Source organism: Pantoea sp. T14, from assembly GCF_036663535.1.
In the GTDB taxonomy this organism is placed as follows: Bacteria; Pseudomonadota; Gammaproteobacteria; order Enterobacterales; family Enterobacteriaceae; genus Pantoea; species Pantoea phytostimulans.
This window is the reverse complement of the sequence record NZ_JAWUEB010000025.1, coordinates 230,686-287,539: the sequence shown is the minus strand read 5'-3', so window position 1 is coordinate 287,539 and position 56,854 is coordinate 230,686. Positions and strand designations below refer to the sequence as shown.

Sequence of the window (56,854 nt, the reverse complement as noted above, 5' to 3'; positions counted from 1 at the left end):
GATTACGGCCAACCTGATCGGAGCTGTTGGCTAACTCGTTCATCAGCAGCAGCTTCGGCGTTTCAAGGCCATGCGCCGCAACGATAAACACTTTCGCGGTTAATCGGGTATTGCTGCCATCTGGCTTGCGATAATGCAGCGCCTCAATACTGTTTTTTGCGCCCTGCTCAAATTTCCAGGCTACGCATTCAGTACGCAGTTGCGCGCCCAGCGCCACCGCTTTATCAACGTGCATATCGCCGGAATACATCGCGCCAATCGGGCAGATCGGTTCGCAATTGTTATTCCCTGCGCAGGCGGGACGTCCATCATAAGGGCGTGAAACGCGACCATGCGGCTCGTGGATCACCTGATAACCCATCGGGCCAAGTTTGGCCTGCATGCGCTGCACCATATAAGGCTTGGCTTCAGGCGGCAGCGGATAGGCTGCGGATCGAGGCGGATAGTGACCGCGCCCTTGCCCGCTTTGATCTTCATCAGCGGTGCCCACCACGCCGACTTCGCGCTCGGCTTTTACATACCAGGGTTCCAGTTCGCTGTATTCAAAAGGCCAGTCACGCCCGACGCCATAGACGCTTTTCAGCTTGAAATCATTGGGCAGTAATCGCCAGCAGGCCGAGGCCCAATGCCGTGTACTGCCGCCTGCCACCCGCAGGGTGCTGGTGACATACTGAAAATCGTCGTCACCCTGTGCCTCAACGTAACCGTCGGTATAGCTGTTTGGTGCCCAAGGCAAATTGGGATACGGCGCACACCAGTTGCGTTTACTGGCGCCGTTGCGGTAATTCTCTACCACTTTCCAGCGAGGAATGTACGGCCCCGCTTCTAACATAATCACTGATTTCCCGGCTTTAACCAGCTGGTAGGCTGCATTTGCGCCCAAGGCTCCCGAGCCGATAATCACGACATCAGCATCAAATTCACGCATCTTTATTCCTGGTTTTGTCTGTTCTTATTGTTTGGCAATCATCGCTTCGGCTTCTGCCAGCGTGCTGGCTTTTCCCTGTACCATTAATAACCACGGCGCTTCCGGCTCTCGAATGTGATTCGCTGCGGCGGGCGAGCGATCGCCCCAGTCACGAATCGCGGCGGGCATCGCAGGGGCCGTTACGCCAGCCGGCACCTCGGCCCAGTAATCCTGGCCCGAACGCGCATAGCTGGGCCGAAGGGTGTGATTGCGGGTTGGCTCATACATCAGTGCGGAAAGAAAAGTAACGAAATGCGCATCGTCCACCGCTTTCACGGTGGAGGGTTGACCGGTGTAGCCGAGATACCAAGGTGAAACGATGCTGAGCGCCGTTTTAACATCCTGATCGTCCAGGCTCGCCACCAGCCGCTCGCGATCGTCGCTTTTCAACGTCGTTAGGTTAGAGAACAGCCGGGTAAGATGAGCCGGAAAGTTTTTATCCTGCTGACACAGTAACGCCCCCAGCCGCGCCGTAATATTGGCATCAAGGCCACGCCGTCCGGTGAGTAATTCACTGACACGTTGCAGTTGCGCGACGTGGCTATCTGGCTCGGAGGCGATCAATTCGGCGTTCAGCGGCATCGACAAGATCACCGGAGCCGCCACCATTAGCTGTAAAAAATGCCGTCTGTCCATTTCGATCTCCGCTATCCGGCGTTCAGGACGCTGAGGGCACCTTTCGCTGCTTCTGCATCCACGTTGCCGTCTGGCGTACTGACACCAATCGCACCCACCAGCACGCCCTGAATGATCACCGGCTCGCCGCCTGGCAGCGGAACCACCGCCGGATTGCCCAGCAGCGCGACATTACCGGCCACCACTTTTTGCTGGAAGCTTTCAGTCGGCACACCAAACGCAACCGCGGCATGCGCTTTCTTCGGTGCCAGTTCACTGTTAGCCAGCGTTGCGCCATCCAATCGGTCGTAACTCAGCGTTTGCCCCGCCGCATCAACCACGGTGACAACACCGCCCAGGTTATGGCTGCGAATAATCTGTTCGGCTTTGCCGATCAGCTGTTGCGCCTGTTGGTGATTCAGGGTTGATATTTGCGTAATAGGTTGTGCGGCGTGAGCGACAGCACAAAGCAGCCCGCCGCACAGCAATGCTAGCGATTTCATACATTCACCTGCGAAGTAGAAAGGGAAATTAAGCGCGCCTGGTCAGGATCTGGCGAAGCGGCGTTGGATAAGGTAATCGAGGCTCCATTTGCCGCTGCCGTTGAGATAAAGCAGCAGGAATGCGGCGGCGCAGGAGATGTTTTTCAGCCACACCATCAAATGGGCATGGCTGAATCCCTGATAAAACAGAAACCCCGCCACGACGGAGAAGATCGCCATGAAGACCGAGGTAAAGCGGGTAAGAAATCCCAGTGCAATGGCGGCGCCTCCGCCGACTTCAAGCAGAATCACCAGCGGCAAGAAGAAACCCGGCACCTGGTTGTCTGCCATCTGTTGCAGGTTGTCGCTGTAGTGCGAAATTTTGTCGAGGCCAGACGTAAAAAACAGCCCCACGGCCATGACCCGACATACTGCATTTAAAAGATCGTTTGAACATTTCATGACGTGACCAATTTGATGCAAAGTTGTTAAATTTATGCACGAATGAGTCTGTGCAATTCGTTTAATCCACCTTGTGCGTTAACGGTCATATAACCGTTTTTCGCTGGCGGCGATGCTTAACCTAACGCATAACTTGCTGAGAAAAAGAGTAAAATATTTTCCTCAGATTTTATGGCTTCGGTTTTATTTGAAGAAAGTCACAAAAAATTTGGATGTTAAAATCAGGATCAAAGCCGCTTGAATCCGCTGCTAAATTTTTAACAAATCGATCGACCTCGCGTCGTCAGTGCCTTTCAATGCTGTTTAGCCAATACATCAAGCGCGATGAAGCGACGCGTAAGCCCTTCGCTGACCCAACCTATTCCCGTGGGGAATATATTGATAAGTAAACGGGAATACTTTTTATCGTTTGAAGCTGCCAGGATGAGGTAAATCTATTCGGGAGAGACAACATGGCTTATCGGTTTTTGGTCACCACCAGCGCGCTCGGCCAAGGTGGCGTTACGCTGCTGGCTGAAGCGGGTTGTCAGGTGGATTACCTCGACAATCCCAACGATGCACAGGAAGTGGAACAGCGCATGGCCAACGTGCCTTACGATGCCGTGATTTCGCGCACCGTTAATTTAACGGCTAAAGCGATCAACGCCTGTGCTTCGCTGAAAGTAATTTGCAAACATGGAGTTGGCGTAACCAATATTGATGTTGCCGCCGCCAGCGAGCGTGGCATTCCGGTATTAACCACGCCCGCAACCAACGCGCAATCCGTCGCTGAATTAACCCTTGCGCTGATGCTCAATGCCGCGCGTCGCTTGCCCTATTTTCAACACGAAGTGAATGCCGGACGCTGGACACGCAGCGGCGACGGTGAAGAGCTGCACGGCAAAACCCTGGGTTTAGCCGGATTTGGTGAGATTGGACGCCGCGTTGCCCGCGCTGCGCAAGCTCTCGGCATGCAGGTGGCTTTTTTTGATCCGGGCGTTAAGGCTGAAAATGGGGCAACCGCTGTGACGCAGTGCGCCACGCTGGATCAGCTGCTGGCCTGTTCTGATGTGCTGAGCCTGCATTGTCCGGTGAATGATAAAACGCGCAACATGATCAATGCACAAACGCTGGCGCGTCTGCCGCACGGTGCCATTTTGATCAATACCGCCCGTGGCGAACTGGTGGACGAAGTGGCGCTGTGTGAGGCACTGAAAAAGGGTCAACTGCGGGCCGCCGCGCTGGACACCGTGGCCAGTGAACCGCTGGCGGCCGATCACCCGTTTCGCGAACTTCCCCAACTGATTATCACACCACACATTGGCGGTTCCACTCCGCAGGCGCTGGATGCAGTGGCCTACAGCGCGGCGCATCAATGTCTGGCCTGGCTGGATGCACAGCAAATTAATGCGGCTGCCTGTGTAAATCCGCACGTTCTCAACAAGGAGTAAATCATGACACATCGTAGCGACTGGCCTGCTGGCTATTTCATTGGCGAACGCGGCCCACAAGCGGACGCCGCCCTGGTTGATGCCTTCCGTAAACTGCCGGTGCCGAACATTGGTGATTGTATGGGTCGCAGCACCGGTGCAATGGGGCTAACCGCCTATCATAACGATGCGAATTTAGTGCTATGCGGTCCGGCATTAACGGTAAAGGTGCGTCCGGGCGACAACCTGATGATTCACAAAGCCATTGAGATGGCGCAGCCGGGCGACGTTATTGTCGTCGAAGGCGCAGGCGATCTGACGCAGGCCTTGATAGGTGGCCTGATGCGCACCTCGGCGCAAACGCGCAAAATCGCCGGTTTTGTTATTGATGGTGCAATACGCGATCTGAATGAGTGGGCTGAAGGCGGTATTGCGGTTTGGGCGCGGGGTAATACGTTGCGTGGTCCGTCGAAAGAGGGGCCAGGAGAAGTCAATTCACGGGTGAGCTGCGCCGGTTTAGTGGTTTCGCCAGGCGATTTAATTGTGGGTGATGCCGACGGTGTGATTGCCATTCCGTACGATCAGCTCACCACCTTGCTGCCGCGTGTAGAAGCACATGCCCTGCGTGAAGCTAAAATTCGTGCCAGCAATCAATCTGGCACATCCGATCCTGAACGCTTTAATGCCATCCTGCGTGCCAAAGGCTGCCCAGTGTAATCGCCTAAAAACCCGTTTTTTACTGCGACAAGGCTTCTTAACCCTCAACGCCCCACTGCAACTACAGGAGATTTACCCATGCGGAGATTACTATGCAACGCGTTGCCCGTGTTAACCGTCGGATTATGGCTCAGCCAGCCGGTACTTGCTCAGGATGTGCTGCCCACGACATTACCGACCCAGGAAGATGCGCGACTCCAGCAGGTCGCAACCTCTAATCACGTCTGGAATGGCGTTACTGTCAGTCAGGATGGTCGGATATTCGCTTCGTTAACCCAATCCGAAGGCGCCGGCCCGCAACTGGTGGAAGTCGGTCAAAACGGTAAACTTACGCCGTTTCCTGATGAAGCGTGGAATCGCTGGGATGAGAAAGATCCTGAGCATCATTTCCTGCACGTGAATGCCGCACGCTTTGGCCCGGAGGGTTATCTCTGGGCGATGGATGCGGGGAATAAAGGCATTGGCACCGGTGCACAAGCCGTTACTGGCGGTGCCAAGCTGGTCAAAATCGACATTAAAACGAAGCAGGTCGTGGCGAGCTGGGTGATTAAACCGCCCGTATTGAAAGCCACCAGCTATCTTGATGACGTTCGTTTTAATGGCGATTTCGCCTATATCACCGATCCAGGCGCGCCGGGATTGGTGGTGTTGAACCTAAAAACCGGCCAGGCGCACCGGGTACTGGACGATCATCCTCTGGCGATTGATCACTTGCCGCTTTACGCCGACGGTAAAAAGCTTTATCTCCCCAGCGGCAAAGAGAAACGCGTGGGTATCGATCAGTTAGAGGTTTCACCTGACGGTAAATGGTTGTGGTTCCAGGCCATTCCTGGGCCGCTGGCGCGTATCGAAACCCGTTATCTTGACGATGCCACACTGCCCGCCGCAACGGTGGCGAAACAGGCGCATAAAGTCGTGGATACCTGGACGACCGGCGGCACAGCGATTGACGCGGAAGGCAATATCTACGCTTCTGAATTGAATACGCGTAGCATCAAGCGCATTACGCCGGAAGGGAAAATCAGCACGGTTATCAGCGATCCCCGATTGGTTTGGGTTGATGCCATGTGGATTACCAAAGGCGCATTGTGGATGCCTGCCGCACAGATTAACCGCACGCCAGCCACCACCGGCGGCAAAGCGTCGACCGTTGAGTATCCGGTCAAAATGTATAAGTTAGCGCTGCCGATTGCGCCCGCCGATCGCGATCATCATTAAGCGGTGAAACCCCACCACGGTGGGGTTTTTTAATGCCTGATTTAACGGCGATAGGCTAATGAACGTACTAGTCGATCGCCAAGTTTTTGAATGATCTGCACCATAATCAGCAGCACGATGAGGGTCGCCGCCATGATCCGGTTATCGAAGCGTTGATAGCCGTAGCGAATGGCTAAGTCGCCTAATCCCCCGCCGCCTACCACACCCGCCATGGCTGAGAAGCCAATCAGCATTACGATGGTCAGCGTCATTCCCGCCACCAAGGCAGGCAGCGCTTCAGGTAACAAGACGCGGCTCACGATGTGCCAGAGATTGCCGCCCATTGAGATCACCGCTTCTATGCGTCCGCGATCAACCTCATCCAAGGCATTTTCAACAATGCGCGCAAAAAAGGGAAACGCACCCAAAGTGATCGGCACGATGGCGGCGGTGCTGCCTAAAGTGGTGCCTACCAGCAATCGGGTAACCGGGATCAGCGCAATCAACAACACCACAAATGGCAAGGCGCGTCCGATGTTAACCAGCGTGTTCAGCGTCAGGGCAACGGCGCGATGCGGCAATATCCCATCCTGTCGCGTTAGGAAAAGCAGTACGCCCACCGGCAAGCCAATGGCAACGGTAAATAGCGCGGCAAAAAAAACCATGTAGAGCGTTTCATAGCTGGCTGTCAGCAGTAAATCCTGAAAGCGATCCCAGTTTACGCTACGCATCGGGTTAACTCCGCAGGCAGATATTTGGCGAGGAAGGCGCGATCGGCTTCACCTTCCTTCAGTAATAAATCTCGTAAACGGCTCTCTTCACGCTGCATGATTTGCGCCAGCGTGCCGCTTTCTATCAGCCTTCCTTTTTCGAGCAAGGCTGCGCTATCACATATCCGCTTTACTACCGACATTTCATGGGTGATCAGCACAATCGTGATGTTGAGCTGATGTTGAATAGAGGCCAGCAAATCCAGAATCGTCACGGTCGTTTCTGGATCCAGCGCGCTGGTGGCTTCGTCACACAGCAAATAGCGCGGTTGAACGGCCAGCGCACGCGCGATGCCGACACGCTGTTTCTGGCCGCCCGACAACTGCGAAGGCCAGGCGTTAGCAAAACTTTCCAGCCCCACCAGTTCTAACAATGCAGCCACGCGCGCGCGCCGTTGTTTTACCGGAAGTCCGGCAATCTCCAGCGGCAAATCGATGTTGTCGTGAACATTACGCGAGTGCAGCAAATTGAAGTGTTGGAAAATCATGCCCATTTGCTGGCGCTGACGTCTGAGCTGAGCAAGCGAGAGCGTTGAAATCTCCTGGCCATCAATCGCTATCGAACCGGTTGACGGACGCTCCAGCAGATTCAAACAACGTAACAAAGTACTTTTACCCGCCCCGCTTCGTCCGATAATGCCAAAAATTGAACCGTCCTGAATGTCCAGCGAGATTTCAGCTAAAGCCGGCGCAGCTGCGCCGGTATAGTATTTGCTGACCTGTTCGATTTTAATCATGCGCGGCATCCGCAACCGGAATCACCGACCCGTTGTAGTTTTTGCGGATAAAGTCTGCCACCTGCGGCGAGGTCAGATCTTTTGCCAACTCAATCACGCGCGGATCTTTTGCCAGCTGCGGCGTAGTGACCAACAGATTGGCGTAAGGATTGTGCTTCGCTGATTCCAGTCCCAGCGCATCTTTCGCCGGTGACAATCCCGCTTCTAAGGCGTAGTTGCCGTTGATAATGGCCGCATCGACATCATCAAGAGAACGCGGCAGCTGCGGCGATTCAATCTCTACAATTTTGATTTTCTTGGGGTTTTCTGAGATATCTTTCGGTGTTACCAAGGTGGTACCGGCTTCACCGCTGGCGTTAAGACGCAGCACGCCTTTATCCTGCAATAACCACAATGCGCGGCTCAGGTTAGTGGTGTTGTTTGGCACGGCAATCGTCGCCCCTTCTGGCAGCGCATCCAGGCTTTTTACTTTGCGGGAATAGATGCCGAGCGGCTCGATATGCACACTGGCCACCACGTCGAACGTTTTACCCAACGCTTTTTCCTGATCTTTTAAATACGGCAGATGCTGGAAATAGTTTGCGTCCACATCACCCGATGCCAGCAGTTCGTTGGCATTGATCCCACCGCTTAACTCGACGATTTTTAAATCGAGTTTGGGATCGAGCGTTTTAACGTACTCCAGTATTTCGGCATGCGGTACCGCATCAGCGGCCACGCGCAACGGTGCAGCATAGAGGTTTTGTGCAATCAGCAACGACAGTCCAGCCAGGCCTAATAGCGTTTTCTTCATGATTTTTCTCAGTGTCATTATTGTTGGGCGTATTCAGGATAAAAACGTTGTGCAACTTCGGGGTGCGAGCGCAGGCGTCCTTTGAGGTAATTCCAGCCCACATCACGCAGTAAAGGATTTTGAGGATCGCTGCTCGGCCCCTGCGCTAATTGCGAAAGCGATTCTGGAAGCGGGTAAAGCGGCACCACCGCATCAAGCTGTGCACCCAGAAAGAAGGCAATGGAAAGGCGTTCGCGCTGCGCTTGTGGCGATACCACGCGGTGCACGGTGGCACGCAGATAACCGTTGGTGGCAAGCTCCAGTAATTCACCAATATTCACCACAAAAGATCCAGGCAACGGCGAGGCGGCAATCCATTCTCCGGGATTAACTTCAACCTCTAATCCGGGCTGATCGTCCTGAAGCAGCAAAGTCAAAAAGCCGGAGTCCTTGTGTGCGCCAACCCCCTGACGTGATTGATCATCTGCACGGCCAGGATAGCGAATGAGTTTGATGTGCTCGTTGGGATAACGCCCGTAAAGGTTATCGAAAGCATTACGGGGTAATTGCAGCGCTTCGGCAAAGGCGCGTAGAAGCTCAAGGGCAACGTGAGTCATTTCCTGTTGCCAGCGCGTTAACAACGTTTTCAACGCTGGCAACGCGTCGGGCCATTGATTGGGGCCTTGCAAGCGTTGCCAGGCGGGTGCGTCATCTGAGTGAGGCAGCGCCTCTCGTTCAGCACCAATATCAAATTGCTCTCGATGGTCGGGTTGATTGCGGGTTATTTCTGCACCCGCGAGGTTATAACCACGAAAATGTGGAGAGTTAGCCATTTTAACTTTGCGTTTTTCATCTAAGGGCAAAGCAAAAAAAGCCTTTGCCACGCGCTGCACGTCATCTAATAAAACCTGATTAATACCATGGTTAATAAGATAGAAAAAACCCACTTCACGAGCGGCGTGACCTAATTCATTTATTGATAACTGGCGCTGTTCTTCATCGCCATGTAATTTCGCGAAATCAATAATCGGAAGCTGCACTTTATTTAGCGATTGCATGATTAACATCCTGCCTGACCGTAATGACACAACATTGCCATTGGCTTGTCTGGTTCACTACTAAGTTATCCTGCTATCGATATGCCATTCCCGGAAATAACGCGAATTATTAGGGTACTGATTTTTATAATCTTTTAATTAAAGTAATAATCCTGAGTAGGGATTGATTGTGGGATTAAACAGAGTATTGCGTTATTGGAAAAATACAGATGAGAATGAATAAGACATTATTAATGCGTAACAAAATGTTTGAAGGTGTGATCCGCTATTAATACGGCGTGCCCTGCTGGATTTGTCAACAATTGCGGTTATTCCGGCTATAAACTTGCAAAAACTGACAATAATAGTCTAAGGTTGGGCGGCTGAGGTGCTTACCGCTTCACTTACCCACAATTTGGGCTTCTTATAGCTTTCATTTCCTTCGTTCTTCTCGATCATATTTGCGGCTGCGAAAGCTATAAGACTCCCTCAATTAAGCTGTATGAGGAGAATATGACCACCAAAAACCAATCATCTGAACATCCGAAAAAACACTTCTGGAATAAGAAGCAGAAAGAACTGACCGTTGATGACATCACCGTCATTGATAACGGTATGCTGAAACGTGCTGTCGGTGCGGCTGCCTTGGGTAATGCCATGGAGTGGTTCGATTTCGGTGTTTATAGCTATCTGGCGGTGATTATCGGGAAAGTCTTTTTCCCGGATGCCAACAACGCGGTGCAGCTGATCGCGACCTTCGGTACATTTGCCGCCGCCTTCCTGGTACGCCCCATTGGCGGCCTGGTCTTTGGGCCGCTTGGCGACCGTATTGGACGGCAGAAAGTGCTGGCGATGACGATGATCATGATGTCTATTGGGACATTCTGTATCGGGCTCATTCCCGCGTACTCCTCCATCGGTATCATGGCGCCGATTCTGCTGCTGGTAGCCCGACTCATTCAGGGCTTTTCTACCGGGGGTGAATATGGCGGAGCAGCGACCTTTATAGCGGAATACTCCACTGATAACCGCCGTGGCTTTATGGGCAGTTTTCTTGAGTTCGGTACTATCGCCGGTTACCTGCTCGGCGCGAGCCTGGTGACGGCCATGACGCTGCTGCTCTCTAATGATGCCATGATGTCGTGGGGCTGGCGTGTCCCGTTCTTTATCGCCGCACCGTTAGGCTTGTTCGGCCTGTATGTACGCCTGAAACTGGAAGAAACACCCGCATTCCAGCAGCACATGGAAAAACAGGAAGCGCTGGAGCAGAGCAAGCCGCGTCTTACTTTGATGCAGATGCTGAGCAAATACCGCGCGCCGATGATGAAATGTATTGGTCTGGTACTGCTGTTTAACGTGTCCAACTACATGTTGACTTCCTACATGCCGAGCTACCTGACTGGTGTGCTGGGTATGAACGAGATGAGCGGTTTGCTGCTGGTAATGGTAGCGATGTTTGTGATGATGCCGCTGACCTTGTTATGGGGTCGATGGACCGACAAAATTGGCCGTCGCCCGGTGATTGGCTTTGGTGCCGTAGGCTTGATCCTGCTGTCGATTCCCAGCTTTATGCTGCTCGGCACCGGCAACATGTGGGCGGTTTTTGCTGGCCTGCTGATTCTGGGGGTATTGCACACCTGCTTTAGCGGCACCATGCCTTCAACGCTGCCTGCGCTGTTTACCACCGATATTCGTTACAGTGCGCTGGCAATCGGCTTTAACCTTTCCGTTTCACTGTTTGGTGGTACCACACCGCTGATCACTGCCTGGTTGGTGGACACCACTCATAACGTGATGATGCCTGCTTACTATATGATGGGTGCAGGCGTCATCGGCCTGGTGACTATCCTGACAGTACGCGAAACTGCACGTCAGCCACTGAAAGGCTCTTCGCCTGCTGTGGCCACTAAAGCAGAAGCACACAAGTTGATTGATAAGTTACGCTTGCGGAACAGTAAATCGAAGCCGGTTCCGGCACCGTCAAAATAATGCGTTAATCACTAAGCAAGCCGGGATAATCCCGGCTTTTTTAATGCGAGATTAGCCCCTCTCTCGACACACCATCAACATCGGCTTTATTACGTAGAGCATCAACCCTTCTTTGTTAAAAGCGATCAAAACGGTAAGGATGCGGATCAATAATCGGCGTGTGGTTAATCACAAGATCTGCCGCCAACTGCCCTGCTGCAGGCGAAGTGCCAAATCCATGACCTGAAAATCCTGTTGCCAGCGTTAAACCCGAAAGCCGGTCAACGGGTCCGATAACCGGATTGGAATCTGGCGTTACATCAAGGGTTCCTGCCCAGGCTTCAGCGATTTCCGCACGCTGGAAAGCAGGCCATGCGGCTTGCAGATTATTCATTGCATCCTCATTAAGAGAAGATTTAGCTGATAAGAAGAGTGCGCTGTAGGGATAAGCGCGCTAAATGCGGGTTTGTAGCATCAAAGAGTCAGGCGAATTGCCGCGTTAAGCGACAATCTTCTGGGATTCGCTTTAACGAAAAAAGGCCGCCGATAGGCGACCTTTATAAAACGCGTACCCCACCCGGCGCTTATCTCCGGCACTCGCAATGGCTTAGCTCTTGAAGGGGCAAAAGGATTCTCTCATCAAACACGGCGTCAGATTTAACCGTTATTGCTATCGTTATTATTAGCCTGCTACCTTTTTACCAGGTGTGTTGTGCCACATCGCAATACGGCTTCTGTGAAACCGAAGCGCTGTAAGCGATATTCATTGTCAGTTCTGGTAAATATGGGTAAAGAACTAAGATGAGCGATCAATAACGCCGGTTTGATTATCAGAATATATTTACCGCAATCGATATGAATCCGCATTTTTCATATTGCGTACATATTAAATTTTTATTTGACCATTAATTATACAAATTTAAATATAATGATTTCTATTTTTTAAAATAAAGAGAGGCTCTACTTAGCACGCGCCTACTTTCAGGCCAAGTTCAATATGTTGTGGGCGGGGAAAAATAGCGGGGAAATACAGGCATAAAAAAACCCGCTCGAGGCGGGTTTTTTAATCATCAGGTATTTTATCTGCTCAGGCTGTTGCCTTCATCGCTGTTGTAAACGTACCTGAAGATGCAAATTAGATTGCTACAACGTTTGCCGCTGATGGGCCTTTAGCACCACTTTCGATGGTGAATTCAACGCGTTGGCCTTCATCTAAGGTTTTGAAATCGTTGCTCTGAATGGCTGAGAAGTGTACGAATACATCTTTGCTGCCATCCTGAGGAGTGATAAAGCCAAAACCTTTACCTGCGTCAAACCATTTTACTAAACCAGTCATTTTACCAGACATAGATACTTCCTTAATTTTTGAGCCACTAATGCGGCGAAGATGGTCTGTTGTGCAGAGAATTACTTACTTGGCACTTAGGAGGAGGCTCTCGAAGAAGGGTATCGCTGGATATCACTTTAACTGAGGACTGCTTTACTAAAACTGCTTTCATAAGGTCTGTATTACAAACCGATGGAGCTATTAAGCCATTGTTCAGAAGATTTAGCAATGCCTTATTTTAATTATTTTCACAGGGCTTGCTGAATGAGATAGCGAGAAGAAACTTTCTCATGAGTACCACGTTACCGCGATTAAAATATCCCGCCTCGCTAATGAACCCTCACGCTTGAAATATTATTTTCCTGCCTTTTATTTATTCCTGCCGATTTCATCCGCTGCCTGTTTTTCTGCTCAATCTTTTAGTCAGACAGTTTTAACGTCATGCACTCAGCAGGGCGATGAAGAGGGTTCCCTGAATCGCCCTGCCCTGTTACTTACGCAATGTCTACCCGATTAAAAGCTTTGCCAGTTTTCCTCAGCCGCGCTTTGACTCGGTTTAGGCAGCAAATTTTTCACTTTCTGTATTGCGTCTGATTCAGCAAGTGACGACTTGCTCGCAAGGGCATGTTTGCTTTCTCTGTTATCAATGCGGAACTCGCCAACCATTCTGGTCAGCGCGGCCGCCTGTTCCTGAAGTGACTGTGACGCAGCAGAGGCTTCTTCCACCAACGCGGCGTTTTGCTGAGTCACATCGTCCATTTGGTTTACCGCTTTATGAACTTGCTCGATTCCCTGGCTCTGTTCTTGAGCTGCCGCCGCAATTTCATTAACTAACGCGCTAACCTGGCGAATGGCGTCTTTCATTACCGACATGTTTTCGCCCACGTTGCTTGCCTGATCCGCACCGGTTTCAGTTAGCTTGAATGATTCGTTAATCAGCTGCTTAATTTCTCTTGCCGCCGTGGTCGAGCGCTGCGAAAGATTTCTGACCTCGCCGGCGACTACCGCAAAACCTTTACCGTGTTCACCCGCGCGAGCGGCTTCAACTGCCGCATTCAGCGCCAGGATATTCGTTTGAAAAGCAATGCCTTCAATCAACGCAACAATCTCTGAAACGCGACGCGAGCTTCCTTGTATATCTTTCATCGTCACCAGCATTGCATCCAGCGACGCTGAACTTTTTTCTGACAACTGATTAGCATTAACTGCCAGCAAACTGGCCTGGCGAGTGTTATCTGCCGTCTGACGCACCGTTTCACTCAGCTCTGTCATACTGGCTGCTGTTTGCTCCAGCGAGGCGGCTTGCTGCTCGGTTCGTGAGGAGAGATCTTCATTGCCTGCGGCAATCTGTGCTGAGGCGCTACCCACTGAATGAGACGCCGCATTAACTGACGCCAGCGCGTCCGCGACACGCTTCATCAGGGCATTAAATGAGCGTGCCATATTGCCGATTTCGTCCCGACGACTTTCATCAGCACTGACCGTAAGATCAAGGTTATCACTCGAATGCGTCATGATGCTGCCGATAGCAGAGAGATTGTTGCGTATGCGGATAATCGTGGATGCGGCAAAGAGACCAAACACCAGAATCGTGGCGCAGACGCCGGCAATGGTGCCCCAGAAAAGGGTGTTGTAAATGCTATGGTTCGTTGCACGAAGGTCCTCCCCAATCGCGATATTCAGCGCTAACTGCTTCTGATAGCCCGCTACCAGTGTCCGAATAGCATCACCAACGCCCTCTTTCCTCTCAAGAATGGAGCGGCTGAGCTCATCCTGATGCGCGCGAGAGGCTGCAATAAAGTCGGGCAGTCGCTGCTCAATCACATGAAGGTTATCAAAAGCGATGTGGGTCAGCCTTTCATCTTCATCGTTTGAGATGTCGTGCTTCAAATAGTAATCCGTCAGCGTCTTCAGACCGGCAACACGCTGCTTAATTTCATCTTCAATCGCGGGCAGTTTGCTGTTATCAGCCTGACTCTGATGTTGATAAAGCGTAAGCGCGAGCTGATTACTTTGTTCAGTCAGCTGACCTAAATCCTTGATGGAGGAGATGGTATTGATCTGGACATACTCGAAGCGATCCTGAAAGCCAGACAGAAAATATATTGCAAGTACTGCCTGGCTAATAATGGCTAAAAACAGCACTGAAAATGTCAGTATGAGGCGCTGTGTGATGTTCATGTTTACCCCTGAATTTTTTTATACGATCTTCCTGCGTGCAGGTGACCATCCGCAAAGGGTTATCGGCAGGCACTGACAAATAGTTATTACTTATGGTGAGGAAGTGCTGATGTAAGGTGCGGCGACTCTTTTATCTCACCAGGCAGGATTGATAGAGCGTAACAACCGGGCATAAAAGAGAAGGTTTGGCTAGCGATAGAGCGGCAAGAAATTCGTAGTGAATTTCTCTGTCGAAGAAAGGATGAGTAAGAGATGATCCGCGTATAAAGTTATACGGGCGCGCAACTGCTCTGACAGACCAAATCTGCGAGCGGGATTTGGCCTGTCAGGAACAGCATTATGATGCTTTTGCGCGTTCAGGCGCTTCACTTTTAACGCATTACCCCATTGCAGCGACTCACTTTCCCCCACACTGCAGGTTTTTCTGAGTCACATTGCTGAAGGTTTTTTCTTTTGAACATCTGCGTTAATGACACTGATGATTCATCATAACTGGCTGCGCTGCTTCTGATCTCCCAAAGCATCTTCCAGGCATTTGCGAATGATGTCTGGCAGGCAACTGTAATCATGGTATTTCTCTGCTATCCGCTGTAACTGCTCTACAAGTGGATCTAATTCATTTCGGGCGATATCTTTTCTGTTCGGATAAAGATAATAAATGTTGCTCATGACGACTCCACGCAGAACATTCTGTCTGATCCCTATCATCATGCTGCCATTTCATTCTAAACAATCGGTCCTGAAACGCCTAAACAAGGGCTGTTTTCTTGCGTTAAAGTTTTTTAACATCTGACGAAAGTACCTAACATACAAGTAGAAATTACTACATCGTTGCTGAATAAGCGGGTACTGATGAACGCAAATCGTATAGAACAGTACCCTTTTTGCTCATTTGAGTTAGTACTGACCGGGTAAATGCCTTATCGGTGTAGGACAATTGGTCAGCCCAAAAGCCGGCTTTTTTCTTGCATGGTTAAAGTTATTCAAACAAAGCGGGCACTGCGTGGCATCAGGATGATGAATTTTAGCAACCGTTACTGCCTGACCCTTGGTATATAAAGAGCCGATAAAAATCCTGTTTACATCTGCCGGCAGATTAACACAACCCGCTTGATGAATTACCCAGTTGCCAGTAATCGCGTTTTTTAACAAATAATAAAATGATGGTTTAAGCATAAAAGTCTCAAGTAGTTTGCTGAAGTAGTAAATGGATCAAATAAGAAAAGTCATTACACACTGAATTTTCATTAATCATATCTGTTTTTTTTATCATCAACTATTAAACCACCGCGCTTTTTTTGAATTTAGGAATTCCCCCTTAGGCAATGTTAATTTATATAAACTATATCCATTCTGGAATTAAATCATTAACGCAAACTCCGCCACCAAACTTAAACACCACTTATCTCTAATGTGGGTGTAATTATGAATACAAATAATATAACTTTAAAATCAAGTAGTTACGATGAGGTGAGCAATCATAAAATTGCATTTTTCTAATGAATTAAGATGTTTATCGCGATCAGAACCTATCAAATAATGTACATAAGTTTTTTCGGGTAATGATTCAAAAAAAAGCCAAACGGCACTTTTCAATTTAAGAAGGTACTAGCGCAAAATCTATTCGTAAAGCAAGTCTGTAGTATGGCTGACCAATTGAATACGCTGAGTGAAATGCTTTAATCGTGAAAGAGGGTGTTCTTTAAACATAAATCGAGGCTTTGCTCCACAACAAGGATTAATTCCAAATATGCTGCGTACTTCACAATCAGAAGCAGCAAAAAAATTTGGCTGTGCCAGGCTTAGCGCTACAGACACCGAAACGGCTGTCTGCCAAAGCAATAAATTAAAAGAAACATTATTAAGGAAAGCGAAAATGAATGAAGATCGAATTGGTGGTAACTGGAAACAGTTCAAAGGAAAAGTTAAGGAAAAATGGGGCGATCTTACTGATGACGACATGACTGTTGTGGAAGGCAAGCGTGATCAGTTGGTGGGCAAAATTCAGGAACGTTACGGTTACGAAAAAGATCGTGCAGAGAAAGAAGTAAAAGATTGGGAAGATTCAAACAAATATCACTGGTAAGCCTGCCAAAGGTGCCGGTAGCCCCCTTCCGGCACCTTCTCCTTCTAAAAACAACAATCCTATTACTTACCGAAACGCGCGATCGTACTGGCTGCACCCAGCGAAGGGTCTTTGATTTGTTCCAATAATTCATTATGCATCAAGCCCAATTTCTGGTGAGAAACGCGCAAATCAGGAATGTGAAAACGAAAAAAAACGGCCATTTCTGACCGTTTTAAAAAGCGCTGTTTTGTCAGCGATTAATGTGCAGGACGATTCACTTCAACGGGACGCAGATCGAACAGCAGCACCTCAGCATTATCACCGGCGGTAAAACTAAGCGAAGTTTCATTACGAACCCGCGCGCCATCACCTGCGTTAAAGCGAATACCGTTCACTGTGACAGAACCCTGCGCCACGTGAATATAAGCGTAACGATCTTCACCTAACGTCACGGTTTGCTGCTCATCACCATTAAACAAACCGGCATAGATACGCATATCCTGACGCACGCTTAACGCGTTGCCTTGCCCTTCTGGCGAGACGATCAGGCTAAATTTGCCTCGTTTATCCTCTTCAGGCACAGAAACTTGCTGGTAACCTGGCTGCGTGCCGTTTTCAGCTGGCACAATCCAGATTTGCAAAAAATGGACGCCATTGGTGCTGGAATGGTTGAATTCACTGTGCGTGACTCCGCTACCGGCGCTCATCAATTGCACGTCACCGGGAACGATTACTGAACCGGTACCCATGGAATCTTTATGTGCTAACTCGCCTTTCAGCACATAAGAGATGATCTCCATGTTGCTGTGAGGGTGCGCGCCAAAACCGCGAGCGGGTGCCACCTGATCATCGTTAATCACCAGAAGGTCAGAAAAACCCATCTGTTTGGGATCACGGTAGCCCGCAAATGAGAAGGTATGACGTGATTTCAACCAGCCGTGATCACCTAAGCCGCGTTGTTCTGATAATCTTTGCTCGATCATGGTCTGCTCCTAAATTTTTTGGGGAAATGGATTTGCCCTTCCGATAGAGAAGCAGTATACGTAAACTAATTTGCTCAACAATTAGCTCTGATATGAATCACTGTCACCTTTAAGTGGACAATATGCAAATCGAAGATCTTCGGATATATGTGGCGGTGATGAACGCCGGAAATTTCACGGCAGCGGCCGACCAGCTCATGCTATCGAAACAATATGTCAGTCGGCGCATGGCAGCGCTTGAGGCTTCACTGGGCGCGCGTTTGTTGATACGTAATACGCGAAAATTATCGGTAACGGATGCGGGTAAAGTCTTTGCCCAGCACGCGCAGCGCATCCTTGATGACATACAGGAAGCAGAACAAGCCGTTTCTGAGCGACGGCAAGAGTTGCACGGCACATTTCGAATCAGCATGCCGATGTCGTTTGGCATGAGCCATCTTTCACCGTTAATCGCGGATTTTTTGGCTGAACATTCCGCGTTGCAATTTCAGGTTGAACTGGCCGATCGCTATGTTGATGTGATTGGTGAAGGCTTTGATATGGCGATCCGCATTGGCACCTTGAGCGACTCAACGTTGATCGCCCGTCAACTTGGCGAGCTGAAGCGGGTAATCTGTTGCAGTCCCGCTTACTTAAAGCGTGCAGGTGAACCCAAGGTTCCTGAGGATCTACTGCAACACGCCTGCCTGCGTTACGGTAGGGAAGGCCAAAACGGTTGGGAGCTAAAGGTCGACGGGAAAAAGAAAGTGCTGGCGGTACAAGGCCCGATGATGAGCAATAACGGTGAAGTGCTGTGCGACGCGGCGATCTCTGGTTTAGGCTTGGTGCTTTTGCCTGAATTTATTGTAGGCCCGGCATTGCAACGCGGCGAGTTGGTGTCGGTGTTAGATGCCTGTCATCCCGACTCACTCTGTTTGAATGCGGTCTACCCGCAGCACCGACAAAGAAGTGAAGTCAATCGGGTGCTGCTGGCGTTCTTACAACAAAGGCTTAATGCGTAAACTCTCCCTGTTTTGATCGACAACAGGGAGAGTGGCGAGCAGGTTAATTCACGGTTTTCAGCGCCGCAAATACGCGCGCAATGGCCACCGCACCAGGATCTTGTACATCTTTCAAATTATCGCTATTGAGGTAAGAAGAACGCCCCGCTTTTGCTTTGGTCATGCTGGCGGTATTTTCCGCGCCTTTATGTGCCGCATCCGCGACGGCGTTGAAATCCTTGCCTGCGATCATCGCTTCGATAGCCGGTTGTAGCGCATCTATTAACGTGCGGTCGCCAAGTTGTGCACCGCCATAATGCTTCATTTTTTCCAGCCCCTTCTGCAAAGCCTCCGCTAATGCGCTCCCTTCTGCCAGCTGCTGACCCGCCGCGGTGAAGAAAATGGCCATTAATACACCGCTGGACCCGCCCATGACTTTTGCCAGTCGCTCGCCAATGACGGCGAACAGATCGGGCAAGGTATTCAGCGGCAAGTGCTGCTCTTTGCACTCATCAAGAATGTGTCGTGCACCGGCGGCGAAGGTCGAACCGGTGTCACCATCGCCCACCTGAGCATCCAGTTTGTTCAGATCACTTTCATTTTTGATCAGCGTGTCGCAAACGGCGCTGAGAATGCGGGCGACATGGGCGTTTTCAGACGCTTCGAAGGCAATTTCGCTCGCCTGCTTTTCAGCTTTATGCGGTTTCAGAGCCTCAACTTTGACCGCTTTACACCAGCCAGCCGCTTCCACGGGCGCGCAAATCGCCTCCTCAAACAATGGCGAAAGTTCAAGGCTGGTGACGGAATAGCCTTTCATATCCAGCGCCGTCATCATTGCTGCAGGGCCAATCAGATACTGCACACTGTTGCTCAACGGTGATTCGATCAAATCGCGCGTGACGAGATTCATTTCCAGCGCTGACATTCCGCCAAGATTGTTCACCAACAAGACGCGCGGCTTGTCGGCATCTCGATTCTGCAGCACGTTTTCCAACAGCTGTTTAGCAATCTGCTGGCTGCTCTGGGATTTAATCACCTCAACGCCCGGCTCACCATGAATACCCAACCCCATTTCCACGCTGCCTTCCGGCACGCGTTCGTCGGTATCTTCACCTGGCAAATGGCAGCTCGACATCGCAACGCCCATCGTTGACATGGCTTGGTTTGCCGCCTCCGCCGCTTTGGTCACGGTGGCTAAATCATCTCCGCGCTCGGCGACGAAACCCGCAATTTTATGCACCAGCAAGGTTCCTGCCACGCCACGCGGCTGTGGATTCTCAGGCAGCGCAATATCATCGCCAACGATAACCATGCTGACATCAAAACCTGCTTTACGCGCTTTTTCTGCCGCCAGGCCAAAGTTAAGGCGATCGCCAGTATAATTTTTAACGATCAACAAACATCCGGCCTCGCCGGTGAGATTAACGATGGCGTTATACACCGCTTCGACGCTGGGAGAAGCAAACAGATCGCCGCACACTGCGGCGGTTAACATCCCTTTGCCGATGAAGCCAACATGCGCAGGCTCATGTCCTGATCCTCCGCCAGAGATCAGCGCCACCTTTTTTTTATCCCAGTCATTACGCATTACAATACGTATCCATGGATCGACGTCTAATCGCACCAGATTGCGCCATGGATTGGCATAAATGATGCCATCCAGCGCATCAGCAACCAGATCTTCTTTCTTATTCATCATGAATTTAGTCATTACTTATTCCTCATCTGAATGTTTCGATGTCGATTCCACGAAAAGGAAGTGTTGCACATGGAAACCCACCGCGTGGGCTAAAAGTGGCGAAATCATTCCTAAAGTCGCCATCATTGATGCTGAAATGGAGGCGTGGAATGCGCCGTTTACGGGTGAGAAGTAGCGCGATATCGCCGATGCAGGACGACATCATTTCGCTTTATCAACAAGGCTAAAAACGGCGGGACTTTACTTAACCTTGCCGTGAAAAACCCAAAACGCCCACGTGTGATAAATCAAGGTTATCGGCATCACGATAGCCACACCCGTCAGCACAAAAATTTGTGTAACCTGATCCGCAGCACTGTTATGCAGATCAATCTGTTGCGGAATGAGCCACGGATAAATCCCCCAGGCAATGCCTGCCATTACGGCGGCGATTAAAGCCAGCGTTATGGCGATTTGCCACTTGGGACCCAATCGGTAGAGCGCAATCAGCAGCATGAGCCACAATGCCGCAATGAATAAACAGATCGCTTTTCCCCAGCCATGCCACGTTTGTTGCCACGGATCGGGGTTTAATAAGATCAGCGCCAAAAACAGCACCAGTGCAACCACCCAAAAAAACCATGCCAGCGTGTTTGCCCGCTCTTCAACCGATTCTCCAATGCGCCAGCGGATCCAGCAGCAGCCTAACATCAGATAAATAGCCATCAAGCCAAAGCCCGACAACAGGGCATACAGGCTGAAGCCGAATAAACTCTGCCCTTCCATCACTTTGCCCGCGCACCAACCCTGACAAAAAGCGGCCAGTGCGGAGCTTAGCGGCAGCAATTTATCCAGCCAGTGACGCATTTCGCCAGCGGCCTGAGCACGATACTCCAGTGCTAGCGCACGCAGAAACAGGCAAAGTAGCATAATGAAAACCGGTAGATAGAGTGCGCTAAACAAACTGCTGTAAGCGGCAGGAAACAGTGCCAGCAGGCCACCCGCTACCAGCACCAGCCAGGTTTCATTGGCATCCCATACCGGCAAAATACTGTGCACCATGCGCTGTTTCTGCTCTTCATCGTCAAACCAGAAAAAAAGCATCCCGACGCCAAGATCCGCGCCATCCAGCCAGACATACATCAGCAGTGAAAATAACAGTGTCAGGGCGCAGAGATCGGCTAAGTTCATTGTCCGCTCTCCGAAGAGGTCGTTAAGCTATTCGCAACAACCTCAGTTTCCTTTGGCAGCGGCGCATTAACGTAACGCAACAGATAACGTAGCCCAAGAGCGAAACTGAAACTGTAAATCAACAGCACGCCAATAACCGAAGCCAGCGTCAAGCTCAGGGACAGCGATGAAACACTTTGCGCAGTGCGCAACAAACCATAAACGGTCCAGGGTTGACGCCCCAGTTCTGTCACCAGCCAACCCGACAGCATCGCGACAAATCCGCTGGGCGACATCAACACCAGCCACCACAACAAGCGGCGTGACGTGAGCAACTTATTACGCCAGCGCTGAAGGTTAGTGACACAGGTGGTGATCAGCATTAACGCCCCTAATCCCACCATGACGCGAAAAGCAAAAAACACCGGCAACACCGGCGGCAGCGAGTCAGCGGGAAATTCACTCAGGCTTTTAATATGTCCGGTTAAGTTGTGACGCAAATAGAGCGAACCCAGATTAGGAACGGCGATTTCAGCACGATTACGCTGCATTTGTTGATCGGGTATCGCAAACAGCCGCAGCGGTTCTCCATCTCCCGGCGCAGGTGATCTCCAGCTCCCTTCTATCGCGGCTAATTTGGCGGGCTGATAGCGCAGCGTATTTTCACCATGAAGATCGCCAATAACCAGCTGCAGCGGCACGGCAAATAGACAAAAAGTCAGGGCGCTGGTCAACATGATACGTGCTGCCGCTTCCTTTGGACGGTGCAGAATTCGCCATGCCGCTGCACCTGCCATCATAAATGCCACCGCAATCAAGGTTGCCAACACCATATGCGTAAAGCGCCAGGGAAAAGAGGGCGCAGAAAGCAGAGTCATAACGCTGTTAGCATGGAATACACCTGCATCATCGCGAGAAAAATCAACCGGCGTTTGCATCCAGGAATTAGCGGCCAGGATCCAAAACGCACTGATAAAGGCACCAAGAGCCACCATGCAGGTAACGATAAAATGAATACCGGGGCGGATACGCCCCATCCCAAACAGCATCACGCCAGTCAGCCCCGACTCCAAAAAGAAAGCCACCAGCACTTCATAAAACATCAGCGGGCCGATGATTCCACCTACGCGTTGAGAGAAGGGGGCCCAGTTGGTGCCAAACTGAAATTCCATCACCACGCCAGAAACCGCGCCAATCGCCACCGTCAGCGCGAAAATCTTTAACCAAAAATGCAGCGCTTCGCGCGCGCCGGGCTGTTTACCCCAAAGCCAGCGTGCCTCAAACCAGACCAGAAAAGGGGCAAGACCCAGCGTTAATGCCGCCAGCGTGATATGCATACCCATTGTCAATGCGAACTGCCCGCGTGACAGCAGCAGCACCCAATCAGCGTCACTCACGGGTCGATTTCCCGCTATAACGGGTGACCGGTGGCTCCTCTGCGCGCTGTAACTCTTGAGAGAACGCTTCCATTCCGGCAAACAGAGGCCGCAGGCTTTGCCATAACGCCTCGTCTTTCAGCAGAGACATTACACCTTTCAAGCCCGGTGCAGCTGAGTGCTGTTTCGTCTCTTCGCTGGCGGGTTTTAACGCCATCAGTGCGGCCCGAACTGCCAGAATCATGTGATTAAAGCGTTCGGGCGGAATGGTACCTAGCGCCATCATTAACAATGAGAGGTTTTGAATGGCGTTTTGCGAGCCGGGCCGATTAAGCCCTTCAACCAAAATTTTACCAATGTCGCTGTTGGCCTTTACGACATCGTTGGCGAGACGTAAAAAGCCGTGTTGGTGCAAGCTTTCCAGCAAAGTATCAAGCGATTCTTTTGCGGTAGGTTCGGTGCGCGTCGGCGGCACATCGTATTGCATGCGTTCGGCCATTAAAATTTCTCCGGATGTTTTACGTGCGCGGGTGGCTGTTGATAACCCGCCTGTTGCCATTTATCTTCTACGGGCAAATGATCGAGCGGCGTGCGCTGACCATAACGGAAATTATGCTGAGGCAGAGGGTTCGGTTGCGGTGGATGATCCAGCGCCTGCATTTTTACTGCGATTTCTTTATAGGCGGGCGTGTTCACGTCAGGATCGTGATGATCGCCGGTCAAACCATTTACGCCAGGTTTACCATGATGAATCGGGATAAACAGCACATTGCCCTGAACCCGCTCGGTGACCACCACCGGTACTTCAAGCGTGCCGCGCCGCGAAGTAATCGCAACCCAATCTCCCTCTTTCAACTGACGTTCAGCGGCAAGTTGCGGTGAAATTTCCACAAACCAGTTCGGTGACAGCGAGGATATACGGCCGCCTTGCCCAGTCTGATTGGTGGACTGAAAATGCTCCAGCATGCGGCCATTGTTCAGTAGCAGATCGTACTCACTATCTTCACGCTCTTCCGGCGGACGCCATTCCAGTGGATAGAGTCGTGCTTTGCCATCCGGGAAATGGAAGGATTCGGTATAGAGCAGCGGTGTACTGCTGCCATCGGCCTTCACCGGCCACTGTTGTGATTGCCAGCCCACCAGCTGTTCATAGCTAACCCCGGCGAAAATCTCCGCAATACTGGCTGTTTCTGCCATGATCGCGCCGGGATTAGGATAGCGCCACGGATGTCCCAGCCTGGCGGCTAAATCAGTGAGAATTTGCCAGTCGGGGCGGCTATCGCCCAGCGGCGGCATTGCCGGAGAGAAATGTTGAATACGCCGTTCGGTATTCACAAAGGTGCCCTCCTTCTCAACGCTTGGGCAACCTGGCAATACCACGTCAGCAAATTCGGCGGTACGGCTCATGAAAATGTCCTGCACCACCATAAAGTCGAGCTGTGTAAAGGCTTGGTGAACTTTAGTTGAATCCGCGTCAGAGAACGCGGTCTCTTCGCCAATGATGTACATCGCCCGCACTTTTTTCTCGTACGCTTCCTGCACCATTTGGAAGTTGTCTGCACCAACCTTGTCAGATAACGCTTCAGGCGAAACGCCCCACGCTTTAGCCCACTTTTCACGCGCAGCATGATCCGTGACTTTGTCATAGCCCGGATAGATATTGCTGAGGCAGCCAAAGTCGCTGGCACCCTGCACATTGTTGTGGCCACGCATTGGATAACCTCCAGTGCCGGGACGACCATAATTTCCTGTCACCAACAGCAAGTTAGAGAGCGCGGTGCTGGTATCTGCCCCATGGCTATGCTGGGTAATTCCCATTGCCCACAGCAGGCAGACGCTGCCCGCGTTACCAATCATCTCTGCGGCGGTGGTCAGTTCTTCAACGCTTAGCCCGGTAATATCGCTGGCAAACTCAAGCGTAAAAGGCGCAAGCGAGGCGCGATATTCCTCAACCTGAATCACCCGTTCACTCAGGAATTTGTCATCGGCATAGCCGTGGTCAAACATATAGCGCGCCATGGCTGAAGCCCATACCATGTCGGTGCCAGGCCGCACGCGCAGATAACAATCGGCTCGCTCGGCCATTTCGTGGCAGCGCGGATCAACAACCAGCAACTTTTGACCTTGGTGCTTGTGGCTCTGTTTAATATGGGAAGCGATAACAGGATGGTTTTCAGCCAGATTACTGCCAACAATCACAATCAATTCAGTAAGCTGTAAATCCTTGATACTGCCCGCATCTCCTCCGTATCCAACCGTCCGAAACAGACCTTGGGTTGCAGGGTTTTGGCAGTAACGTGAAGAGTTATCGACGTTGTTGGTGCCAAAGATCAGGCGGGCAATTTTTTGTGTCAGGTAGGCTTCTTCGTTGCTGGCCTTGCTTGAGCCGATAAACCCAATGGCATCACCGCCGTGCTGGTTGGCAACGGCACGCAATCCTTGCGCCACGCGATCCAGCGCCTCATCCCAACTGGCTGGACGGAAACGCCCTTCTTCACGTATCAGCGGCGTGGTGAGACGCTTCGGACTGTTAACAAAATCCCAGCCAAACTTGCCCTTGATGCAGGTCGAAATGCCATTCGCAGGCGCTTCAGCTACCGGCTGAATTTTTAGGATATGGCGATCGCGCGTCCACATTTCAAAGCTGCATCCAACGCCGCAATAGGTGCAAACGGTTTTGGTTTTCTTGATTTCAGCTTTGCGCAAGGCGGTATCAATCACGGAGATCGCCGTGATCGGTTCCATGCTGATGCTCTTTTCCAGCGCCTTAACGAAATCAATCATCGGGCGTTTTACCTTTTGCGGCATGGCGGTAAAAGGCCCGGCATCAGGCTGCATGGTTTTTTCCAGTAAAGCATTGCAGGGACAAACTGTTACGCAGTGTCCACAGCTAACACAGCTGGAACCCGCAATCTGCGTTCCGCCATCCCACAGCACGCGTGGATGCTCCGCAGTGTAATCGATGGATAAAGTTTCATTCACTTCTACGTTTTGGCAGGCTTCGACGCAGCGCCCACATAAAATGCATTGATCCGGGTCGTAGGTATAAAACGGATTGGAGTGATCTTTCTCGCTGGGTTTGCGTTCATAAGGGTAATACTGAATCGGAATGTGCATATCAGCGACGGCATTGTGTAAGGTGCAGTCGCCGGTGTTGTGTTCACAAACGGTACAATAAAGCTCATGACGATTAAGGATGCGATCCATCCCTTCTTCCTGCGCGGCACGCGAGGTGGCAGTTTGACTGCTGATTTGCATACCGTCTTGCGTGGTTAACGTACAACCACGCACCTGTTCGCCATCCACGTCAACCCAACAGACATCGCATGTTTGCAGCGGGGGAAGAGCCGGGTGATAACAAACGTGAGGTAATTTTTTTCCGTGGTCATCAAGAAAATCAATTAAAGGTCGATTCGCGGCTCCGCTTAACGCTTCGCCATTATAAATAATGGTACAAGTCTGCTCACTCATTTTCCGCCTCATTTCCGACATTGCTCCTGGCATCCTGCCAAGGTATACCCTGGGTTATTCGAGCCACAGCTAACCGCTGTATAACTTGAAGCCTGACGGGTATATTTATTGTAAAGTTATGTCCTAGATGATAGCGGTTATTAACCATTCTGCCATATTGCCGCGCTTCGTTAATTGACCCACTCAGTGAACGGCGCGCCTAATTTCATTTCCGTCTCGCTTAAATGCTATATAATATTTAATCTTAATTTTCAAATAGTTAAATATTAGTAAGTCATAGGGTCAAGAAATTAATATTTATTAACAATAATTGCGCCATTAATAGCCTGATTTTTATTCAGATTTCTCTGCCTCGATAAATAGCATTCAGAATCAGTTCTATAATCTTTACTTGGTATTTTTAATACGTGACGATCTCTTAACGTGATTGGAGGAAATATGCGCGCATTAGTCTGGCATGCGGTAGGTGATATTCGCCTGGATACCGTTCCTGACCCTCAAATTGAGCAGCCCAGTGATGCAGTAATTAAATTAACTGCTTCAGCTATCTGTGGCACTGATTTGCATTTTATTCGTGGCACCTTCAGCAATATGCAGCAGGGAACCATTCTCGGGCATGAAGGCGTAGGTATTGTGGAAAGCGTTGGCGATGAAGTCCGCAATTTCACCCCCGGCGATCGCGTGGTGGTGTGTTCAACGGTGTCGTGCGGTGTTTGCCCGCCCTGTCGTGCTGGCCATACCGCACAGTGTGACAACGCAAATCCCAACGGGCCAGAAGCCGGAACCTGTTTCTTCGGTGGCCCGCAAGCCACAGGCCCAGTAAATGGCTTACAGGCCGAAAAAGCCCGCATTCCTTATGCAGCGAATACGTTGGTAAAAATTCCCGACGGCGTCAGTGACGAGCAAGCGATCTTGATCAGCGACATCTTCCCTACTGCCTGGTTTGGTGCGGAGTTAGCAGATATCAGCCGTGGCGATATCGTTGTGGTATTTGGCTGTGGCCCGGTTGGGCAATTCACCATCGCCAGCGCCTTTTTGATGGGCGCCGCACGCGTCATCGCCGTTGATAGTCATGTTGATCGTCTGGCAATGGCGCGTCGTCAGGGGGCATTCACCGTTAACTTTGAGCGTGAAGATCCGGTTGCCGTCATTAAACAGCTAACGGGCGGAACCGGTGCAGACGCTGTTATTGATGCGGTGGGTGTTGATAGCCAACATGCTCATCATGGCCCCGCCAGCGATGAGGCCGAACAAAAAGCCGATAAATTTAAGCAAGAAGTTGAACAGGTCGCACCTGAAACCCATCCGCAGGAGGGCAACTGGGTGCCGGGTGATGCGCCGACGCAAGCGCTGGAATGGGCCATTGCCAGCGTGAAAAAAGCGGGTCGCCTCAGCATTATTGGCGTTTATCCTCCCACGGCGGAAATTTTCCCTATTGGCAAAGCGATGAACAAGAACCTGACAATGAAAATGGGGAACTGTAATCATCACACCATTATCCCACATTTACTGGAACTCACCCGCAGTGGCGTAATCGATCCCGTTGGTGTTCTGACCAATGTTGAACCGCTGAGCAATGTGATTGATGCGTATAAACACTTTGATAAGCGCGAGCCGGGATGGATTAAAACGGAGCTGATGCCTCAAGCCTAGCGAGCTGGCCTGAATGAGCGTCTTGGGGCGCTCTTTTTTTGCTATCAATGCCCTGACGCGCGAATGTGGAATGTCTTTTCGCCGTGCGGTTTTTTCTCGATAGCGCTGCGTAGCTCAAGGGTTTTAAGCCGTTTTACCGGGCCGCTTTCAGGCTGAAATCGCCTGAGCGTTGAAATCACAGTTTTCACGCTACAGGTCGGAGAGAAACAGCGTTTTATGGGGAGAAAAAGCGGCTTTTTACTTGATCTGGATCACGAAAATCAGCATCATGCGCAGCGAAAACCCTTACGATGCTGCGGAGATATTGATGACCCTTTACCAACATATGCTGGTTTTTTACGCCGTGGTGGCCTCTGTCGCAGCGCTTATCACCTTCTTTATCGCTAAAGATAAGTTCAGCATTAAGTTGTTGAGCGCATTTCTGGTCGGCGCAACCTGGCCAATGAGTTTTCCCGTCGCGTTAATGTTTGCCCTGTTTTAATTGACATTATTTGTTGACTGACCACACTTAGGCGATACGCCTCTGGTCTGCTGGACGCTTTATAGACCACCGACGTTTGTTTGCTCTCTCAAAATCCTAACAAGGAGCGGATATGCGTTTATTCACCCTGATTTTCTTCATTACCACGTTAACCGCCTGCAGTTCGCCGTGGGGCCCCGAAAAACCGGTGCCTAAAGGTGAAACGCGTCAACAAACCTGTCAGCCAAATACCAGTCCTAATCAAACCGATTGCGGTCATTTTCCTGAGCCTGAATTCCACTGATCACTGAGTTTGCAACCGCTGATAATCGCGAATTAATTGCGCCAGGCTGTTTGCACCAGACTTGGTTAAAATCGCCGCCCGGTGCGCTTCTACCGTTCGCGGCGATAGGTCCAGTTTTCTTGCGATCGCTTTACTGGTTAATCCTTCTACCAGCAAATTCAACACTTCATTTTCCCTCACGCTGAGTTGGGCATAACGCGTAATCAAGACCTGCTGCTGTTGCCAGTTCTCAGCAAGCCGTTGGCTTTCACTTAGCGCGCGGTTGATCACCTCAATCAGCGCGTCGACATCAATAGGTTTCGTGAAGAAATCAAACGCACCGTGATGAAAAGCGCGTCGACACGTGTCGATAGTGCCATGCCCAGTCATCACGATGATGGGCAGCAGCGGGAACGGCATTTCACCCTCTTCCAGCCAGGCCAAGCCACTTTTCCCTGGCATACGCACATCAAGCAGCAAACATCCGTGTAAAGCGGTATTTTTTTGCTGCATCAAAGCATCAATACTGGCGAAACTTTGGCAAGCCCAACCCATTGATTGCATCAGGAACATCAGCGATTCACGCACCGATGCGTCATCATCAACAATGTAAATTGTTTCCATCACTCATTTCCTTGCTGCCGGTAGTCGCAACGTAACCCGTGCACCACCGGCGGGATCGTTGCTCAAGGTGATATCTCCATTCATACGTAAGATGAGCGTTTCGGTCAATGTCATGCCTAATCCAATGCCTTCCTGACGCGTGGTGAAGAACGGCATGAAAGCGTGCTGTAACGCTTCATGACTGAATCCCGGCCCGCCGTCATGCAGCACGATTTCTATCTTATTCTGGAGGCGACGACTTTCGATGCGGATCGTTCCTCGCGCGCTATTCTGTTGCGCCTGAATGGCGTTGCTCATGAGATTGTGAAAGATTTGCTCCAGCCACAGCGCATCGGCTAATACTGATGAGGCATCCTGCGCAAACTGGCTGTTCAGCGTGATATCTGCCGCGCGCATCTCACGCTCAAGCAACGCTGCAACGCGCGCTAGCATGACACTCAGATCAACCGCTTCTAACAAAATCTCTTTTTGGGAGACATTGTCACGAAAACGTTTAAGCAGCTCACTGATACGCTGCGTCTGGCGCAATGAGGCTTCCAGCGCCTGGGGCAGCATGGCATATTCCCCGCGCGCTACCAGCCGCTGTGCACTCTGGACATAGGTTTGAATAGCGGTAAGCGGCTGATTGATCTCATGCACCATCCCAGCCGTGATTTCACCCAGCGCATTGAGGCGGGAATGTTGATAATAGAGCGCGCGCTGCTCTGCTCGCTTCTGCTGCTGACGTTGGCTGAATAAGGCCAGCGTAGCCGCCACAATGATGCCCCACAACATCGTCGCTGAAATCAGCGGCAGCCAGGAAAGCTGTCGCCAGGCTGGATTGGCATCCGCTTCCAGAACAAAGGGTTGCAGCGGATGCGCCAACGCTTGCTGCCAATGCCAAAACGCTTTCGGTTTCGCGCTGCCCTCGATAATCATTGGCTGCTGCTGCCAAAGTAAACGCAGCGAAAGAAAGTCGGTTTTATTGCGCATCAACGGTTCCAGCTCAATTAAAAAGCGGGTTTGTTGATAAGGATTATAAAGCCAGTAACGCCCTGCCTGAGCGGGCTCGACACGCTGACTGTCAAGCGCACGGCCTTGGGTCTTTTCCATCGCCAGCAGTTGAGGGAATTTGTGTTGCAGTGCCGCCAGCGATTCGTTACCGGATAGCAGTGGCAAGAAGGTTTCGTTTTGAGTGAGGATATTGCTCAGTGCACGTTGAATGCGGTAAAACTCAGCATTACGCAGATCGTATTGCTGTTGTATCTGCCACAGACCCGCCAGCCCGGCAGACAAAATGCTTAGAACGAGCCAACTCATTAAAGCGATGTTTCGCAGGCGCAATGCGTAAAATTCCTGATAGAGAAAGGGCGAATGATATCGCCCTAAACCTTAGATGACGTTTTAGGACGCATCAAAGCTTTTCAATGCTTCGAGCGCACAGGTTTCATCAAGATGGCCGCCCGGTGCACCGCCAATTCCGATAGCGCCAATCACCTGGTCGCCGCTCTTCACCGGCACGCCGCCCGCCAGTAGCAGATAACCTGGAATCGCGGTCATATTGGCTGCGCCTGGATTTTTCTGTGCGGCTTCCATTACCTTGCCGCTGCTGTTTTTACTGCTTAACGCGGTGAACGCTTTCATGCGGCTGGCTTCTACCGTATGCGGGCCTGCATTGTCCATGCGCTGTACTGCTTTAACAATACCCGCGCGATCAACAACCGTTACTGCCACGTCATATTGTTGTGCTGCACAAGAGGCGATGGCTGCGCTTGCCAGGCTATTCGCCTGATTTAACGAAATATTTTTTTCAATCAGCGTTGCGTTATTTGAAGCAGCATAAGCCGAACCAGAAGCTAAAAAGGCGAGTGTAATTAAAGCGATTTTCATGTCAGTTCCTGAGTAAAGTAAGCAGGTGATAACTCTACCCACCTTAATCAACGCTGAACATTCGGGTGATTACCCTTAATGCCTGGTAAAACTACCTGGCGGCTATTTTAGGTTGCTGTAATGATGGCTTTTTTATCAAAACAGGCTCACCACAAACGCGTAATAGTGTTAAGTCGCTTTATTCTCTCTGTTTTTTATCAACGCTTTACACCACCTACATCCATCATTAAAGTAGCGCGCAGACATCAAATATGATGCGTAAGCGTTAACGTCAACCAACGCACCACCTGCAGCTTTGCTGCACTTAGTGATGTTTATCATGACGACTGTTCAAACACCGGCTAAAGCCTCCTCCGTTATTTCGAGTTCTGGATTTTTCCTCTTTGTTTTATTGCTTACCGCGGCCAACCTGCGCGCGCCAATTACCGCCGTCGGGCCGGTGTTGGAAGATATTCGTCTGACATTTGGCCTAAGCGCCAGTGCTGCGGGCCTATTCAACTTTATTCCGCTGATCCTGTTTGCTGTGTTAGCGCCCGTAGCGGCGTTTATGAGCCAGCGAATTGGCCTGGAGCGCAGCTTATGGGGGGCGCTCTGCTTAATTACTGCGGGTTCAATCGTTCGCTGGAGCGAAAGTGAAACCGCGCTCTGGTCAGGAACCGTGTTATTAAGCGCAGGGATTGCGGCGGCCAATGTGTTGTTACCGCCCCTGATCAAGCGCGACTTCACCGAACACACCGCCAAGTATATTGGTTTATATGCGGCAACCATGTCGATTACCGCCAGCCTGGCATCGGGTGTTGCGGTGCCGCTTACCGCGCTTTCCGATCTTGGATGGCGCTTGTCGCTGGGCGTGTGGGCGGTGCCGGCAATGATTGCTCTCCTGGTCTGGTTGCCGCTGCTGCGCCATCGTCATCAACAGCCAACATCAACGGCATCCACAGAAAACCTGCCCACTCGCAATCCCTGGCGAACCCTTATCGGCTGGCAAGTCGCGCTGTTTATGGCATTGCAATCTCTGGCTTTCTACACCTTGATCGACTGGTTTACGCCCTATGCGCAAGCCCACGGTTTTAGCCAGGCGCAAGCCGGATGGCTGCTGTTTTGGTATCAGGCTGTGGCAATTGTGGCCAATTTAGGTTGTATGGTGGCGCTGAAACGCGTGCGCGATGCCAGGTTGCTTGCGTTCATCGCTTCATCTGCGATCTTTTTTGGCATGCTGGGATTACTGCTGTATCCGCAGTTAGCGATAGTTTGGCTGACACTGGCAGGATTAGGCGCGGGCGCATCGCTGGTGCTCTCTCTTTCGCTGTTCAACTTGCGCGCCCGCCATCACCGTCAGGCTTCACAGTTGTCCGGTATGGCGCAATGCGTGGGTTATGGATTGGCGGCGCTGGGACCGCTATTTTTTGGCATACTGCATGAGCACAGCGGTAACTGGACATTGCCGTTTAGCGTGCTGGTGGCGTTGAGTTGCGTGCAAATGTTGCTCGCACCGCTGGCGGGCAGCGCGAAGCAGATTAGCTAAGGCCCAATCCCATCCGGCGGAAATTCTATTCCGCCGGAATCTCGTAATGCACTGCCAGCCACACCGTGAGTTCCTCGCTACTTGTCCAGTTAATGCGATGACGGCACTGGGCCGGAATATTCACGAAATCGCCAGCCCTTAAGACGCGTTCGTTCGGCTCATTTTCCAGTTGCAAACCGGCGGCCCCCTGAATCACCATCACCCATTCTCCTTGCTGTTGGCAATACCAAAAATCAGGCGGGCTGGCTTGCCCACTGGAAACGATACGCTCAATGCACAAGTTGGGTCGGCTGAGGATGGTTTCAAACGTCTCCTCTGCCCCCTTTTTAGCCGCTTCGGGAAACGTGTGTAAAAGATTGGTGAGCATGAGAATGACTCGTTGAAGTAAAAGGGATGAACAGGCGTGAAGCCTGCCCACGTTAACCTCTTAACTGACGACGTTGACCGGCGCGCCCTGCTGGAAACCCGCCAGATTAGCCGCAATACCTTGCAGTAAATTATGAACGCCGCTTTGACTTGCCCAGGCAATATGTGGCGTCAGCAGCAGCGTCGGGAGTTCAGCTTGCAACAGCGGGTTATCACGTCCTGGCGGCTCGCTACTCAGCACATCCAGCGCGGCGCCACCAATCGTTGCGTCGCGCAAGGCAGCCGCCAGATCGGCTTCGTTGATCAATCCGCCTCGCGCGGTGTTGATCAGCAGTGCCTGCGGTTTCATTTTGCTGAGGGATTCGCGGTCAATCAGCTGGCGCGTTTGATCGCTCAGCGGGCAATGCAGCGTAATCACATCGCTGCTGGCTAACATCTCCTCGAAGCTGACATAACCTTCGCGTATCGTCTCACTGCCTTTGCGCTCGGCATACAGCACGTTCATACCTAATGCTGTCGCCATACGTCCCACTGCTTTGCCGATATCACCTTTGCCGACAATGCCCAGCGTTGCGCCAGCAATATCCAAAATTGGCTGACGGTGTACACAAAAATGGGGTGAATTGGGCCAGGCCTGATGTGTGCTGTTGACGTAATCCACCAGCTGACGGCGCAATGCGAAGATAAACGCGATGACGCCTTCTGAAACGCTGCGTGTTGAATACCCAGGCACGTTACTGACCACAATACCGCGCTCGCGACAGGCGTTGAGATCGATACAGTCATAACCGGTTGCCGCTACGCAGATGTAGCGAAGGTCGGGAAGTTGCGCCAGCGTTTCCGCTCGCAGCGGAACTTTGTTGGTGATGGCGATGGTCGCGCCAGCCAGCGCTGCGACAATACTCTCAGCAGCAGTATTCGCGCGAAATTGCCAGTCGCTACACCATTCAGGTGGCGTTGGGGGAATCGGCAACGTTTCGCCATCGAGGGTAACAATTTTCATTTTTCGTCCTTTTATCGTTATTCATTAACCCACACCAAAAGCCAGCAAAATGGACCCGCATTTTCACACGACAATGTTATTAATATGTATTTCGCGAGTAACCACTAGGTTAATGGAGGCGGCCGCGAAAGTGAATATGTTCAAAAGGTGCGAATTTTTTTGGCAATAGCGCCACTTTTTTTAACCCCTTTAATGATGTCGCGTTACACTGCCGCCTCTAAATTCTGACGTAAAATGCACTCTTATGACCTTTTCTGCGCGGCTGCAACATCAACTCACTGCCTGTATTGCGATACTGGCCGTGCTGCTGTTGTTTGTTGCACCCGTGGTGTCGAAGAACCTTGCAGAACGTCATGACAAAATGGTTATGACGCACGACATGTCAGCCATGCGTGCCGATATGTCGATGATGCATCATCACACCGATATGCCCATGTCCGATCATGCAATGACGATGGATGAAAGCTTCGCCTGCGGTTACTGTGATTTGCTGGTGCATGTCCCGTTGATGTTGTGGGTGTTTGTCACGCTGATCTGGCTGATGCTGGTGATCTCCCGCGCCCCCCCGACGCCTGCCCTTGTTCAACCGCTGTTGCGACGCGTTACTGGCATCCATCGCCCGCGCGCACCGCCACATTCTGCGTTCAACTTCACTGCTTTTTGACTTGTTCTTCTTGCGCACGTTTGCGCCGGAAGGTGTCTCCTGTCTTTTGAATAGTGTGGAATGGCTATGTCGTCATCACGGGAACTTTCCCCAGCACCCCGCGGCGCGGTGCTTAATCTTTTTCGTCGCCTGCATTTTTATATCGGCTTGTTTATCGCGCCGTTTATCTTCGTTGCGGCCTTAACCGGCACCTTATACGTGCTGACGCCCCAACTGGAAAACGCGCTCTACAGCAATACCTTAACCACTCAGCCACAAGGCATAGCCAAACCTTTGTCTGAGCAAGTTGAGGCTGCACGCCATCGTGCTGGGCAGAATGCGCGGATTTATGCGGTACGCCCGGCGCCGGGTAAAAATGACACGACGCGCGTGCAATTTACCCAAGCCAATCTTGGCCCTTCTGAATCGCGATCCCTCTTTATCGATCCTTATACGCTTAACGTAAAAGGTGACATGACGGTGTTTGGCACCAGCGGTGTATTGCCGCTGCGCACTTTGATTGATCAGATGCACAGCAGCTTGCTGTTGGGCGATTTTGGGCGTAACTACAGTGAACTTGCGGCATCCTGGTTATGGGTAGCGGCGCTTGGCGGCATTGTGTTGTGGCTAGGCACGCGGCCGCGTCGTCAGGTTAAAAAAGCTAAAAGCGGTTTTGCCCTGACGCGTCACTGGCACGTCACGCTGGGCTTGGTGTTGTCGCTTGGCCTGGTGTTTTTCTCTGTAACCGGTTTGACCTGGTCGCAGTGGGCAGGCAACAACATCAACAAAATGCGCAGCGATTTTAACTGGCTAACGCCGCAGGTTATCACCGCGCTGAACAGCAGCGAACCCGCAGCACCGGCCGATCCTCATGCTGAACATCATGGCGCGATGGAAGGCATGGATATGTCCAGCATGAAAATGCCGACAAAAGCGGCCAGCCCGCGCGTAATTAATCAACCGAATATTGACTGGGATCGGGTGCTCGATGCGGCACGTGGCGCAGGCATTAATGCGGCAAAAGTAGAATTACGTCAGCCAAAAAACGCTGAGCAAGCCTGGACAGTGACCGAAATTGATCGCAGCTGGCCAAGCCAGGTCGATTCCGTTTCCGTTAACCCCAACGATTTCAGCATCGTTGATCACGTTGAATTCGCCTCTTTCCCGCTGATTGCCAAGCTGACGCGGTGGGGCGTGGATGCGCATATGGGCGTGCTGTTTGGCTTACCGAATCAGTTGATTCTGGCGCTGTTTGGGTTGGGCCTGTGCAGCATGATTGTGTTGGGTTATCGCATGTGGTGGATACGTCGTCCGGCGGTGCCGCAGCTTAATCCAGCACAAACGCTCTCCTCCGCATGGCTGGCGTTGCCGTTGTATACCCGAAGCGCCTCGCTGATTGTGGTTCTCGCATTGGGTTATGCCTTGCCGGTAATGGGCTTTAGCCTGCTGGCTTTTGTCCTGTTGGATATTCAGCGCTGGCGTAAAGCGCAACGTGCAGCACAACCTAAAATCGAAACGCCGCTGGATCAGCAGTCGCCGCTGGCGATCATTCAGTCACGCTTCGCCGTTAAGCGTAAAGAGATGCGCTATTTTTTGCGCAGCGTCACGGTGCTGGCCCTGATTGTGGGCACGGTAATGTCACGCGCCATGATCAGCGGTGTGATTGAGCAGTATCACATTCCGTTCAGCGACTGGTCGCTGACGATGTATCTCACACAGGCGATGATGATTCTGCTCTACTCCACCGTGTTTACCGGTCTGTTCTCCATTCCGCTGTGGTATTTCTTCCTGGGCGAAAGCGACGAGCAAGGTAAATAGCGAGCCTGTCGCCTGCCATATTGGCGGGCGACACCTCATTCAAAAAAGTTGACCGGGCTCAGCAAAACCAACGACTTCTCATTTTCAGCGGATCGTTTATGATCGTTGCCATCGACTCAATCTTTAAGGACAAACCATGAACATCATGCGTGCTAATCCTGAACAACTGTTTGAATACGGCCCTTTTACCGTGCGTCGTCAACGTCCGGGCGAAGCGCTTAGCCCGCTGGTGAGCGTTGATCTCATGACGCTAAAACTCGATGCCCGCATTCCGATGCAGGAACATCGCGATGAAGAGGTTTTCACCTATCTCTGGCGCGGTTCCATGCTGCATCAGGACAGTAATGGCGAGCGCACGCCACTCTCCGCAAAACGCGTGATGCTGGTGAACGCTGGCGAAGGCGTACGTTATGAAGAATCGGTGCCGCTGTTTGAGGCCGAAGTGTTGCAGGCGGTGATTAAACCCGCGCAGCCTGGCGGTGAAGCCATGACGCAGGTACTTGAGCGCGATCAGGGCGTGTTGCCAAATGGCTGGACTGAACTCGCTGGCCCCGAAGCGTCGGATGCTCCGTTGGAATTGCGTCAGAATGCTTATATTTATGATGCGTTGCTGGAGCGCGGGCAGACGCTTGAAGTGCCAAAGTTACCGGGTTTGATCGCCTATATCGTCGTGCTGGAAGGCGTGATCAACATTGGCGATCAGCGTCTGGGTCGTGGTGACGCGGCCAGCGACCTTGATGAGATAAACGAGATCACTGGCGAACGCGATGCCACCTTAATCTGCTTCCTGGTAAAGCCAGATACCGCCGCGTAAATCCAGCAGCGTTACGTGATGGCGCGAGACCCTTTCTCTTGCGCCGCTATCGCCTGTTCGTTTTGCATCATGGCAAAGAACGTCTCCAACTCACGTAACATCATTGACGCAGCAATCGAAAGTTGGCGCTGCGGTGCAACACACAGCGACAGCGTGAACGGCTTCAAAATCGGATCAATCAGCGGAATGAACTTCAGTTCACCGCGCCGATGCTCATCTACAATATCCAGCCAACACATGATGCTGATGCCTACATCATCACGCACCAGCGAACGCAGCATATGAATATTGTTGGTTCGCCCTACTTCGTTCAAGGTAATCCCCGAGGTATTCAGCAGCGCTTCCAGCGGTTCAGCCAGCATAAGCGGTGCTGATGGCACGATAAATGGCCAGGAATCGCAGTGGCTAAAGCGGATCGATTCCAACTCTGCCAACGGATGCTGGCTATTCACCACAATGCCCAGCCGCAAATCCGCAAAAGATTTAACCAGCAACTCGCGTGAACTTTGTGGATTCAGCATGATGCCAAAGTCCGCATCACCCGCAGTTAGCGCATTGGCGATATGAATATTGCTCATGGTGGTCAGGGTAAAAGAGATGCCCGGATATTCTTGCCGGATACGCTGCAAGATGGACGAAAAAAAGCCGCGGTTAATGGCATCAATCGTCGCAATATGCACATGTCCATGCCGTAGCCCGCGCAGATCATCCAGCTGGGTGCAAACGCGCCCAAACTCTTTTTGCCAACCCTTAGCGGCATTAAGCAAAATTTCACCCGCCGCTGTCATACGTAATCCTGATGGATGACGTTCAAACAGAGGCATTTCCAATTGCTCTTCTACCCGCAAAATCTGCCGATCTATGGATGAAGCCGACACGTGCAACACCTCGGAAGCCTTGCGCAGCGAGCCTTGGCGGGCCACTTCGGTGAAATAAATCAGGAATCGGGAAAACGCGAACATAGGGGTGCTCTCTTTTTTGCAACGCTTCATGCGAATTTAACAGATGGACGCTCACACTGCGGCAAAATAATAATCGCAGTCATGATAAAAACAGTGGCGCACACTGCGATATTGCAGGCCGACGCGCCCTATCGCGTACAGGTTTACCATGAAGCAGGCAGAGACTTTCGCCGTCACCGTCATCGCAAAGCAGTTCAACGGTACAGGCAATCTGTTATTGACCCTCAAACGTGCCGATGCGCTGGCGTTACCCTCTTATACGCCGGGCGCGCACATTGATGTCGCGATCCCGCTCTGCGGCAAGCGCCAGTATTCACTCTGTTCTGCGGCTGAAGCAGAGGATGAATATCAAATATGCGTCCGCCTCGATGCTGCCAGCACCGGCGGTTCGCATTGGCTGCATCATCAGCTGAATCAAGGCGACAGCCTGACCATTTCCGCGCCGCGCAATCATTTTCCGTTACCGACTTCATCGCGCACGCTGCTGTTCGCGGCTGGCATTGGATTAACACCATTACTGGTGATGGCTGAAGCGCTGGCCGCTCGCGCGGCGGATTTCACCTTGCATCTCTACCTGAAAAATCGTGATGAGCTGGCGTTTTCTGCGCGTCTGAAATCGTTGGGCGATCGCGTGGTTTATCACTTCTCCAGTGAAAACGAAAGTTTGCGCCAGCACATCCCCGATGATCTGCTGTTTATTGAAAACAGCGTCATTGTTGCCTGCGGCCCGGAAGGTTTTATGCAAAATTTGCAGCGCCTCAGCCAGCAATATGGCTGGAACAGTGACCAGTTTTATACCGAACGCTTCAAGCCCAGCACGGTCACTCAACCGATTAACACCGACAGCTTTGATGTTGAAATTGCCTCCAGCGGCGCACGGTTCACGATCAAGCAAGAGGAAAGCATTGCCGAGGTGCTTGAGCGTGAAGGCATTGAGATCGATCTCTCCTGTGAGCAAGGCATGTGCGGTACCTGCGTAACGCGGGTAATAGCGGGTCAGCCCGATCATCGCGACGATGTCCTGAATATGAAGCAAAAAGCGGCCAACGACTGCATCGTGCTCTGCTGTTCGCGTTCACATTCTCCCCTGTTGGTGTTGGACTTATGAGCCCGTTCAACGGCGTGACCGGCGCACGTTTGCCCCGCTGGCTGTTACCTGAAAGCTGGCCGATGCAGGGCAATCAGCCGCAGCGTGCAACGCTGCACTTTCAGGATAGCGGCGTAAAAATCACGCCTGATGACACCGTTTCTCGCGACAATTACCTGGCGCTGAATGGCGCGCTGGTGCTGCCGCCGCTGATCGAACCGCACGCGCATCTGGATAAAACTTTTACCGTACAACGCAGCCCGGCGCAGCGTCCCGGCTTGCTGGCAGCGATTGAAGCGATGCACCAGGATCGCACCAGCTGGACGTCTGAGGATATTCACCTACGAGCGAGTCAGGCGTTGCAGTGGGCGGTTGAAGCGGGTGTAGGTTTACTTCGCACACACATCGATTGGTTTACAACAGATGCTCCGCCTGCCTGGCAAGTGGTTGGCAAGTTGCTGCATCCACTTTGCACCATTGAGCGCGTAGCGTTGGTGCCTCTGCCGCTGTTTGCGCATGCCGAGGATGCCGAGGAAATTGCCCGCCAGGTTGCTGGCAGTAGCGGCGCTTTGCTGGGTGGGTTTATTCATAGTAGCAATTGGGATTCACAGGCTTTCTTGCAGTTGATGCAGGCAGCAGAACGCTGGCAACTCGACATCGATCTGCACATTGATGAGGAGCTAACAGAAGGCGCTCAGGGTTTGCGCTGGCTGGCAGCGTATCTGCAACAACATCCTTTTAGCGGACATATCACCTGTAGCCACGGCTGTGCGTTAACGCATCAGGCCGACGGCGAAGCCACGCTCGATATCCTGAAACACCATAACGTCACGTTGATCGCCCTGCCAGCCACCAATCTGCTATTGCAGGATGCGGTGCCTGACCGCACGCCGCGCCAGCGCGGTTTAACCCTGATTAAAGAGGCGATGACGCGAGACATCCCGCTGCTGCTGGGCGCTGACAATGTGCAGGACGCCTTTTGTCCATTCGGCAGTTACGACCCGCTCGACACGCTGTTCAGCGGATTATTAAGCGCACAACTCAGTGACGCCTTTGATCAGGCTTCCGCGTTGATTTGCCGCCGTACTGCGTTACACGCCAATGCGCCTGTGTTCACGCATGACTTATTGATTTTCCCCGACGCCGACCTCGCGAGCTGGCCACTACGCCAGCGCCAGCGCTACCGACTGGTTAATGGCGTCGTTCATTCCCTTTCCGCTGGAGAACCTGTTGATGGCGCTTGATGAAGGTGCGGGTAAACCGCTGGCCCACTATGCCGCGTGGCGACGCGCGGGTGATTACATCTTTCTCTCCGGCATCATTCCGGTTAATCCGCAACGCGGATTGATTGTTCGCGGCTACGACGACATTCCTGCCGCTGCGCAGCAACGTTTGGGTCGCAGCGGAGAGTTCTCTACCGATGCCAAAGAGGGGCCGATCCTGGCGCAAAGCTGGTACGTGCTGGAGAGCATCCGCACCACCATCGAAAGTGCCGGTGGCCAGATGAGCGACGTTTTCAAGCTGGTGCAATATTTCCGCAATCTCGACCACTTCCCGCATTACAGCCGGGTACGGAAACTGTTTTTTAGTGATGCACCGGTTTCTACCGTAGTGCAGGTCAGTGAAATGCTACCCAGCCCCGATGTGCTGATTGAAGTTGAAGCCACGGCGTGGTTGCCGCAATAACACGAGGATTTGAAATGCTTAATGGTTACATTCCGGCCAACCGCTTTTTGCCGTTTCTCAGCTGGACCGACATCGCAGCACTGCCGAATAAAGAAAACACTGTGATTGTGTTGCCGACCGGTGCCATTGAACAGCACGGGCCGCACCTGCCTTGCGCGGTGGACAGCGTAATTTCGTCTGGTGTGGTGGGTCACGCGTTAGCGCGCTTGCCCGCATCGATACCGGCATTTGCCATTCCGCCCATTACGTACGGCAAATCTGACGAACACCTGCATTTTCCCGGCACCTTAACGTTGACCGGCGAAACGTTGCTGCACACTATTTTAGAGATCGGCGAATCGATTTATCGCGCCGGTTTCCGCAAATTTCTGATGGTCAACGGACATGGCGGCCAGCCGCAACCGCTGCAAATGGCGGCGCGCGAACTGCGACTGCGCCATGGCGATATGATCATCATCATGCAAGACACCTTCAAAGTGCCAAACTGCGCCGAAAGTTTTATGGACGATAAAGAGCGTCAAATGGCGATGCACGCCGGCCATGCTGAAACCGCATTGATGCTGGCGCTGGCACCAGAAACGGTACAGATGGAAAAAGCGGTCAGCAATTATCCCCCTGAATTCCCTTGCCCAACGCTTTCCAGCACCAAACCGATGGCGGCTTGGGTTTCTTACGATTTTGGCCCGAGTGGCGTGATTGGCGATCCGCTGCCGTCTACACCCGAACAAGGCGCAGCCATTCTCGATTCGCTGGCTGAGAGCTGGGCCAAAGTGATCACTGAAGTACATGAAATGCAGTGGATAACGCGTGAAGCGCCTGCATGGGGAAAAGCGCACTGGCACGGCAAAGTGTTAGACCATAACGATGCAGCATCACTGTTAAAACAATAATCGGGGATTGGGTATGAAAAAAACATTGAGCCTTGTCGCAGCACTTTCCGTGGCCCTTTCCGCGCCGGGCATGGCCGCAGAAAAATTCACATTTATGACGAACTGGTATGCACAAGCTGAGCATGGCGGTTTTTATCAGGCGCAGGCGCAGAATCTTTACCGCGATGCCGGATTAGACGTCACCCTGAAAATGGGCGGGCCGCAAGTGCATACCATGCAGTTGATGGCAGCAGGCCAGGCGGATTGCATCATCAGCGATAACATGCAGGCGCTGCAATCCTGGCAATCTGGCGTTGAAGCGATGCCGGTTGCCACCACCTTTCAGCATTCGGCAATTGTATTTATTACCCATCCTGATGTGAAAAGTCAGGCCGATCTGCAAGGCAAAACCTTTTTGCTGGCTTCAGAAGCGTATACCTCTTACTGGCCTTGGGCGCAGAGTGCGCTCAACCTGAAAGCGGCCCGCGCCCGCCCTTATACCTTTAGTATTCAGCCGTTCTTAGCCGATAAAACGCTGGTGCAGCAAGGCTATCTGACCTCAGAACCTTTTGCAGTACAAAAAGCCGGGGCACAAGCCAACGTTTATCCGATCAGCGAGTGGGGTTATCCGCCGTACGGCAACAGCATTGTTTGTATGAAATCAACAGTTGAGAAGCGTCCGCAGGTGGTAGCGGCCTTTGTTAAAGCCTCGATGCAGGGCTGGAAAAACTACCTGCAAGATCCTAGTGCGGGCAATGTGCTGATCAAGAAAGAGAACCCAAATATGGGTGATGACCAGATCGCTTTCAGTCTCGCGCAGATGAAGAAATATCAGATGCTAACCGGCGGTGATGCGCAAACTCAGGGCATCGGTATCATGACCGAATCGCGTCTGAAACAGACCTATCAGCTGCTGGTTGAGAATAAACTGATCGATCCGGCGAAAGTCCCGTTTGAGGGAAGCTACAACCTGACGTTCATCCAAGACGCCAAGGTCATGCCATGAATAAAGCCAGCCGATTGACCTTGATGAGCAGCGACAACGCGCCGGTAACGCTACCCGGTGCAAGCGCGCCGCCGGCGATTGACGTGCTCTCCGCTGAGAAGATTTATCCCAACGGCACGCGTGCATTGCTGCCGGTTGATTTGACCATTCGTCAGGGGGAATTTGTCACCCTGCTCGGGCCATCCGGCTGCGGCAAAAGTACCTTACTTAAAATGATCGCCGGATTGATTGAACCCAGCGACGGTAAGCTGATGCTTTTTCGCCGCGACCGCCGAGAAAAGCAGCGAGATTTACCGCTCTCTTTCGTGTTTCAGGAAGCGACGCTGATGCCATGGAATAACGTGCATAAGAATGTGCGTTTGCCGCTGGATTTAGCCGGTGTGCCGCGCCCGGAAGCGGACACGCGGGTGAAAGAAATCCTTGAGTTAGTGGGATTGAGCCAGTTTGGTCACGTTTTGCCGCGTGAGCTTTCCGGCGGTATGCAGATGCGCGTCTCCATTGCGCGCGGTTTAGTAACGCGGCCCAAAGTGTTGCTAATGGATGAACCCTTTGGCGCCTTGGATGAGATCACCCGCAACAAACTTGATAGCGATCTGCTGCAACTGTGGCAAGAGCAAAACTTGACGGTGGTGTTCGTCACCCACTCGATTCAGGAGGCGGTATTTCTGTCGCAGCGAGTCATCATGATGGCGGCGCGACCTGGTCGCGTCGTTGATGACATTGCCATCGATGCGCCCTTCCCCCGTGATGATGAATTCCGGGTCAGCCAGCCATTCACGCTGTATGCCCAACAGCTTCAGCGCGGCTTGTTCAATGCCAGCCAGGAGAGCAAATCATGAAAACCCCGTTTGCTGCACGCCAGTCATTTCAAAAACTGTTTTATCCACTGTTGATGGCGGTGGCAATATTACTGCTATGGCAATGGCTGGTCACCGCTCTGCAAGTACCGGTGTTTTTGGTGCCCTCGCCACTGGTGGTGGCGCAGAGCCTGATGCAGAATTTCCCTTCGCTGTTTATGTCGCTGCTCTACACCATGAAGATCACAGTGATTTCGTTTGCTGTGGCCATAGTTATTGGCTCGGTGATCGCCTTTTTACTGGTGCAGAACCGTTTTATCGAGACCGCGCTCTTCCCCTACATTGTTTTTTTACAAGTGACGCCGATTGTGGCGATTGCGCCATTGATCATCATCTGGGTGAAAGACACCACCTTGTCGCTGGTGGTGTGCGCCACCTTGATGGCGGTCTTCCCTATCATCTCCAACACCACACAAGGCTTGCGTAGCGTTTCGCCGGGGTTGCTGAGCTATTTCCAGCTTAATCACGCTTCGCGTATGCAGATTCTGCTGCGTCTGCGCATTCCTTCCGCGTTGCCCTATTTCTTCGGTGCTTTGCGCATCTCCAGCGGTTTGTCGTTGATTGGTGCGGTTGTGGCTGAATTTGTCGCAGGTACCGGCGGCACCGATACGGGTCTGGCTTATCAGATATTGCAGGCCGGTTATCAACTCAATATTCCGCTGATGTTTGCTGCGCTGTTATTGATTTCACTGGCGGGGTTTTTGTTGTTTGCCGTGATGTCATGGCTTACGCGTCGCGTACTGGCCGCCTGGCATGAGAGCGAACTCAGCCACAGCTAATTTACTTACCACAGGAATGCATAATGTCTGATTCTGTTCGTCAATCCGCGCTGTCTGCGGTGGTCGCGGCGTTGCCTGCGCTCGATTGGATTAAAGAGGCCCCCAAGGTAAAACGTCTGTCGCGAGACTTTCATTGGTTCAGCCCAATCCTTAAAAATCTGTTGGACGATAAATTTGCCGAACTGGCGGTGCGTCCGCGTGATGAGGAAGAGCTGGCGGCGGTGGTAGCTGCCTGCGCTGCACAACGTTTGCCTTTAAATATTCGCGGCGGCGGCACGGGCAATTACGGTCAACTGATTCCGCTCCACGGCGGCGTGATGGTTGATATTACGAAGCTGAACGCGGTGGTGGAAATGGGTAAAGGCAGCGTGCGGGCGCAAGCGGGTATTCGGCTTGGCGATCTCGAAGCCTATACGCGTCCGTTTGGTTGGGAACTGCGCTGCATGCCATCAACCTGGCGCTTAGCCACGCTTGGCGGTCTGTTTGGCGGCGGCTTTGGCGGCGTCGGCTCCATCAATTACGGTCCGCTGGCTGCACCAGGCAACGTGCTCTCGGTGCGAATAATGACCATGGAAGAGACGCCACGGATTATCACGCTGAAGGCGCCTGAAGCCATGCTGTTGCATCACGCGTACGGCAGCAACGGTATTGTGCTGGAGATTGAACTGGCGCTGGCGCCCTGCCATCACTGGATCGAACGGCTGGATAGTTTCAGCGATTTCGCCAGCGCAATGGCGTTTGCGGATGCGCTCGCCCGCTCACCGGGCTTGGTTAAACGCCAAATTGCGGTGATGGCAGCACCTATCGCCGATTATTTTACCGATCTCGCGCCTGAGCAAATATCAGGCAAGCATGTGGTGATTTCAGTCGTCGGCAGTGAAAGTGACGCATTGTTGCCCGCTTTATTAACGCAGCATGCTGGACAGTCCGTGCTGCGTTACAGCGATGACCAGCATGAAGGCCATTCACTGATCGAATATTGCTGGAATCACACGACCTTACAGGCACTGAAGATCGATAAGAGTCTGACCTATCTGCAAACCGCCTATGCACCAGACAACTATCTGCAACAGGTGCTGGATATGGAGCAGTGCTTAAATGGCGAGGTCATTTCGCATATAGAATTTTTGCGCGACATGAATGGCGCACTAACGTGCAGCGGCTTACCTTTGGTGCGTTATAGCGATGAACATCGTCTTAACAATATAATGCAAACTTACCGCGATAACGGCGTGAAGATTAATAATCCTCACGTGCTGCATATTGAAGAGGGTAAACAAGGGATGATTCGCCCCGATGTTGTTGCAATGAAACGCGCATTCGATCCGCATAATTTACTTAATCCGGGTAAACTGCGTGGTTGGGACGTTCGTGAGACGCTGCCCGACGTTAAAATAAACGGCGTTACCGCAGTATAATTAATCATAAATAATCTACCGCTTGCTGCATTAATAAGCAGACGGGCGGGCTTTGCTCTATTTTAGACAGGAAAAGGTTCAGGAAAATGCACTTAAAAACGCTTTCATTTGCGGCATTGTTGTTTCCGTTCACCTCCATAGCGATGGCCGCTACGCAAAGTAATATTGACTCAAGTTGCCAATATGGCACCAGCGGCGTTGACAACTTTACCGACATATTTACCTGCGGCACGGTAAGCGGCAGCCTGCGCACGCTTTACTATTCAACCCACAATGCTTATTTCTCTAAAGGTTTTAATCAGGACACTGTGAGTTACGGTGGCAGTTTGAAATATGAAACCGCCCCATTTTATGGTTTCCAGGCGGGCGTTAGCGGAATATTTTTACGCGGAATTGATCATCCAGATGAAGCGCATACCATTAGTGATATTGGCGATAATCAAACCAATGTCGGTGAAGCTTATTTAAGCTGGCAGAAAGATGACTTTAAAATAACCGCGGGCGATCAACGCATCGATATTCCTTTTGTCGGTGATTATGACTGGCGAATAACGCCGATACTTTTTCGCGGCGTTGATGCGCATTATGGCGACAAGCAAAACTTCCTGCATGCAACCAAAGTCTGGCGTTATAAACCGTGGGGAGACGACCAGTTTCTCGACAGCACCGCATACACCGATGTAGATGAACGCACCAACGGCATGTGGGGCATTGGCGGCGGACGCGCTACGCAATGGGACGATAAAACCTTAAGCGGTCAACTTTGGTATGAAGAGTACGCGGACTATTCTCGCATCGTATTCGGTGAAAGCCATTTACGCTGGCAAGAAGCGACCTTCCAGCCTGATTTTGGCCTGCAAGTTATTCGTGGCACCAGCCAAGGTAAAGCGCTGGCGGGCGAAGTCAACAGCACCTCTTACGGTGCACAGCTGGCGCTGAGCTTTACGCCATCACTGAGCTGGAAATTGGGCTATGACCACATCGCTGCCAGCGGTGACAGCTGGAATAACGGTTCGCTGGTGACACCTTACGCGCACAATACCTCGTCTGGCCCCTACTTCGCACAACCCTTCTTTACCAGCACCCAGGATTTAGGCAGTGGCAATGCGTGGTCAACGGACGTGAACTACGTCATGAATGAAAACCTGTCGATTGGCTCGCGTTATTCCTTTATGGATCTTAAACCGGCTGCGGACTCCTCCAGCATCAATCAGTCAGAATACCTGGTTTATTTCACCTGGAACTTTACTGGCGTATTAAAAGGCTTGAGCCTGACCGATTTTGCCGGAGTACAGACTTCGCCGCTGTATGACTCAGATTTCTGGCAGAATCGCTTGTCACTGCAATACGACTTCTAACACCATCACGGGAAGGCTGTATATCGCCTTCCCCTGTTTTTAGTTGATCCCCTCATCATATTGCGCCGCCTTTGCGCGCTGTAACGCATGCTTAAATTGCCGCACCTCTTCGCGGCGCCAGTGTCGCTGAGCCAAAGGGGCCGACTCCGTTGCCTGGGGTAAGGGAATGCCGGCCAGCGTTCCGCGATTACACATTGCTCTGACCAATCTCGGTGAAGAAACACCGATATAGCGCGCCATCTCATTCAACGTCATCAAGCCGCTACGCATTTTCGCCTCCTTTTTTTTCGGTAATAAGGCATTTTTGAGTTATTTCTCGGTTCATTTATTGATCTGAAACAGTGTTAAGCGACAAAGCGTCCGCCGATTCAAAAAGTTGCTACGCTGATAGCCATCAATATCCAAGAAATGAGAGGCTCACTTGCTACGTTCTGCATTGATATCACTGACACTATTTTCTTCATTAGCCAACGCACATAACGTGATGCTTGGCCAGCCGGTGCCTTCAATCTTTATCGCCGATAAAGGTGAAATGGTAATGCAGCAAGGGAAACTGAATTATCAAAAATGGCGTAGTCAGGCGCTGACCGGTAAAGTGCGTTTGATTATTCATGTCGCAGGAAGGATATCGGCAAAGGAGCAAACGGCAGGATTGATCAGCGCATTAGAACACGCCGCTTTACCGCGTAACACTTTCCAAACCACCACCATCGTCAATACCGATGATGTGCTGCCAGGCAGTGGCATATTTGTGGTGCGCAGTATTGAATCCAGTAAGAAATCGACCCCGTGGCAGCAATTTATTATTGATAACAGCGGTGTTGCGCAGCATACATGGCAGCTGAAACCGCAAGGTTCAACAGTCATTGTGGTTGATCAACATGGCATTGTGCGCTTTGCAAAAGATGGCGCATTAACTTCACAGGAAGTTATTCATGTGATGAGTGAATTGCGAACGCTGCTCGGATAATTGGCTGCATTTCATCGGCTCAGAAACGTTAAATTTTTGGTAAAGAATCGATGAATGTTTCTGAATTCCCCACCTTTTATTAATCCTCAACTAATATTGATTATGTGGTTTTTGACCACCGTGCCTTGAATACCTGCCAACCATAATGTGGCAGTAAACATACTATGAATATGGCATCGACTTTGTTTCGACTTGCTGTGCATTCATCTGCTAATAAGGACAGCCTTAATGACGGCTTGTGCAGAAAAACAGGTCAATTATCCTCACAGCGATATTTCAATGCTATTGAGCGATATTGAACTGCGTCTTGATGAACTTTTACCGGTAGACGGTGAGCGCGATTGCGTTGGTGCGGCAATGCGCGAGGGCACTTTAGCGCCCGGTAAACGTATTCGCCCCATGCTTCTGCTGTTAACTGCACGCGATTTGGGCTGTGATCTGAGTCATCGTGGACTGCTGGATCTGGCTTGCGCCATTGAAATGGTTCATGCAGCCTCGTTAATCCTCGACGACATGCCCTGCATGGATAATGCGCAAATGCGACGCGGCCAACCCACTATTCATTGCCAGTTTGGCGAACATGTGGCGATTTTGGCTGCGGTTGCGCTGCTCAGTAAAGCCTTTGGTGTGATCGCCTGCGCGGAAGGCTTACCCGCCAATGCGAAGAATCAGGCGGTGACAGAATTGTCTCACGCTGTTGGGTTGCAAGGCTTGGTGCAAGGTCAGTTTAAAGATCTCTCAGAGGGTGACAAACCGCGCAATGCGGATGCCATTTTGATGACCAATCAATTCAAAACCAGCACCCTGTTTTGCGCCTCGATGCAGATGGCATCAATCGTTGCGAATGCTTCCTCAGAAGCGCGTGAAAAGCTGCATCGCTTCTCACTCGATCTTGGGCAGGCGTTTCAGCTACTTGATGATCTTGCCGATGGCATGACGAATACCGGCAAGGATTGTAATAAAGATGCCGGGAAATCGACGCTGGTGAATATGTTGGGCGCGAAAGCGGTGGAGAATCGTTTACGCGATCATCTGCATCGTGCCAATCAGCATCTTGAAGCGGCTTGCCAGAATGGTTATGCCACGCAACATTTTATTCAAAGCTGGTTCGAGAAAAAACTCGCTGCTGTCAGCTAAGGATGCTGCATGAGTCACTTCGCGGTCGTTTCGCCGCCTTTCTATAGCCATGTGCAAGCCTTGCAAAATGTCTCACACGCGTTGATAGCGCGAGGCCACCGCGTGACCTTTATCAATCAAATTGACGTTCAGACTTTAGTTAGCACGCCCACTATTCAGTTCCGTCCTGTTGGATTGACTAGCCATCCCGCAGGTAGCCTGGCGCACACCTTAAAACTGGCGGCGCATCCTCTTGGCCCCTCCATGCTGCGCCTGATCACTGAAATGGCCCGTACTACCGATATGTTGTGTCGGGAATTGCCTGCTGCGCTAACTGCATTAGCGGTTGATGGTGTGATCGTTGATCAGATGGAACCTGCCGGTGCTTTAGCCGCAGAAGCGCTGGGGTTGCCTTTCGTTTCGGTTGCCTGCGCATTACCGCTGAATCGTGAAGCCGATTTGCCGTTGGCCGTCATGCCGTTTGATTACAAAAATGATGACTATGCCAAAGAGCGCTATGCCACCAGCGAGAAAATATATGACTGGTTGATGCGTCGTCACGATCGCGTGATTGCTCAACATGCCAACAATTTCGGCCTGACGCCGCGAAATAAGCTGCACGAATGTTTATCCCCGCTGGCGCAAATCAGCCAGTTGATCCCAGAGCTCGATTTTCCGCGTTATGCCCTGCCCGAGACTTTCCACGCCGTCGGCCCGCTACGCTCGCTTACGCAATCCACTTCATCCGCTGAAAACTATTTTGATGATAACGACAAGCCGCGCATTTTTGCCTCGCTGGGCACGTTGCAAGGCCACCGCTATGGCTTATTTAAAACCATTGCGCGCGCCTGTCAGGAAGTGGATGCACAGCTGCTGCTGGCACATTGCGGTCGCCTTTCACCTTTTCAGGCGGAAAAGCTGGCGCATAACAGCCATACGCGCGTCGTGGATTTTGCCGATCAGTCGGCGGCTCTGGCACAAGCGCAAGTGGTGATTAGCCATGGCGGACTCAACACTGTGTTGGATGCGGTAAATCATCTCACGCCGCTGTTGGCGTTGCCGCTGGCGTTTGATCAGCCCGGTGTTGCCTCACGCATTGTTTATCACGGCATTGGACGAAGCGCTTCACGCTTCACCACCAGCCATGCAATGGCGCGCCAACTGCGTTCGCTGCTGAGTAACGATCACTATCGTCAGCGCATGCGCACGTTACAGCCCGCGCTGCGCCAGGCGGGCGGAAGTGAAACCGCGGCGGCCATTATTGAACAGGCAGTCAACACGCGCCGTCCGGTGTTGCATCCCGCATTTAAAGGAAGCCTGTATGCAACCGCATTATGACCTTATTTTTGTTGGCGCTGGATTAGCAAACGGCTTGATTGCACTGCGCTTACAGCAGACGCATCCTGAACTTTCGCTGTTGCTGATTGAAAGTGAACAGCAAGCGGGTGGCAATCATACCTGGTCCTTTCATGCCGACGATCTCACGCCGGAACAGCATCGCTGGATCGCTCCGCTGATTGCTCACTCCTGGACGCACTATCACGTGCGGTTTCCGCAACGCACTCGCCGTCTTAACAGCGGCTATTTTTGTGCTACCTCACAGCATTTTGCCCGCGTGCTGTATGAGCGATTTAGAGACAACTTGCTGACGCACACTCAGGTGACGGCAATCACGCCGGTGAGTGTGCAACTCGAAGATGGACGTATGATTACCGCCGATGCGGTGATTGACGGGCGCGGCTACCAGCCGGATGACGCCCTGCTGGTTGGTTTTCAGGCTTTTGTCGGTCAGGAATGGCAGCTTAAGCAACAGCACGGCTTAACGGCGCCAATCATCATGGACGCCACAGTTGACCAGCAGCAAGGCTATCGCTTTGTTTATACCTTGCCGCTCTCTGCAACCCGATTGCTGATTGAAGATACGCATTACATCGATAACGCGACGTTAAACGCTCCGCAGGCGCGCCAGCACATCAGCGCTTACGCAGCGCAACAGGGTTGGCAGCTTGATCGGTTAATGCGCGAAGAGCAAGGCGCGTTGCCCATTACGCTGACCGGTGATCACCAGGCATTTTGGCAGCAACGTCCGCTGGCCTGTTCAGGATTACGTGCCGGTCTTTTTCATCCCACCACCGGTTACTCCCTGCCGCTGGCTGTCGCCCTGGCCGATCGTATTGCTGCAAGCAGCCGCTTTTCCGCTTCATCGCTACAGGATCTCATCCGCCACTTTGCCCACGAAGCCTGGCAGAAACAGCGTTTCTTTCGCATGTTGAATCGCATGTTGTTTTTAGCTGGACCGGCTGATCAGCGCTGGAAAGTGATGCAGCGTTTTTACGGATTACCGGATGGCCTTATTGCCCGCTTTTATGCGGGAAAATTAACCTTGCCCGATATGGCACGCATTCTTAGTGGCAAACCGCCGGTCCCTGTCGTGGCAGCTTTGCAGGCTATTTTGACTACACCTTCCCGTCTACGAGCGATACGATGAAAAAAACTGCAGTAATTGGCGCAGGCTTTGGTGGCCTCGCATTGGCTATTCGCCTTCAGGCGGCAGGTATACCTACCCTTTTACTTGAACAGCGCGACAAGCCTGGCGGTCGCGCTTACGTTTATCAGGATCACGGCTTTACTTTTGATGCCGGGCCAACGGTAATCACCGATCCCAGCGCGATAGAAGAGTTGTTTACGCTGGCTGGCAAACAGATGAAAGAGTATGTCGATCTGCTGCCGGTCGCGCCGTTTTACCGTTTGTGTTGGGAAAATGGCAACATTTTTAACTACGACAACGATCAGGCGCAGCTTGAGCAGCAGATAGCGCAATTTAATCCGCGTGATGTCGAAGGTTATCGCCAGTTTTTGGATTACTCCCGCGCCGTTTTTAAAGAAGGTTATCTGAAACTCGGGACGGTGCCGTTTTTATCCTTCCGCGACATGATCCGCGCCGCGCCGCAGCTTGCGCGTTTGCAGGCTTGGCGCAGCGTTTACAGCAAAGTCGCAAGCTATATCGAAGATGAACATTTGCGGCAGGCTTTTTCCTTCCACTCATTGCTGGTAGGCGGAAATCCTTTTGCCACTTCCTCGATTTACACGTTGATTCATGCACTTGAGCGTGAATGGGGTGTCTGGTTCCCGCGCGGCGGCACCGGCGCGCTGGTCAATGGCATGGTGAAATTGTTCGAAGATTTGGGCGGTGAAGTCGCGTTGAATGCAAAAGTCAGCCGGTTAGAAACTGAAGGCGAAAACGTCAAAGCGGTACATTTGCAGGATGGTCGCGTATTCCCCACGCGTGCCGTCGCGTCGAATGCCGATGTGGTGCATACCTACAATGACTTGCTCAGCGAGCATGCGGGTTCAACTGCGCAGGCCCGTTCGCTTAAGGGCAAACGCATGAGCAACTCGCTGTTTGTCCTCTACTTCGGCTTAAATCACCATCACGATCAGTTGGCGCATCACACCGTCTGTTTCGGCCCGCGCTATCGCGAATTGATTGATGAGATATTTAATCATGACGGCTTAGCTGAGGATTTTTCGCTTTATCTTCATGCGCCTTGCGTCACCGATCCGTCGCTTGCGCCAGCGGGTTGTGGCAGTTACTACGTGTTAGCGCCGGTACCGCATCTGGGAACAGCCAATCTCGACTGGTCGGTAGAAGGCCCACGCCTGCGCGATCGCATCTTTGACTACCTTGAGCAGCACTACATGCCGGGGCTGCGCAGCCAGTTAGTGACGCATCGCATGTTCACCCCTTTCGACTTCCGCGACGAATTAAACGCTTATCAAGGTTCGGCGTTTTCAGTTGAGCCGATTCTTTCGCAAAGCGCCTGGTTCCGCCCACACAACCGCGATAAGCATTTGCATAATCTTTATTTGGTGGGTGCCGGTACACATCCAGGTGCAGGCATTCCTGGCGTCATCGGGTCGGCCAAAGCCACCGCAGGGTTAATGCTGGAGGATCTGGCATGAATAATCCGTCATTACTCGACCACGCGGTGGAAACCATGGAAGTAGGCTCGAAAAGCTTTGCAACCGCGTCAAAGCTATTTGATACCAAAACCCGTCGCAGCGTATTAATGCTCTATTCCTGGTGCCGTCATTGCGACGATGTGATTGACGATCAGCAATTGGGCTTCGCTTCAGACATCGTCTCATTGCAAACGCCAGAGCAACGTTTAGCCCAGCTTGAAGTTAAAACGCGTCAAGCCTATGCCGGATCGCAAATGCATGAGCCCGCTTTTGCGGCGTTTCAAGAAGTCGCAATGGCGCACGATATTTTACCTGCTTATGCTTTTGATCATCTCGAAGGCTTTGCCATGGATGTACGTGAAGTGCGCTATGAAACATTCGATGACACGCTGCGTTATTGCTATCACGTGGCGGGCGTTGTGGGATTGATGATGGCGCAGATTATGGGGGTACGAGACGCCGCGACGTTGGATCGCGCCTGCGATTTGGGGCTGGCGTTTCAGCTCACTAATATTGCGCGTGACATAGTTGATGATGCGCAAGTCGGCCGCTGTTATTTACCCGAACAGTGGTTGCAGCAAGTGGGTTTAAACGGCATTAACTATGCCGCTCCAGAAAATCGTCAGGCATTAAGCCGGGTCGCAAGGCGCTTAGTCAAAGAAGCGGAACCTTATTATCATTCGGCAACCGCTGGATTAGCGGGCTTGCCACTGCGTTCAGCTTGGGCGATTGCGACAGCAAAAGGGGTTTATCGCAAAATTGGGGTCAAAGTGAATCAGGCGGGCAAAAAGGCGTGGGATCGTCGCCAGTCCACCAGCAAGCCCGAGAAGTTAGCGTTGCTGGTGTCGGCTTCAGGTCAGGCGGTTATGTCTCGGATGATGACTTCGCCGCCGCGCCCTGCTCATCTTTGGCAGCGTCCGCATTAGATTTCTTACCGTGCCGCTCTCTTAGTGTCGCCTGCAATTTAGACAGCGGCGGCGCATAGAGGAAACCAAACGAAACGCAGCCCTCTTTACCGCGCACAGCATGATGCATGCGGTGCGCCATATATAAACGTTTGAAGTAACCACGGCGTGGAACATAACGGAACGGCCAGCGCTGATGCACTAAACCATCGTGAACAATGAAATACATAATGCCGTACAGCGTCATTCCTGCGCCAATCCACTGCAGCGGCCACATCCCTTCACTTCCCAGATAAATCAGCAAAATTGCCAAGCCGGCAAAGGCAACTGCGTAAAGATCGTTGAGCTCAAACCAGCCTTTATGCGGCTCATGATGCGACAGATGCCAACCCCAACCCCAGCCGTGCATGATGTATTTATGCGCCAGCGCGGCAGCAATTTCCATGCCTACGACAGTAACCAATACAATCAAGGCATTCCAAATCCACAGCATAGTTTCTCCAGTAGGTGCTTCCTGCAATGGCATGAGTGCGCAGTATCACTATTTTATCGCCGTGTTCAATTTTAACAGAGAATTGAAAAAGCAGAGGAGGAGAGAGAGGAAATTGGCGCGCCAAAAGGCGCGCCTGACGTTAAAAATCAGCTTTGAGGACAATACGATAATTGGCCTTACCGGCACGCAGGTGATCCAGCGCGTCGTTGATTTTTGACATGGGGAAGTATTCCACTGTTGGCGCAATATTAGCGCGTCCAGCCAGTTTCAACAGTTTACGCAATTGACCCGGCGATCCGGTTGACGAACCCGTCACCGCATGGTCGCCAGTAATTAGACTAAAAGCAGGCACTTCGAATGGCTTCATTACTGCACCCACGGTGTGGAACTTGCCGTTCGGTGCCAGAGCATTGAAGTATGGCTGCCAATCAAGGTCAACCGCCACCGTACTGATAATCAGGTCAAACTGGCCTGCCAGCGCTTTTAAGGCTTCTGGATCGCGGCTGTTCACAACATGATCCGCACCCATGTCCAGAATTGCCTGCGTCTTGCTGGCTGATGAACTGAATGCAGTAACTTCGGCTCCAATCGCACGCAAAATTTTAATCGCGATATGACCCAATCCACCAATGCCGATCACACCTACGCGGCTGGAAACAGAGACGTTATGCATCAGCAGCGGTTTGAATACGGTGATGCCGCCACACAGCAGAGGTCCCGCAGTTGCGACATCCAGTTTTTCTGGCAGCGGAATAGCCCATTGCCAGTTAGCGCGCAGCGAACTGGCAAAACCACCATGATTGTTGATCGTAGAGACTTTACCCTTCTGGCAATTTACCTGCTCGCCATTGATACACGCGTCGCAGTGCTGACAGCTTTTTGCGAGCCAGCCAATGCCAACACGCTGACCAAGGCTCAGTCCCTTGTTTTTTGCACTGTCACCCAGCGCAACAACACGACCAATCACTTCATGACCCGCTACCAAAGGATAAGTAGACGCGCCCCATTCGTTATCGATCATCGATAAATCGGAATGGCATACGCCGCAATACTCCACTTCAACTTCAACATCTTCTGCATCAAGTGGGCCTGCATCGTAGTCGTATCGTTCAAGTGCCTGACCGGCTTGCATCGCAGCATAGCTTTTAACTGTCATAGATTACCTCTGTTTAGAAATCGGCTTTTGCCGTAAGCATGTTCGCTACTGTCACGAACTTTCCACCACCCAAATGGTGCAATGTGTGTAAATCACGGTTGTCAGCATTGAAATGCCAGCGCCCGTCAAAGAAAACTCGACTGTCAGCCGCCGCTGCGACCACTTCGCCAAACAGAGTGTCATACGCCTGTTGCGCTTCTGTTTCTGGCAGCAGACGGCATTCAAGCCAGGCGACACAACTCTCTTCCAGTAATGGCACGCCAAGTTGCGGTCCCTTAATGGCCTGAAGAGTAAAATCGCTGAATTTATCTTTATCGCGTCCTGATACGCTACCCACGGCATACGTGAGATCGACGAATGCGGCTGCCGGCACGCAAATGCCAAAGGCGCCACCTGATTCGATCAGCTCGCGGGACCAGGTTGCTTTGTCTACCACAATAGCGATGCGCGGCGGGGTGAACTCAACCGGCGTAGACCAGGCCGCAGCCATGACATTACGGCGCTGTGATGTGGGATCTTGACTGGTAATAAGAATCGTAGGTCCGTGATTAAGCAGACGGCTGGCGTGTTCTAACGCCACCGGGCGGAAATGCGACATGGAACATCCTTTAATGCGGAAATAGGTAAAGCATAACCTGAAGAACAGGTCATAAACTGCTGTAAATGCGTCACATTAACGGATTTTGTGCCGCATCCACTTGCCGCATCGTGCCCCATGAAAATAAGATCACAGCAGATCGTGATTCAGCGGCGTTCGAAACGCATGTCGCGCCGCGCTCATTAATTGGCTGGCTGTTACCGTGG

Annotated in this window: 57 protein-coding genes and 1 pseudogene (2 of these 58 running past the window's edge); 28 read left to right on the top strand and 30 right to left on the bottom strand. The window is 51.8% G+C overall.

The genetic code is table 11. The features are described from left to right. The 4 genes in view from SC127_RS14190 to SC127_RS14175 are tightly spaced (at most 42 nt apart) and all read right to left on the bottom strand, a layout consistent with a single transcriptional unit that may run on beyond the window. Positions 1-928 carry the 5' portion of a GMC family oxidoreductase gene (locus tag SC127_RS14190; RefSeq protein WP_332626962.1) on the bottom strand. The gene continues 665 nt to the left of window position 1, outside the view, so the window shows 928 of its 1,593 coding nt (coding positions 1-928); the start codon lies at positions 926-928; its stop codon lies off the left edge, out of view. 24 nt (positions 929-952) lie between these two features. Continuing rightward, on the bottom strand, positions 953-1,603 hold the full coding sequence (locus tag SC127_RS14185) for a sorbitol dehydrogenase family protein (RefSeq protein ID WP_243079230.1): 651 nt from the start codon (positions 1,601-1,603) through the stop codon (positions 953-955). An 11-nt stretch (positions 1,604-1,614) separates the two neighbouring features. Beyond that, complete coding sequence (locus SC127_RS14180; protein WP_215848589.1) at positions 1,615-2,085, bottom strand: GlcG/HbpS family heme-binding protein; 471 nt, start codon at positions 2,083-2,085, stop codon at positions 1,615-1,617. Between the two features lie 42 nt (positions 2,086-2,127). Next, positions 2,128-2,526 (bottom strand): DoxX family protein, encoded by a 399-nt coding sequence (locus SC127_RS14175; RefSeq protein ID WP_215848588.1) that lies wholly within the window; start codon positions 2,524-2,526, stop codon positions 2,128-2,130. Between the two features lie 452 nt (positions 2,527-2,978). Here SC127_RS14175 and SC127_RS14170 point away from each other — a divergent pair, with 452 nt between their 5' ends. The 3 genes from SC127_RS14170 (at position 2,979) to SC127_RS14160 (ending at position 5,870) form a co-directional block, all read left to right on the top strand. Continuing rightward, a complete protein-coding gene (locus tag SC127_RS14170) occupies positions 2,979-3,956 on the top strand; it encodes a hydroxyacid dehydrogenase (protein WP_243079232.1) in 978 nt (325 codons plus the stop codon). Positions 3,957-3,959: 3 nt separating this feature from the next. Then, complete coding sequence (locus tag SC127_RS14165; RefSeq protein WP_243079233.1) at positions 3,960-4,652, top strand: RraA family protein; 693 nt, start codon at positions 3,960-3,962, stop codon at positions 4,650-4,652. A gap of 78 nt (positions 4,653-4,730) precedes the next feature. After that, a complete protein-coding gene (locus SC127_RS14160; protein ID WP_243079234.1) occupies positions 4,731-5,870 on the top strand; it encodes a major royal jelly family protein in 1,140 nt (379 codons plus the stop codon). Between the two features lie 41 nt (positions 5,871-5,911). On the opposite strand, the gene SC127_RS14155 is transcribed toward SC127_RS14160, so the two are convergent. The 4 genes from SC127_RS14155 to SC127_RS14140 are packed head-to-tail and all read right to left on the bottom strand — an operon-like array spanning position 5,912 to position 9,186. After that, complete coding sequence (locus tag SC127_RS14155; RefSeq protein ID WP_243079235.1) at positions 5,912-6,580, bottom strand: methionine ABC transporter permease; 669 nt, start codon at positions 6,578-6,580, stop codon at positions 5,912-5,914. Next, positions 6,568-7,356 (bottom strand): methionine ABC transporter ATP-binding protein, encoded by a 789-nt coding sequence (locus SC127_RS14150; RefSeq protein WP_243079236.1) that lies wholly within the window; start codon positions 7,354-7,356, stop codon positions 6,568-6,570. The genes SC127_RS14155 and SC127_RS14150 overlap by 13 nt, the downstream gene beginning before the upstream one ends. Beyond that, positions 7,349-8,149 carry a MetQ/NlpA family ABC transporter substrate-binding protein gene (locus SC127_RS14145; protein ID WP_243079237.1) on the bottom strand — a complete coding sequence of 267 codons (801 nt, stop codon included), beginning with the start codon at positions 8,147-8,149 and terminating at the stop codon, positions 7,349-7,351. Before SC127_RS14145 ends, SC127_RS14150 begins: the two co-directional genes overlap by 8 nt. Positions 8,150-8,166: 17 nt before the next feature. Further along, the gene (locus SC127_RS14140; protein ID WP_243079238.1) at positions 8,167-9,186 is read right to left on the bottom strand and encodes an isopenicillin N synthase family dioxygenase; all 1,020 of its coding nucleotides are present in this window, start codon (positions 9,184-9,186) and stop codon (positions 8,167-8,169) included. Positions 9,187-9,678: 492 nt separating this feature from the next. Between SC127_RS14140 and proP the strand changes: the two genes are divergently transcribed. After that, a complete protein-coding gene (gene proP, locus SC127_RS14135) occupies positions 9,679-11,154 on the top strand; it encodes a glycine betaine/L-proline transporter ProP (RefSeq protein WP_215848583.1) in 1,476 nt (491 codons plus the stop codon). Positions 11,155-11,269: 115 nt separating this feature from the next. On the opposite strand, the pseudogene SC127_RS14130 reads toward proP, so the two are convergent. The 5 genes and pseudogenes from SC127_RS14130 to SC127_RS14110 all read right to left on the bottom strand — a co-directional run. Next, positions 11,270-11,542: pseudogene (locus SC127_RS14130) on the bottom strand (NAD(P)/FAD-dependent oxidoreductase); the annotation flags it as partial. A 726-nt stretch (positions 11,543-12,268) separates the two neighbouring features. Then, on the bottom strand, positions 12,269-12,481 hold the full coding sequence (gene cspE, locus SC127_RS14125) for a transcription antiterminator/RNA stability regulator CspE (RefSeq protein WP_215848581.1): 213 nt from the start codon (positions 12,479-12,481) through the stop codon (positions 12,269-12,271). A 492-nt stretch (positions 12,482-12,973) separates the two neighbouring features. Beyond that, positions 12,974-14,641: a methyl-accepting chemotaxis protein gene (locus tag SC127_RS14120; protein ID WP_332626961.1), complete on the bottom strand. Its 1,668-nt coding sequence runs from the start codon at positions 14,639-14,641 to the stop codon at positions 12,974-12,976. Positions 14,642-15,127: 486 nt separating this feature from the next. Further along, a complete protein-coding gene (locus tag SC127_RS14115; RefSeq protein ID WP_215848580.1) occupies positions 15,128-15,310 on the bottom strand; it encodes a hypothetical protein in 183 nt (60 codons plus the stop codon). Between the two features lie 228 nt (positions 15,311-15,538). Continuing rightward, positions 15,539-15,817: a hypothetical protein gene (locus tag SC127_RS14110; protein WP_215848579.1), complete on the bottom strand. Its 279-nt coding sequence runs from the start codon at positions 15,815-15,817 to the stop codon at positions 15,539-15,541. A gap of 700 nt (positions 15,818-16,517) precedes the next feature. Between SC127_RS14110 and SC127_RS14105 the strand changes: the two genes are divergently transcribed. After that, positions 16,518-16,727 (top strand): CsbD family protein, encoded by a 210-nt coding sequence (locus SC127_RS14105; protein ID WP_215848712.1) that lies wholly within the window; start codon positions 16,518-16,520, stop codon positions 16,725-16,727. A gap of 239 nt (positions 16,728-16,966) precedes the next feature. Here the strand turns inward: SC127_RS14105 and SC127_RS14100 are convergent, their stop codons facing one another. Beyond that, the gene (locus SC127_RS14100; protein ID WP_243079240.1) at positions 16,967-17,692 is read right to left on the bottom strand and encodes a pirin family protein; all 726 of its coding nucleotides are present in this window, start codon (positions 17,690-17,692) and stop codon (positions 16,967-16,969) included. Positions 17,693-17,814: 122 nt separating this feature from the next. On the opposite strand from SC127_RS14100, the gene SC127_RS14095 reads away from it, so the two are divergent. Continuing rightward, positions 17,815-18,693 (top strand): LysR family transcriptional regulator, encoded by an 879-nt coding sequence (locus SC127_RS14095; protein ID WP_332626960.1) that lies wholly within the window; start codon positions 17,815-17,817, stop codon positions 18,691-18,693. 43 nt (positions 18,694-18,736) lie between these two features. On the opposite strand, the gene SC127_RS14090 is transcribed toward SC127_RS14095, so the two are convergent. From SC127_RS14090 to fdhF, 5 genes are all read right to left on the bottom strand, one after another. Next, a complete protein-coding gene (locus tag SC127_RS14090) occupies positions 18,737-20,383 on the bottom strand; it encodes a dihydroxyacetone kinase subunit DhaK (protein ID WP_332626959.1) in 1,647 nt (548 codons plus the stop codon). Between the two features lie 228 nt (positions 20,384-20,611). After that, positions 20,612-21,541 carry a cytochrome d ubiquinol oxidase subunit II gene (locus SC127_RS14085; RefSeq protein WP_332626958.1) on the bottom strand — a complete coding sequence of 310 codons (930 nt, stop codon included), beginning with the start codon at positions 21,539-21,541 and terminating at the stop codon, positions 20,612-20,614. Continuing rightward, positions 21,538-22,917 (bottom strand): cytochrome ubiquinol oxidase subunit I, encoded by a 1,380-nt coding sequence (locus tag SC127_RS14080; RefSeq protein ID WP_332626957.1) that lies wholly within the window; start codon positions 22,915-22,917, stop codon positions 21,538-21,540. Before SC127_RS14080 ends, SC127_RS14085 begins: the two co-directional genes overlap by 4 nt. Then, positions 22,910-23,395, bottom strand: coding sequence for a DUF1641 domain-containing protein (locus SC127_RS14075; protein ID WP_243079245.1), 486 nt, complete (start codon positions 23,393-23,395; stop codon positions 22,910-22,912). The genes SC127_RS14080 and SC127_RS14075 overlap by 8 nt, the downstream gene beginning before the upstream one ends. Beyond that, entirely contained in the window at positions 23,395-26,367 is a 2,973-nt protein-coding gene (gene fdhF / locus SC127_RS14070; protein ID WP_332626956.1) for a formate dehydrogenase subunit alpha, read from the bottom strand. The genes SC127_RS14075 and fdhF overlap by 1 nt, the downstream gene beginning before the upstream one ends. Before the next feature lie 438 nt (positions 26,368-26,805). On the opposite strand from fdhF, the gene SC127_RS14065 reads away from it, so the two are divergent. From SC127_RS14065 to SC127_RS14055, 3 genes are all read left to right on the top strand, one after another. Next, entirely contained in the window at positions 26,806-28,020 is a 1,215-nt protein-coding gene (locus tag SC127_RS14065) for a zinc-dependent alcohol dehydrogenase (protein WP_332626955.1), read from the top strand. 307 nt (positions 28,021-28,327) lie between these two features. Beyond that, positions 28,328-28,501, top strand: coding sequence for a GhoT/OrtT family toxin (locus tag SC127_RS14060; RefSeq protein ID WP_243079431.1), 174 nt, complete (start codon positions 28,328-28,330; stop codon positions 28,499-28,501). A 112-nt stretch (positions 28,502-28,613) separates the two neighbouring features. Beyond that, positions 28,614-28,784 (top strand): hypothetical protein, encoded by a 171-nt coding sequence (locus SC127_RS14055; protein ID WP_215848572.1) that lies wholly within the window; start codon positions 28,614-28,616, stop codon positions 28,782-28,784. Here SC127_RS14055 and SC127_RS14050 read toward each other — a convergent pair whose 3' ends face one another. The 3 genes from SC127_RS14050 to SC127_RS14040 form a co-directional block, all read right to left on the bottom strand. After that, positions 28,785-29,387 (bottom strand): response regulator transcription factor, encoded by a 603-nt coding sequence (locus SC127_RS14050; RefSeq protein WP_279234029.1) that lies wholly within the window; start codon positions 29,385-29,387, stop codon positions 28,785-28,787. It abuts the gene before it with no gap. Positions 29,388-29,390: 3 nt separating this feature from the next. After that, positions 29,391-30,686, bottom strand: coding sequence for a sensor histidine kinase (locus SC127_RS14045; protein ID WP_332626954.1), 1,296 nt, complete (start codon positions 30,684-30,686; stop codon positions 29,391-29,393). Between the two features lie 84 nt (positions 30,687-30,770). Further along, the gene (locus SC127_RS14040; RefSeq protein WP_332626953.1) at positions 30,771-31,256 is read right to left on the bottom strand and encodes a GlcG/HbpS family heme-binding protein; all 486 of its coding nucleotides are present in this window, start codon (positions 31,254-31,256) and stop codon (positions 30,771-30,773) included. Positions 31,257-31,575: 319 nt separating this feature from the next. Between SC127_RS14040 and SC127_RS14035 the strand changes: the two genes are divergently transcribed. Further along, entirely contained in the window at positions 31,576-32,781 is a 1,206-nt protein-coding gene (locus SC127_RS14035) for a CynX/NimT family MFS transporter (RefSeq protein WP_243079251.1), read from the top strand. A gap of 25 nt (positions 32,782-32,806) precedes the next feature. Here SC127_RS14035 and SC127_RS14030 read toward each other — a convergent pair whose 3' ends face one another. Then, the gene (locus SC127_RS14030; RefSeq protein ID WP_243079252.1) at positions 32,807-33,148 is read right to left on the bottom strand and encodes a cupin domain-containing protein; all 342 of its coding nucleotides are present in this window, start codon (positions 33,146-33,148) and stop codon (positions 32,807-32,809) included. Positions 33,149-33,208: 60 nt separating this feature from the next. Next, a complete protein-coding gene (locus tag SC127_RS14025) occupies positions 33,209-34,150 on the bottom strand; it encodes a D-2-hydroxyacid dehydrogenase (RefSeq protein WP_332626952.1) in 942 nt (313 codons plus the stop codon). A 244-nt stretch (positions 34,151-34,394) separates the two neighbouring features. Here SC127_RS14025 and SC127_RS14020 point away from each other — a divergent pair, with 244 nt between their 5' ends. From SC127_RS14020 to SC127_RS14010, 3 genes are all read left to right on the top strand, one after another. Beyond that, positions 34,395-34,814, top strand: a complete 420-nt coding sequence (locus SC127_RS14020; RefSeq protein ID WP_215848567.1) for a DUF2946 domain-containing protein — start codon at positions 34,395-34,397, stop codon at positions 34,812-34,814. Between the two features lie 66 nt (positions 34,815-34,880). Next, the gene (locus SC127_RS14015; RefSeq protein WP_332626951.1) at positions 34,881-36,611 is read left to right on the top strand and encodes a DUF2534 family protein; all 1,731 of its coding nucleotides are present in this window, start codon (positions 34,881-34,883) and stop codon (positions 36,609-36,611) included. A gap of 136 nt (positions 36,612-36,747) precedes the next feature. Then, entirely contained in the window at positions 36,748-37,425 is a 678-nt protein-coding gene (locus tag SC127_RS14010) for a pirin family protein (protein WP_332626950.1), read from the top strand. Positions 37,426-37,436: 11 nt separating this feature from the next. On the opposite strand, the gene SC127_RS14005 is transcribed toward SC127_RS14010, so the two are convergent. Next, on the bottom strand, positions 37,437-38,387 hold the full coding sequence (locus SC127_RS14005; RefSeq protein ID WP_243079256.1) for a LysR family transcriptional regulator: 951 nt from the start codon (positions 38,385-38,387) through the stop codon (positions 37,437-37,439). Positions 38,388-38,535: 148 nt separating this feature from the next. On the opposite strand from SC127_RS14005, the gene SC127_RS14000 reads away from it, so the two are divergent. The 9 genes from SC127_RS14000 to SC127_RS13960 all read left to right on the top strand — a co-directional run bounded on the left by SC127_RS14000 (position 38,536) and on the right by SC127_RS13960 (position 47,447). Continuing rightward, a complete protein-coding gene (locus SC127_RS14000; protein WP_332626949.1) occupies positions 38,536-39,495 on the top strand; it encodes a PDR/VanB family oxidoreductase in 960 nt (319 codons plus the stop codon). Further along, complete coding sequence (locus tag SC127_RS13995; RefSeq protein WP_332626948.1) at positions 39,492-40,718, top strand: amidohydrolase family protein; 1,227 nt, start codon at positions 39,492-39,494, stop codon at positions 40,716-40,718. The genes SC127_RS14000 and SC127_RS13995 overlap by 4 nt, the downstream gene beginning before the upstream one ends. After that, positions 40,708-41,160, top strand: a complete 453-nt coding sequence (locus SC127_RS13990; protein WP_215848563.1) for a RidA family protein — start codon at positions 40,708-40,710, stop codon at positions 41,158-41,160. The genes SC127_RS13995 and SC127_RS13990 overlap by 11 nt, the downstream gene beginning before the upstream one ends. 14 nt (positions 41,161-41,174) lie before the next feature. Beyond that, complete coding sequence (locus tag SC127_RS13985) at positions 41,175-42,050, top strand: creatininase family protein (protein ID WP_332626947.1); 876 nt, start codon at positions 41,175-41,177, stop codon at positions 42,048-42,050. 13 nt (positions 42,051-42,063) lie between these two features. Next, positions 42,064-43,035, top strand: a complete 972-nt coding sequence (locus tag SC127_RS13980) for an ABC transporter substrate-binding protein (protein ID WP_215848561.1) — start codon at positions 42,064-42,066, stop codon at positions 43,033-43,035. Continuing rightward, a complete protein-coding gene (locus SC127_RS13975; protein ID WP_243079261.1) occupies positions 43,032-43,874 on the top strand; it encodes an ABC transporter ATP-binding protein in 843 nt (280 codons plus the stop codon). Before SC127_RS13980 ends, SC127_RS13975 begins: the two co-directional genes overlap by 4 nt. Continuing rightward, on the top strand, positions 43,871-44,671 hold the full coding sequence (locus SC127_RS13970) for an ABC transporter permease (RefSeq protein ID WP_215848559.1): 801 nt from the start codon (positions 43,871-43,873) through the stop codon (positions 44,669-44,671). The genes SC127_RS13975 and SC127_RS13970 overlap by 4 nt, the downstream gene beginning before the upstream one ends. A gap of 23 nt (positions 44,672-44,694) precedes the next feature. Continuing rightward, entirely contained in the window at positions 44,695-46,089 is a 1,395-nt protein-coding gene (locus SC127_RS13965) for an FAD-binding oxidoreductase (RefSeq protein ID WP_332626946.1), read from the top strand. Between the two features lie 86 nt (positions 46,090-46,175). Continuing rightward, on the top strand, positions 46,176-47,447 hold the full coding sequence (locus tag SC127_RS13960; protein ID WP_332626945.1) for a TonB-dependent receptor: 1,272 nt from the start codon (positions 46,176-46,178) through the stop codon (positions 47,445-47,447). Between the two features lie 39 nt (positions 47,448-47,486). Here the strand turns inward: SC127_RS13960 and SC127_RS13955 are convergent, their stop codons facing one another. Further along, positions 47,487-47,717 (bottom strand): hypothetical protein, encoded by a 231-nt coding sequence (locus SC127_RS13955; RefSeq protein ID WP_332626944.1) that lies wholly within the window; start codon positions 47,715-47,717, stop codon positions 47,487-47,489. 151 nt (positions 47,718-47,868) lie between these two features. Between SC127_RS13955 and SC127_RS13950 the strand changes: the two genes are divergently transcribed. From SC127_RS13950 to crtB, 6 genes are all read left to right on the top strand, one after another. Continuing rightward, complete coding sequence (locus tag SC127_RS13950; protein ID WP_243079266.1) at positions 47,869-48,417, top strand: YtfJ family protein; 549 nt, start codon at positions 47,869-47,871, stop codon at positions 48,415-48,417. A gap of 228 nt (positions 48,418-48,645) precedes the next feature. Continuing rightward, a complete protein-coding gene (locus SC127_RS13945; protein WP_409075998.1) occupies positions 48,646-49,554 on the top strand; it encodes a polyprenyl synthetase family protein in 909 nt (302 codons plus the stop codon). Positions 49,555-49,563: 9 nt separating this feature from the next. Continuing rightward, complete coding sequence (locus tag SC127_RS13940) at positions 49,564-50,871, top strand: glycosyltransferase (RefSeq protein WP_243079267.1); 1,308 nt, start codon at positions 49,564-49,566, stop codon at positions 50,869-50,871. Beyond that, entirely contained in the window at positions 50,855-52,021 is a 1,167-nt protein-coding gene (crtY, locus tag SC127_RS13935; RefSeq protein ID WP_332626943.1) for a lycopene beta-cyclase CrtY, read from the top strand. The genes SC127_RS13940 and crtY overlap by 17 nt, the downstream gene beginning before the upstream one ends. Next, positions 52,018-53,496 (top strand): phytoene desaturase, encoded by a 1,479-nt coding sequence (locus SC127_RS13930; protein ID WP_215848552.1) that lies wholly within the window; start codon positions 52,018-52,020, stop codon positions 53,494-53,496. Before crtY ends, SC127_RS13930 begins: the two co-directional genes overlap by 4 nt. Then, the gene (gene crtB, locus SC127_RS13925; RefSeq protein ID WP_215848551.1) at positions 53,493-54,422 is read left to right on the top strand and encodes a 15-cis-phytoene synthase CrtB; all 930 of its coding nucleotides are present in this window, start codon (positions 53,493-53,495) and stop codon (positions 54,420-54,422) included. The genes SC127_RS13930 and crtB overlap by 4 nt, the downstream gene beginning before the upstream one ends. Here the strand turns inward: crtB and SC127_RS13920 are convergent. From SC127_RS13920 to SC127_RS13905, 4 genes are all read right to left on the bottom strand, one after another. After that, entirely contained in the window at positions 54,361-54,894 is a 534-nt protein-coding gene (locus SC127_RS13920; protein WP_215848550.1) for a sterol desaturase family protein, read from the bottom strand. The two genes, crtB and SC127_RS13920, sit on opposite strands and share 62 nt — an antisense overlap. A 139-nt stretch (positions 54,895-55,033) precedes the next feature. Continuing rightward, complete coding sequence (ahr, locus tag SC127_RS13915; RefSeq protein ID WP_332626942.1) at positions 55,034-56,050, bottom strand: NADPH-dependent aldehyde reductase Ahr; 1,017 nt, start codon at positions 56,048-56,050, stop codon at positions 55,034-55,036. A 13-nt stretch (positions 56,051-56,063) separates the two neighbouring features. Beyond that, positions 56,064-56,648, bottom strand: a complete 585-nt coding sequence (locus SC127_RS13910; RefSeq protein WP_243079270.1) for a flavin reductase family protein — start codon at positions 56,646-56,648, stop codon at positions 56,064-56,066. A gap of 129 nt (positions 56,649-56,777) precedes the next feature. Beyond that, positions 56,778-56,854, bottom strand: the 3' end of a protein-coding gene (locus SC127_RS13905) for a hypothetical protein (RefSeq protein WP_332626941.1). 193 nt of this gene lie beyond the right edge of the window; 77 of the gene's 270 nt are visible here — the last part of the coding sequence; its start codon lies off the right edge, out of view — the gene reads right to left on this strand; its stop codon occupies positions 56,778-56,780.

Excerpts from the sequence above, each read along its gene's own strand:
- SC127_RS14185 (WP_243079230.1), bottom strand. The coding sequence starts at position 1,603 with ATGGACAGACGGCATTTTTTACAGCTAATGGTGGCGGCTCCGGTGATC.
- SC127_RS14180 (WP_215848589.1), bottom strand. The coding sequence starts at position 2,085 with ATGAAATCGCTAGCATTGCTGTGCGGCGGGCTGCTTTGTGCTGTCGCT.
- SC127_RS14175 (WP_215848588.1), bottom strand. The coding sequence starts at position 2,526 with ATGAAATGTTCAAACGATCTTTTAAATGCAGTATGTCGGGTCATGGCC.
- SC127_RS14170 (WP_243079232.1), top strand. The coding sequence starts at position 2,979 with ATGGCTTATCGGTTTTTGGTCACCACCAGCGCGCTCGGCCAAGGTGGC.
- SC127_RS14165 (WP_243079233.1), top strand. The coding sequence starts at position 3,960 with ATGACACATCGTAGCGACTGGCCTGCTGGCTATTTCATTGGCGAACGC.
- SC127_RS14160 (WP_243079234.1), top strand. The coding sequence starts at position 4,731 with ATGCGGAGATTACTATGCAACGCGTTGCCCGTGTTAACCGTCGGATTA.
- SC127_RS14155 (WP_243079235.1), bottom strand. The coding sequence starts at position 6,580 with ATGCGTAGCGTAAACTGGGATCGCTTTCAGGATTTACTGCTGACAGCC.
- SC127_RS14150 (WP_243079236.1), bottom strand. The coding sequence starts at position 7,356 with ATGATTAAAATCGAACAGGTCAGCAAATACTATACCGGCGCAGCTGCG.
- SC127_RS14145 (WP_243079237.1), bottom strand. The coding sequence starts at position 8,149 with ATGAAGAAAACGCTATTAGGCCTGGCTGGACTGTCGTTGCTGATTGCA.
- SC127_RS14140 (WP_243079238.1), bottom strand. The coding sequence starts at position 9,186 with ATGCAATCGCTAAATAAAGTGCAGCTTCCGATTATTGATTTCGCGAAA.
- proP (WP_215848583.1), top strand. The coding sequence starts at position 9,679 with ATGACCACCAAAAACCAATCATCTGAACATCCGAAAAAACACTTCTGG.
- cspE (WP_215848581.1), bottom strand. The coding sequence starts at position 12,481 with ATGTCTGGTAAAATGACTGGTTTAGTAAAATGGTTTGACGCAGGTAAA.
- SC127_RS14120 (WP_332626961.1), bottom strand. The coding sequence starts at position 14,641 with ATGAACATCACACAGCGCCTCATACTGACATTTTCAGTGCTGTTTTTA.
- SC127_RS14115 (WP_215848580.1), bottom strand. The coding sequence starts at position 15,310 with ATGAGCAACATTTATTATCTTTATCCGAACAGAAAAGATATCGCCCGA.
- SC127_RS14110 (WP_215848579.1), bottom strand. The coding sequence starts at position 15,817 with ATGCTTAAACCATCATTTTATTATTTGTTAAAAAACGCGATTACTGGC.
- SC127_RS14105 (WP_215848712.1), top strand. The coding sequence starts at position 16,518 with ATGAATGAAGATCGAATTGGTGGTAACTGGAAACAGTTCAAAGGAAAA.
- SC127_RS14100 (WP_243079240.1), bottom strand. The coding sequence starts at position 17,692 with ATGATCGAGCAAAGATTATCAGAACAACGCGGCTTAGGTGATCACGGC.
- SC127_RS14095 (WP_332626960.1), top strand. The coding sequence starts at position 17,815 with ATGCAAATCGAAGATCTTCGGATATATGTGGCGGTGATGAACGCCGGA.
- SC127_RS14090 (WP_332626959.1), bottom strand. The coding sequence starts at position 20,383 with ATGACTAAATTCATGATGAATAAGAAAGAAGATCTGGTTGCTGATGCG.
- SC127_RS14085 (WP_332626958.1), bottom strand. The coding sequence starts at position 21,541 with ATGAACTTAGCCGATCTCTGCGCCCTGACACTGTTATTTTCACTGCTG.
- SC127_RS14075 (WP_243079245.1), bottom strand. The coding sequence starts at position 23,395 with ATGGCCGAACGCATGCAATACGATGTGCCGCCGACGCGCACCGAACCT.
- fdhF (WP_332626956.1), bottom strand. The coding sequence starts at position 26,367 with ATGAGTGAGCAGACTTGTACCATTATTTATAATGGCGAAGCGTTAAGC.
- SC127_RS14065 (WP_332626955.1), top strand. The coding sequence starts at position 26,806 with ATGCGCGCATTAGTCTGGCATGCGGTAGGTGATATTCGCCTGGATACC.
- SC127_RS14060 (WP_243079431.1), top strand. The coding sequence starts at position 28,328 with ATGACCCTTTACCAACATATGCTGGTTTTTTACGCCGTGGTGGCCTCT.
- SC127_RS14055 (WP_215848572.1), top strand. The coding sequence starts at position 28,614 with ATGCGTTTATTCACCCTGATTTTCTTCATTACCACGTTAACCGCCTGC.
- SC127_RS14050 (WP_279234029.1), bottom strand. The coding sequence starts at position 29,387 with ATGGAAACAATTTACATTGTTGATGATGACGCATCGGTGCGTGAATCG.
- SC127_RS14045 (WP_332626954.1), bottom strand. The coding sequence starts at position 30,686 with ATGAGTTGGCTCGTTCTAAGCATTTTGTCTGCCGGGCTGGCGGGTCTG.
- SC127_RS14040 (WP_332626953.1), bottom strand. The coding sequence starts at position 31,256 with ATGAAAATCGCTTTAATTACACTCGCCTTTTTAGCTTCTGGTTCGGCT.
- SC127_RS14035 (WP_243079251.1), top strand. The coding sequence starts at position 31,576 with ATGACGACTGTTCAAACACCGGCTAAAGCCTCCTCCGTTATTTCGAGT.
- SC127_RS14030 (WP_243079252.1), bottom strand. The coding sequence starts at position 33,148 with ATGCTCACCAATCTTTTACACACGTTTCCCGAAGCGGCTAAAAAGGGG.
- SC127_RS14025 (WP_332626952.1), bottom strand. The coding sequence starts at position 34,150 with ATGAAAATTGTTACCCTCGATGGCGAAACGTTGCCGATTCCCCCAACG.
- SC127_RS14020 (WP_215848567.1), top strand. The coding sequence starts at position 34,395 with ATGACCTTTTCTGCGCGGCTGCAACATCAACTCACTGCCTGTATTGCG.
- SC127_RS14015 (WP_332626951.1), top strand. The coding sequence starts at position 34,881 with ATGTCGTCATCACGGGAACTTTCCCCAGCACCCCGCGGCGCGGTGCTT.
- SC127_RS14010 (WP_332626950.1), top strand. The coding sequence starts at position 36,748 with ATGAACATCATGCGTGCTAATCCTGAACAACTGTTTGAATACGGCCCT.
- SC127_RS14005 (WP_243079256.1), bottom strand. The coding sequence starts at position 38,387 with ATGTTCGCGTTTTCCCGATTCCTGATTTATTTCACCGAAGTGGCCCGC.
- SC127_RS14000 (WP_332626949.1), top strand. The coding sequence starts at position 38,536 with ATGAAGCAGGCAGAGACTTTCGCCGTCACCGTCATCGCAAAGCAGTTC.
- SC127_RS13995 (WP_332626948.1), top strand. The coding sequence starts at position 39,492 with ATGAGCCCGTTCAACGGCGTGACCGGCGCACGTTTGCCCCGCTGGCTG.
- SC127_RS13990 (WP_215848563.1), top strand. The coding sequence starts at position 40,708 with ATGGCGCTTGATGAAGGTGCGGGTAAACCGCTGGCCCACTATGCCGCG.
- SC127_RS13985 (WP_332626947.1), top strand. The coding sequence starts at position 41,175 with ATGCTTAATGGTTACATTCCGGCCAACCGCTTTTTGCCGTTTCTCAGC.
- SC127_RS13980 (WP_215848561.1), top strand. The coding sequence starts at position 42,064 with ATGAAAAAAACATTGAGCCTTGTCGCAGCACTTTCCGTGGCCCTTTCC.
- SC127_RS13975 (WP_243079261.1), top strand. The coding sequence starts at position 43,032 with ATGAATAAAGCCAGCCGATTGACCTTGATGAGCAGCGACAACGCGCCG.
- SC127_RS13970 (WP_215848559.1), top strand. The coding sequence starts at position 43,871 with ATGAAAACCCCGTTTGCTGCACGCCAGTCATTTCAAAAACTGTTTTAT.
- SC127_RS13965 (WP_332626946.1), top strand. The coding sequence starts at position 44,695 with ATGTCTGATTCTGTTCGTCAATCCGCGCTGTCTGCGGTGGTCGCGGCG.
- SC127_RS13960 (WP_332626945.1), top strand. The coding sequence starts at position 46,176 with ATGCACTTAAAAACGCTTTCATTTGCGGCATTGTTGTTTCCGTTCACC.
- SC127_RS13955 (WP_332626944.1), bottom strand. The coding sequence starts at position 47,717 with ATGCGTAGCGGCTTGATGACGTTGAATGAGATGGCGCGCTATATCGGT.
- SC127_RS13945 (WP_409075998.1), top strand. The coding sequence starts at position 48,646 with ATGACGGCTTGTGCAGAAAAACAGGTCAATTATCCTCACAGCGATATT.
- SC127_RS13940 (WP_243079267.1), top strand. The coding sequence starts at position 49,564 with ATGAGTCACTTCGCGGTCGTTTCGCCGCCTTTCTATAGCCATGTGCAA.
- crtY (WP_332626943.1), top strand. The coding sequence starts at position 50,855 with ATGCAACCGCATTATGACCTTATTTTTGTTGGCGCTGGATTAGCAAAC.
- SC127_RS13930 (WP_215848552.1), top strand. The coding sequence starts at position 52,018 with ATGAAAAAAACTGCAGTAATTGGCGCAGGCTTTGGTGGCCTCGCATTG.
- crtB (WP_215848551.1), top strand. The coding sequence starts at position 53,493 with ATGAATAATCCGTCATTACTCGACCACGCGGTGGAAACCATGGAAGTA.
- SC127_RS13920 (WP_215848550.1), bottom strand. The coding sequence starts at position 54,894 with ATGCTGTGGATTTGGAATGCCTTGATTGTATTGGTTACTGTCGTAGGC.
- ahr (WP_332626942.1), bottom strand. The coding sequence starts at position 56,050 with ATGACAGTTAAAAGCTATGCTGCGATGCAAGCCGGTCAGGCACTTGAA.
- SC127_RS13910 (WP_243079270.1), bottom strand. The coding sequence starts at position 56,648 with ATGTCGCATTTCCGCCCGGTGGCGTTAGAACACGCCAGCCGTCTGCTT.